This is a genomic window from Sphingomonas sp. JUb134, assembly GCF_004341505.2.
Classification (GTDB): domain Bacteria; phylum Pseudomonadota; class Alphaproteobacteria; order Sphingomonadales; family Sphingomonadaceae; genus Sphingomonas.
Genome location: NZ_SLYP02000001.1, coordinates 2,790,266 through 2,843,660 on the forward strand (window position 1 = coordinate 2,790,266; position 53,395 = coordinate 2,843,660).

The 53,395-nt window shown below is 68.6% G+C and carries 60 protein-coding genes and 2 tRNA genes (2 of these 62 cut by a window edge); 18 read left to right on the top strand and 44 right to left on the bottom strand.

The window, feature by feature from the left end; all coding sequences use genetic code 11:
- The 5 genes from EDF69_RS12910 to EDF69_RS19955 form a co-directional block, all read left to right on the top strand.
- Window positions 1–210: the 3' end of a sigma-70 family RNA polymerase sigma factor gene (locus EDF69_RS12910; RefSeq protein WP_132884574.1), read on the top strand. The gene continues 2,115 nt to the left of window position 1, outside the view; 210 of the gene's 2,325 nt are visible here — the last part of the coding sequence; its start codon lies beyond the left edge, outside the window; its stop codon occupies window positions 208–210.
- A gap of 39 nt (window positions 211–249) precedes the next feature.
- Window positions 250–837, top strand: coding sequence for an ATP-binding protein (locus tag EDF69_RS12915; RefSeq protein WP_204991382.1), 588 nt, complete (start codon window positions 250–252; stop codon window positions 835–837).
- A 44-nt stretch (window positions 838–881) separates the two neighbouring features.
- Window positions 882–2,369, top strand: a complete 1,488-nt coding sequence (gene istA / locus EDF69_RS12920; RefSeq protein WP_132884630.1) for an IS21 family transposase — start codon at window positions 882–884, stop codon at window positions 2,367–2,369.
- Between the two features lie 14 nt (window positions 2,370–2,383).
- Window positions 2,384–3,217 (top strand): IS21-like element helper ATPase IstB, encoded by an 834-nt coding sequence (istB, locus tag EDF69_RS12925; RefSeq protein ID WP_204991410.1) that lies wholly within the window; start codon window positions 2,384–2,386, stop codon window positions 3,215–3,217.
- A gap of 152 nt (window positions 3,218–3,369) precedes the next feature.
- Window positions 3,370–4,719 carry a recombinase zinc beta ribbon domain-containing protein gene (locus tag EDF69_RS19955; RefSeq protein WP_425336676.1) on the top strand — a complete coding sequence of 450 codons (1,350 nt, stop codon included), beginning with the start codon at window positions 3,370–3,372 and terminating at the stop codon, window positions 4,717–4,719.
- Here the strand turns inward: EDF69_RS19955 and EDF69_RS12945 are convergent.
- Window positions 4,678–4,754, bottom strand: a tRNA-Arg gene (locus EDF69_RS12945). The genes EDF69_RS19955 and EDF69_RS12945 overlap by 42 nt on opposite strands.
- A gap of 165 nt (window positions 4,755–4,919) precedes the next feature.
- Between EDF69_RS12945 and EDF69_RS12950 the strand changes: the two genes are divergently transcribed.
- Window positions 4,920–6,392 carry an ATPase domain-containing protein gene (locus EDF69_RS12950; RefSeq protein ID WP_339538465.1) on the top strand — a complete coding sequence of 491 codons (1,473 nt, stop codon included), beginning with the start codon at window positions 4,920–4,922 and terminating at the stop codon, window positions 6,390–6,392.
- A gap of 15 nt (window positions 6,393–6,407) precedes the next feature.
- On the top strand, window positions 6,408–8,459 hold the full coding sequence (locus EDF69_RS12955; RefSeq protein ID WP_132882287.1) for a PAS domain-containing protein: 2,052 nt from the start codon (window positions 6,408–6,410) through the stop codon (window positions 8,457–8,459).
- Window positions 8,460–8,463: 4 nt separating this feature from the next.
- On the opposite strand, the gene EDF69_RS12960 is transcribed toward EDF69_RS12955, so the two are convergent.
- Genes EDF69_RS12960 through EDF69_RS12975 form a run of 4 tightly spaced genes read right to left on the bottom strand, consistent with a single transcriptional unit; the run spans window position 8,464 to window position 10,731 of the window.
- Window positions 8,464–8,892 carry a DUF1178 family protein gene (locus tag EDF69_RS12960; RefSeq protein ID WP_132882286.1) on the bottom strand — a complete coding sequence of 143 codons (429 nt, stop codon included), beginning with the start codon at window positions 8,890–8,892 and terminating at the stop codon, window positions 8,464–8,466.
- Complete coding sequence (locus tag EDF69_RS12965; protein WP_132882285.1) at window positions 8,889–9,713, bottom strand: carbon-nitrogen hydrolase family protein; 825 nt, start codon at window positions 9,711–9,713, stop codon at window positions 8,889–8,891. The genes EDF69_RS12960 and EDF69_RS12965 overlap by 4 nt, the downstream gene beginning before the upstream one ends.
- Window positions 9,710–9,967, bottom strand: coding sequence for a glutaredoxin 3 (gene grxC / locus EDF69_RS12970; RefSeq protein WP_132882284.1), 258 nt, complete (start codon window positions 9,965–9,967; stop codon window positions 9,710–9,712). Before grxC ends, EDF69_RS12965 begins: the two co-directional genes overlap by 4 nt.
- 32 nt (window positions 9,968–9,999) lie before the next feature.
- Window positions 10,000–10,731: a double zinc ribbon domain-containing protein gene (locus EDF69_RS12975; protein WP_132882283.1), complete on the bottom strand. Its 732-nt coding sequence runs from the start codon at window positions 10,729–10,731 to the stop codon at window positions 10,000–10,002.
- A gap of 44 nt (window positions 10,732–10,775) precedes the next feature.
- On the opposite strand from EDF69_RS12975, the gene EDF69_RS12980 reads away from it, so the two are divergent.
- Window positions 10,776–11,609 carry a methyltransferase domain-containing protein gene (locus EDF69_RS12980; protein WP_204991383.1) on the top strand — a complete coding sequence of 278 codons (834 nt, stop codon included), beginning with the start codon at window positions 10,776–10,778 and terminating at the stop codon, window positions 11,607–11,609.
- Between the two features lie 2 nt (window positions 11,610–11,611).
- Here the strand turns inward: EDF69_RS12980 and EDF69_RS12985 are convergent, their stop codons facing one another.
- A complete protein-coding gene (locus EDF69_RS12985) occupies window positions 11,612–11,998 on the bottom strand; it encodes a (deoxy)nucleoside triphosphate pyrophosphohydrolase (RefSeq protein ID WP_239555475.1) in 387 nt (128 codons plus the stop codon).
- A gap of 83 nt (window positions 11,999–12,081) precedes the next feature.
- On the opposite strand from EDF69_RS12985, the gene EDF69_RS12990 reads away from it, so the two are divergent.
- Together EDF69_RS12990 and EDF69_RS12995 are read left to right on the top strand one after the other, a co-directional pair.
- Window positions 12,082–12,270, top strand: a complete 189-nt coding sequence (locus EDF69_RS12990; protein WP_132882281.1) for a Flp family type IVb pilin — start codon at window positions 12,082–12,084, stop codon at window positions 12,268–12,270.
- A gap of 124 nt (window positions 12,271–12,394) precedes the next feature.
- Window positions 12,395–12,568, top strand: a complete 174-nt coding sequence (locus EDF69_RS12995) for a Flp family type IVb pilin (RefSeq protein WP_132882280.1) — start codon at window positions 12,395–12,397, stop codon at window positions 12,566–12,568.
- Between the two features lie 78 nt (window positions 12,569–12,646).
- Here EDF69_RS12995 and EDF69_RS13000 read toward each other — a convergent pair whose 3' ends face one another.
- The 4 genes from EDF69_RS13000 to EDF69_RS13015 form a co-directional block, all read right to left on the bottom strand.
- The gene (locus tag EDF69_RS13000) at window positions 12,647–13,594 is read right to left on the bottom strand and encodes an acetyl-CoA carboxylase carboxyltransferase subunit alpha (protein WP_132882279.1); all 948 of its coding nucleotides are present in this window, start codon (window positions 13,592–13,594) and stop codon (window positions 12,647–12,649) included.
- Between the two features lie 83 nt (window positions 13,595–13,677).
- The gene (locus EDF69_RS13005; protein WP_339538472.1) at window positions 13,678–14,598 is read right to left on the bottom strand and encodes a tyrosine-type recombinase/integrase; all 921 of its coding nucleotides are present in this window, start codon (window positions 14,596–14,598) and stop codon (window positions 13,678–13,680) included.
- Entirely contained in the window at window positions 14,595–16,376 is a 1,782-nt protein-coding gene (locus EDF69_RS13010) for a hypothetical protein (RefSeq protein WP_132882278.1), read from the bottom strand. Before EDF69_RS13010 ends, EDF69_RS13005 begins: the two co-directional genes overlap by 4 nt.
- The gene (locus EDF69_RS13015) at window positions 16,357–16,494 is read right to left on the bottom strand and encodes a hypothetical protein (RefSeq protein ID WP_164521272.1); all 138 of its coding nucleotides are present in this window, start codon (window positions 16,492–16,494) and stop codon (window positions 16,357–16,359) included. The genes EDF69_RS13010 and EDF69_RS13015 overlap by 20 nt, the downstream gene beginning before the upstream one ends.
- 81 nt (window positions 16,495–16,575) lie before the next feature.
- On the opposite strand from EDF69_RS13015, the gene EDF69_RS13020 reads away from it, so the two are divergent.
- Together EDF69_RS13020 and aroB are read left to right on the top strand one after the other, a co-directional pair.
- Window positions 16,576–17,115 (top strand): shikimate kinase, encoded by a 540-nt coding sequence (locus tag EDF69_RS13020; RefSeq protein ID WP_132882277.1) that lies wholly within the window; start codon window positions 16,576–16,578, stop codon window positions 17,113–17,115.
- Window positions 17,112–18,212 carry a 3-dehydroquinate synthase gene (gene aroB / locus EDF69_RS13025; RefSeq protein ID WP_132882276.1) on the top strand — a complete coding sequence of 367 codons (1,101 nt, stop codon included), beginning with the start codon at window positions 17,112–17,114 and terminating at the stop codon, window positions 18,210–18,212. The genes EDF69_RS13020 and aroB overlap by 4 nt, the downstream gene beginning before the upstream one ends.
- A gap of 2 nt (window positions 18,213–18,214) precedes the next feature.
- Here aroB and EDF69_RS13030 read toward each other — a convergent pair whose 3' ends face one another.
- From EDF69_RS13030 to EDF69_RS13055, 6 genes are all read right to left on the bottom strand, one after another.
- A complete protein-coding gene (locus tag EDF69_RS13030) occupies window positions 18,215–18,547 on the bottom strand; it encodes a DUF423 domain-containing protein (RefSeq protein WP_132882275.1) in 333 nt (110 codons plus the stop codon).
- 16 nt (window positions 18,548–18,563) lie between these two features.
- A complete protein-coding gene (locus EDF69_RS13035) occupies window positions 18,564–20,345 on the bottom strand; it encodes a cation:proton antiporter domain-containing protein (protein WP_132882274.1) in 1,782 nt (593 codons plus the stop codon).
- Window positions 20,345–20,779 carry an iron-sulfur cluster assembly scaffold protein gene (locus EDF69_RS13040; protein ID WP_132882273.1) on the bottom strand — a complete coding sequence of 145 codons (435 nt, stop codon included), beginning with the start codon at window positions 20,777–20,779 and terminating at the stop codon, window positions 20,345–20,347. The genes EDF69_RS13035 and EDF69_RS13040 overlap by 1 nt, the downstream gene beginning before the upstream one ends.
- A 59-nt stretch (window positions 20,780–20,838) precedes the next feature.
- Complete coding sequence (locus tag EDF69_RS13045; RefSeq protein WP_132882272.1) at window positions 20,839–21,381, bottom strand: CvpA family protein; 543 nt, start codon at window positions 21,379–21,381, stop codon at window positions 20,839–20,841.
- Window positions 21,382–21,445: 64 nt separating this feature from the next.
- Entirely contained in the window at window positions 21,446–22,816 is a 1,371-nt protein-coding gene (radA, locus tag EDF69_RS13050) for a DNA repair protein RadA (protein ID WP_132882271.1), read from the bottom strand.
- Window positions 22,817–22,884: 68 nt separating this feature from the next.
- Window positions 22,885–23,097, bottom strand: coding sequence for a DUF2945 domain-containing protein (locus EDF69_RS13055; protein ID WP_132882270.1), 213 nt, complete (start codon window positions 23,095–23,097; stop codon window positions 22,885–22,887).
- Window positions 23,098–23,187: 90 nt separating this feature from the next.
- On the opposite strand from EDF69_RS13055, the gene EDF69_RS13060 reads away from it, so the two are divergent.
- The gene (locus tag EDF69_RS13060; protein WP_132882269.1) at window positions 23,188–24,339 is read left to right on the top strand and encodes a glycosyltransferase family 4 protein; all 1,152 of its coding nucleotides are present in this window, start codon (window positions 23,188–23,190) and stop codon (window positions 24,337–24,339) included.
- A gap of 21 nt (window positions 24,340–24,360) precedes the next feature.
- Here EDF69_RS13060 and EDF69_RS13065 read toward each other — a convergent pair whose 3' ends face one another.
- Together EDF69_RS13065 and EDF69_RS13070 are read right to left on the bottom strand one after the other, a co-directional pair.
- Window positions 24,361–24,690 carry a DUF2218 domain-containing protein gene (locus EDF69_RS13065; protein WP_132882268.1) on the bottom strand — a complete coding sequence of 110 codons (330 nt, stop codon included), beginning with the start codon at window positions 24,688–24,690 and terminating at the stop codon, window positions 24,361–24,363.
- Window positions 24,687–25,322, bottom strand: a complete 636-nt coding sequence (locus EDF69_RS13070) for a PadR family transcriptional regulator (RefSeq protein WP_125960951.1) — start codon at window positions 25,320–25,322, stop codon at window positions 24,687–24,689. Before EDF69_RS13070 ends, EDF69_RS13065 begins: the two co-directional genes overlap by 4 nt.
- A 109-nt stretch (window positions 25,323–25,431) precedes the next feature.
- Here EDF69_RS13070 and EDF69_RS13075 point away from each other — a divergent pair, with 109 nt between their 5' ends.
- From EDF69_RS13075 to EDF69_RS13090, 4 genes are all read left to right on the top strand, one after another.
- Window positions 25,432–26,760: a replication-associated recombination protein A gene (locus EDF69_RS13075; protein ID WP_132882267.1), complete on the top strand. Its 1,329-nt coding sequence runs from the start codon at window positions 25,432–25,434 to the stop codon at window positions 26,758–26,760.
- Window positions 26,715–27,620, top strand: coding sequence for a hypothetical protein (locus EDF69_RS13080; protein ID WP_339538767.1), 906 nt, complete (start codon window positions 26,715–26,717; stop codon window positions 27,618–27,620). Before EDF69_RS13075 ends, EDF69_RS13080 begins: the two co-directional genes overlap by 46 nt.
- A 17-nt stretch (window positions 27,621–27,637) precedes the next feature.
- A tRNA-Thr gene (locus tag EDF69_RS13085) sits at window positions 27,638–27,713 on the top strand.
- A gap of 137 nt (window positions 27,714–27,850) precedes the next feature.
- A complete protein-coding gene (locus tag EDF69_RS13090; RefSeq protein ID WP_132882266.1) occupies window positions 27,851–28,747 on the top strand; it encodes a hypothetical protein in 897 nt (298 codons plus the stop codon).
- Between the two features lie 186 nt (window positions 28,748–28,933).
- Here EDF69_RS13090 and EDF69_RS13095 read toward each other — a convergent pair whose 3' ends face one another.
- Window positions 28,934–30,136 (bottom strand): tyrosine-type recombinase/integrase, encoded by a 1,203-nt coding sequence (locus tag EDF69_RS13095; RefSeq protein ID WP_132882265.1) that lies wholly within the window; start codon window positions 30,134–30,136, stop codon window positions 28,934–28,936.
- Between the two features lie 56 nt (window positions 30,137–30,192).
- On the opposite strand from EDF69_RS13095, the gene EDF69_RS13100 reads away from it, so the two are divergent.
- Window positions 30,193–30,420 carry a hypothetical protein gene (locus EDF69_RS13100; protein ID WP_132882264.1) on the top strand — a complete coding sequence of 76 codons (228 nt, stop codon included), beginning with the start codon at window positions 30,193–30,195 and terminating at the stop codon, window positions 30,418–30,420.
- A gap of 150 nt (window positions 30,421–30,570) precedes the next feature.
- Here the strand turns inward: EDF69_RS13100 and EDF69_RS13105 are convergent, their stop codons facing one another.
- The 25 genes from EDF69_RS13105 to EDF69_RS13225 all read right to left on the bottom strand — a co-directional run.
- Complete coding sequence (locus EDF69_RS13105; protein ID WP_132882263.1) at window positions 30,571–31,368, bottom strand: DNA adenine methylase; 798 nt, start codon at window positions 31,366–31,368, stop codon at window positions 30,571–30,573.
- A gap of 378 nt (window positions 31,369–31,746) precedes the next feature.
- Window positions 31,747–31,914 (bottom strand): hypothetical protein, encoded by a 168-nt coding sequence (locus EDF69_RS13110; protein WP_165889969.1) that lies wholly within the window; start codon window positions 31,912–31,914, stop codon window positions 31,747–31,749.
- Between the two features lie 55 nt (window positions 31,915–31,969).
- Window positions 31,970–32,425, bottom strand: coding sequence for a hypothetical protein (locus EDF69_RS13115; protein WP_132882262.1), 456 nt, complete (start codon window positions 32,423–32,425; stop codon window positions 31,970–31,972).
- Window positions 32,422–32,988 carry a lysozyme gene (locus EDF69_RS13120; protein WP_132882261.1) on the bottom strand — a complete coding sequence of 189 codons (567 nt, stop codon included), beginning with the start codon at window positions 32,986–32,988 and terminating at the stop codon, window positions 32,422–32,424. The genes EDF69_RS13115 and EDF69_RS13120 overlap by 4 nt, the downstream gene beginning before the upstream one ends.
- The gene (locus EDF69_RS13125) at window positions 32,978–33,220 is read right to left on the bottom strand and encodes a DUF7940 domain-containing protein (protein ID WP_132882260.1); all 243 of its coding nucleotides are present in this window, start codon (window positions 33,218–33,220) and stop codon (window positions 32,978–32,980) included. Before EDF69_RS13125 ends, EDF69_RS13120 begins: the two co-directional genes overlap by 11 nt.
- A 38-nt stretch (window positions 33,221–33,258) precedes the next feature.
- Entirely contained in the window at window positions 33,259–33,411 is a 153-nt protein-coding gene (locus EDF69_RS13130) for a hypothetical protein (protein ID WP_165889968.1), read from the bottom strand.
- Entirely contained in the window at window positions 33,411–33,677 is a 267-nt protein-coding gene (locus tag EDF69_RS13135; protein ID WP_132882259.1) for a hypothetical protein, read from the bottom strand. Before EDF69_RS13135 ends, EDF69_RS13130 begins: the two co-directional genes overlap by 1 nt.
- A 63-nt stretch (window positions 33,678–33,740) precedes the next feature.
- Complete coding sequence (locus EDF69_RS13140; protein WP_132882258.1) at window positions 33,741–34,025, bottom strand: hypothetical protein; 285 nt, start codon at window positions 34,023–34,025, stop codon at window positions 33,741–33,743.
- 29 nt (window positions 34,026–34,054) lie between these two features.
- Complete coding sequence (locus EDF69_RS13145) at window positions 34,055–41,653, bottom strand: hypothetical protein (RefSeq protein WP_132882257.1); 7,599 nt, start codon at window positions 41,651–41,653, stop codon at window positions 34,055–34,057.
- 3 nt (window positions 41,654–41,656) lie between these two features.
- Window positions 41,657–42,079 (bottom strand): DUF6950 family protein, encoded by a 423-nt coding sequence (locus EDF69_RS13150; RefSeq protein WP_132882256.1) that lies wholly within the window; start codon window positions 42,077–42,079, stop codon window positions 41,657–41,659.
- A gap of 10 nt (window positions 42,080–42,089) precedes the next feature.
- Window positions 42,090–42,683: a hypothetical protein gene (locus EDF69_RS13155; RefSeq protein WP_132882255.1), complete on the bottom strand. Its 594-nt coding sequence runs from the start codon at window positions 42,681–42,683 to the stop codon at window positions 42,090–42,092.
- Window positions 42,680–43,246, bottom strand: a complete 567-nt coding sequence (locus EDF69_RS13160) for a hypothetical protein (RefSeq protein WP_132882254.1) — start codon at window positions 43,244–43,246, stop codon at window positions 42,680–42,682. Before EDF69_RS13160 ends, EDF69_RS13155 begins: the two co-directional genes overlap by 4 nt.
- Window positions 43,247–43,269: 23 nt before the next feature.
- Window positions 43,270–46,341 (bottom strand): hypothetical protein, encoded by a 3,072-nt coding sequence (locus tag EDF69_RS13165; protein WP_132882253.1) that lies wholly within the window; start codon window positions 46,339–46,341, stop codon window positions 43,270–43,272.
- Between the two features lie 15 nt (window positions 46,342–46,356).
- The gene (locus tag EDF69_RS13170) at window positions 46,357–46,569 is read right to left on the bottom strand and encodes a phage tail assembly chaperone (protein ID WP_339538482.1); all 213 of its coding nucleotides are present in this window, start codon (window positions 46,567–46,569) and stop codon (window positions 46,357–46,359) included.
- Window positions 46,500–46,871 (bottom strand): hypothetical protein, encoded by a 372-nt coding sequence (locus EDF69_RS13175; protein WP_132882251.1) that lies wholly within the window; start codon window positions 46,869–46,871, stop codon window positions 46,500–46,502. The genes EDF69_RS13170 and EDF69_RS13175 overlap by 70 nt, the downstream gene beginning before the upstream one ends.
- Window positions 46,868–47,296 carry a phage tail tube protein gene (locus EDF69_RS13180; protein WP_132882250.1) on the bottom strand — a complete coding sequence of 143 codons (429 nt, stop codon included), beginning with the start codon at window positions 47,294–47,296 and terminating at the stop codon, window positions 46,868–46,870. The genes EDF69_RS13175 and EDF69_RS13180 overlap by 4 nt, the downstream gene beginning before the upstream one ends.
- Window positions 47,297–47,315: 19 nt before the next feature.
- Window positions 47,316–47,756 carry a DUF3168 domain-containing protein gene (locus tag EDF69_RS13185; protein ID WP_132882249.1) on the bottom strand — a complete coding sequence of 147 codons (441 nt, stop codon included), beginning with the start codon at window positions 47,754–47,756 and terminating at the stop codon, window positions 47,316–47,318.
- Window positions 47,753–48,223 (bottom strand): hypothetical protein, encoded by a 471-nt coding sequence (locus EDF69_RS13190; protein ID WP_132882248.1) that lies wholly within the window; start codon window positions 48,221–48,223, stop codon window positions 47,753–47,755. Before EDF69_RS13190 ends, EDF69_RS13185 begins: the two co-directional genes overlap by 4 nt.
- Window positions 48,224–48,318: 95 nt before the next feature.
- Window positions 48,319–48,660, bottom strand: a complete 342-nt coding sequence (locus EDF69_RS13195; RefSeq protein WP_132882247.1) for a phage head closure protein — start codon at window positions 48,658–48,660, stop codon at window positions 48,319–48,321.
- Window positions 48,657–48,932 (bottom strand): head-tail connector protein, encoded by a 276-nt coding sequence (locus EDF69_RS13200; protein ID WP_132882246.1) that lies wholly within the window; start codon window positions 48,930–48,932, stop codon window positions 48,657–48,659. The genes EDF69_RS13195 and EDF69_RS13200 overlap by 4 nt, the downstream gene beginning before the upstream one ends.
- Window positions 48,932–49,402 (bottom strand): hypothetical protein, encoded by a 471-nt coding sequence (locus EDF69_RS13205; RefSeq protein WP_132882245.1) that lies wholly within the window; start codon window positions 49,400–49,402, stop codon window positions 48,932–48,934. The genes EDF69_RS13200 and EDF69_RS13205 overlap by 1 nt, the downstream gene beginning before the upstream one ends.
- A 59-nt stretch (window positions 49,403–49,461) precedes the next feature.
- Window positions 49,462–50,715 (bottom strand): phage major capsid protein, encoded by a 1,254-nt coding sequence (locus tag EDF69_RS13210; protein WP_132882244.1) that lies wholly within the window; start codon window positions 50,713–50,715, stop codon window positions 49,462–49,464.
- Window positions 50,716–50,796: 81 nt separating this feature from the next.
- The gene (locus EDF69_RS13215; protein ID WP_132882243.1) at window positions 50,797–51,513 is read right to left on the bottom strand and encodes a head maturation protease, ClpP-related; all 717 of its coding nucleotides are present in this window, start codon (window positions 51,511–51,513) and stop codon (window positions 50,797–50,799) included.
- Window positions 51,503–52,873: a phage portal protein gene (locus EDF69_RS13220; protein WP_239555479.1), complete on the bottom strand. Its 1,371-nt coding sequence runs from the start codon at window positions 52,871–52,873 to the stop codon at window positions 51,503–51,505. Before EDF69_RS13220 ends, EDF69_RS13215 begins: the two co-directional genes overlap by 11 nt.
- Window positions 52,873–53,395, bottom strand: the end of a protein-coding gene (locus tag EDF69_RS13225; protein ID WP_132882242.1) for a terminase large subunit. The gene runs 1,301 nt beyond the window's last position; the window shows 523 of its 1,824 coding nt (coding positions 1,302–1,824); its start codon lies off the right edge, out of view — the gene reads right to left on this strand; it ends in the stop codon at window positions 52,873–52,875. The genes EDF69_RS13220 and EDF69_RS13225 overlap by 1 nt, the downstream gene beginning before the upstream one ends.

Here is a 53,395-nt window from a genome sequence, read left to right on the forward strand (position 1 = left end):
GTCATCAGTCGCGAGCTCAACGACCTGCCGGCACGCGCGGAGGCCGTGATCCGCATGCGGTTCGGTATCGGCCTTACGAGCGATATGACCCTAGAGGAGGTCGGCAAGATCTACGGCGTCACCCGCGAAAGAATCCGACAGATCGAGGCCAAAAGCCTTCAGACACTGGCTCACCCGAGCCGGCGCCGCGTTTGGCGGGGCCTGCTCTGAATGGGCGCTACAAGAAATGTGCCGCCGGCTGCAGGTGCCATGCTCGAGTCGCTGCGCGGCCTAGGTTACACCACTGCCACAGCGATCGCCGATCTGATCGACAACTCCATCAGTGCGGAGGCCGATCATGTCGACGTGGTGTTCGAATGGAACGGTCCAGACAGCTGGGTCAGGGTCTCTGACAACGGCCGGGGAATGAGCGACGCGGAACTCGAAGCCGCAATGCGCCTCGGCGCGCGCGATCCGCGAACACAACGACGTGCCGGCGATCTCGGCAGGTTCGGCATGGGATTGAAGACGGCAAGTTTTTCGCAGGCACGGATATTGACCGTTGCGAGCAGCAAGGCCGGCCATGAACGGTGCTGCCTTCGCTGGGATCTCGACCTGCTCGGCGGAGCGGAGGGGAGCTGGCTGCTTCATGAGGGTGCGCGAACTGGTTCGAAGGACCGCGTCGAAGCCGGGCTGTTCGACGACAGAGGTACGATCGTCCTTTGGGAAAACCTCGACCGCGTCGTGACGGACGGCTTCACCGCGCAGGACTTGATTGAACTGATTGAACAAGTTGTGAAGGGCGGTGACAAACCAGGCCACAGGACCGCCGGCGCAGTGCCGTCGGGGGCGGAGTAAAATCCGGCCAGTTGGTAAGCTGCTCCCTTTGCGGAGCGGCGGGGATGTTTGTCGTGGAGAGCTACGCAGCGGTCAGACGGTTTGTATTTGTCGAGGGGCATAGTCGCCGGGAAGCGGCGGAGGTGTTCGGGCTGAACCGGGATACGGTACGCAAGATGTGCCTGTATTCGGCGCCTCCTGGATACCGCCGGACGAAACCTCCGACCAAGCCGAAGCTCGGGACGCTGCTACCGGTTATCGACGCAATCCTGGCAGCCGACCGCGAGGCGCCGGGCAAGCAGCAGCACACGGCCAAGCGGATCTTTGAGCGGCTGCGCGACGAGCATGGCTATACGGGCGGCTACACGATGGTGAAGGACCATGTGCGGCTGTGCAGGGCCCGCGGGCGCGAGACCTTCGTGCCGCTGGCGCACCCGCCGGGGCATGCACAGGTCGACTTTGGCGAGGCGGTCGCGGTCGTCGGCGGGGAGCGGATGAAGATCCACTATTTCTGCATGTCGCTGCCGCAGTCGGATGCCTGCTTCTTCAAGGCGTATCCGCGCGAGACGACCGAGGCGTTTCTTGACGGGCACGTGTCGGCATTCGCGTTCTTCGGGGGCGTGCCGCTGTCCATCCTCTACGACAACACAACCATCGCCGTGGCAAAGATCTGCGGCGATGGAACGCGCGAGCGCACACGCGCCTTCACCGAGTTGGTCAGCCACTACCTGTTTCAGGACCGTTTTGCGCGTCCAGCGCGAGGCAACGACAAAGGCAAGGTCGAGGGGCTGGTGAAGTTTGCGCGCAACAACTTCATGGTGCCCGTGCCGGTCGCTGCCAATTTCGATGTCCTGAACGCCAGGTTCGAGGAGTCCTGCCGTACGCGCCAGGGCGAGCATGCCGGTCAGCACGCGCAGACCATTGCCGAGCGGCTGGCGGCAGACGTATCGGCATTGCGCACGCTGCCGTCCGTACCACTGGAGCCATGCGAGAAACGCGCGGCGCGCGTGTCGTCGACCGCGATGGTGCGCTACCGGACCAACGACTATTCGGTGCCGACCGCGTACGGCTACCGCGACGTGATGGTGAAGGGGTTCGTCGACGAGGTCGTCATCATATGCGCGGGCGAAGAGATTGCCCGGCACGCGCGTTGCTACGACGAAGGCGTATTCGTCTCCAACCCACTGCACTATCTCGCGCTCATCGAGACCAAGCCCGGTGCGCTCGACCAGGCGGCAGCCCTTCAGGACTGGAACCTGCCGGACATCTTCCAGCATCTGCGCCACCTGCTCGAGGCCCGGATGGGCAACAAGGGTAAACGCGAGTTCATCCAGGTGCTGCGGCTGCTCGAGGCGATGCCGCTTCCCATCGTCACGGATGCCGTGACCGAGGCAGTCCAGTTGGGCGCACCTGGTTTTGACGCGGTAAAACTCATCGCGCTGGCGCGTATCGAGCGCCGTCCGCCGCGCCTGGATTTAGCGGCGTATCCGCACGTGCCCAAGATGGACGTCAAAACGACGTGCGCGGCCGACTATGCGGTGCTGGCAGCATGACGGACAAGGACGCCATGCCGGTGGGCACGACCGCAGGTACGCCACAGGTGCTGCTCGCCCATCATCTCAAACAACTCAAACTGCCAACCGTTCTGCGCGAGTACGAAAAGGTCGCGCGCGAATGCGCGCAAGGCGGGGTCGACCACACGCGCTACCTGTTGCGGCTTATCGAGTTGGAGCTCATCGACCGCGAGCGCCGGACCATCGAGCGACGGATCCGCGCAGCCCGTTTCCCGGCTGTGAAGAGCTTCGACACCTTCGAGTTCACCGCCATCCCCAGCCTGAACAAGATGATGGTGGTCGAGCTCGCACGGTGCGAATATATCCTGCGCCGCGAGAACGTCATTGCGCTCGGCAACAGCGGGACAGGCAAGACGCATGTAGCCCTCGCGCTCGGCCTGGCGGCTTGCCAGAAGGGCTTCACAGTCGCCTTCACTACCGCGGCCTCGCTGGTGAACCAGTTGATGGAGGCGCGAGACGAGCGACGGCTGCTCAAGCTCCAACGCGAGATGGCGGCCGTGAAGCTGCTCGTCGTCGATGAACTCGGCTACGTCCCGTTGTCCCCGACCGGCGCCGAACTGCTCTTCGAGGTGCTGTCGCAGCGCTACGAGCGCGGCTCGACCATCATCACCTCCAACCTGCCGTTCGAGGACTGGACGCAGGTGCTCGCCTCCGAGCGGCTGACCGGCGCACTGCTCGACCGGCTCACCCACCATGCCACCATCCTGACCATGAACGGCGACAGCTATCGCCTCAAGCAGTCCACCGGACGCAAACGTCGCGGGGCGGAGCAAAACCAGGCCAGTGCCCTGTCCGACCCGGACACCGGTGAGATATTATCTTCCTGACCATCAGGCCGAGGACGGCAACGATATGAAAAGGGCCCCGATCGGGGCCCTTTTCATATCGTCAGCGCGCGCCTCAAGTGGCCTGCTTTTACTCCGCCCCGCTGGCCTGGTTTTGCTCCGCCGTTGACAGGATCGCCCGTCTGGCGCGCAACATGCGCCTGTTCTTCAACTCGCTCGACGGGCTTGCCGATGTCGGCGTCGAGGTGATTTCAATCACGGAGAACTTCGGCGAAGGCCGCCGCACCAAGCGCATGGGCCAAACCATCTCCGCGATGGTGGCCGAGCAACAGGCCATCGACGCGTCCATCTATACCTCCAAAAGCCGCCGTGAGAATGCCCGTCAGGGCTTCTACAATGGCGGTCCGGTAGCCTTCGGCTACGAGACATATGTCGCCAGGAAGGATGGCGATAAGGAGCGGATGAAGCTGTGCGTTGTTCCTGCGGAAGCCGCAGTGGTCGATCAGATTTTCGACTGGGCGGATATGGGGCGCGGCGGGCGCTGGATCGTTGGAGAACTCAATAGGCGCGGCACTACGCTGCGCGGCGCCAAGTTCTCCAACGGCAATCTGTCAGGTATATTGGGCCGTGTCACCTACACCGGTGTCTATTACGACAAGACCGTCGACGATGACGGCAACGTGCCCGATCCGGAGGATTGGATCGCCGTACCATGCCCGGTGATCATCGATCAGGCGCGGTTCGACCGCGTCAACGCGCTGCGGGCGTCTCGCAATCCGCGCCGTACCCCACCGCATATTGCCGCTGGCACCACGATGCTGACCGGCATCGCGAGATGCGGAACAGCGGGATGTAGCTGTGCGATGACGATCCGCACCGGTAAGGGCGGACGATACAGCTATTACGTCTGCGCCAATCGTGTGAACAAGGGGGAGGCTTGCGCGACCCCGAGCATTGCACGGAAGGTGCTGGACGATCTCGTGCTGAATAGCTTGGAAGAGCAGGTGCTTGCGCCCGAGCGGTTGCGGACGCTCCTGTCGGATGTCCTCGACCTCTCCGATCAGAAGCGGGTTCAGCGCGAAGCGGAGCTAACGCAAGCCCGCGCCGAGAAGACGCGGCGTTCCACAGCCATCGAACGTCTCTACATCGCCCTGGAAGAGGGCGATATTGGACCGCGTGATCCAATCTTTGCGAAGCGAATGGAAGAGAATCGATCCGCGCTCGCCGCCTCGACGACGCGCATTGCTACGCTGGAGGCGCAACTGGCGAAGGGGTCGCGAAAAATCACCCCGAACACGATCAACCGGTTTGGGGAATTACTGTCCGCCAGGCTGCGCGACGACGACCCGGCGCTGAGGAAGGCCTATCTGCGGATGCTGGTGTCGAAGGTCACTGTTTCCGATGCACAGATCACCATCTCTGGCCCGAAGGCCGTGCTAGAGAATGGTGTCTGCAACGGTGCCCCGCGCCTAGAAGGGACGGTGCCCATCTTTGACCGGGAATGGTGCCCCGGGAGAGACTCGAACTCCCGACCTGCGGTTTAGGAAACCGTTGCTCTGTCCTGCTGAGCTACCGGGGCCACGGCCAACCCACTAAGTTTGCGCGGGTTGCCCGTCAACGCAGGACAAGGCTTGCGGCCCGCCAACCAAGTAGCCGCTTGCACGCCTTTGCTGCGATCTAGTCGCTGTCCGGCCGATCCAGACGATGCTAGGGGGCGATACTGCCTCTGCTGGACATTCTCGACATGACCGAACCTGCCTCGCTGATCCCGTTCGGAAATGAGGGACTGGACCAGATCCTCCGCGGCGGCCTGCCGACGAACCGGCTCTACCTGCTGGAGGGCGCGCCGGGTTCGGGCAAGACGACCTTGTCGCTCCAGTTCCTGCGCGAAGGTGCGCGTCGTGGCGAGCGGGCGCTCTACGTGACCCTGTCCGAGACCAAGGAAGAGCTCGCGATCGTCGCCGCCTCCCACGGCTGGAGCATCGACGAGTTCGACGTCTTCGAACTCAGCATGGCCGATGAGGTGCTGGGCGTCGGCCGCGAGCAGTCGATCCTCTATTCCTGGGAAATGGAACTCGGCGAGACGATCAAGCTGATCGAGGCCGAGGTGGAGCGCGTGAAGCCCTGCCGGGTCGTGTTCGACAGCCTGTCGGAGATGCGGCTCCTCGCCCAGGATCCGCTCCGCTACCGGCGCCAGGTGCTGGCGCTCAAGCAGTTCTTTGCCGGTCGCGACACGACCGTGCTGCTGGTCGACGACCTCACCGCTTCGCGCGACGGCGGCGACGGCCACCTCCACAGCCTGTGCCACGGGGTCATCACGCTGGAGCGGCTGACGCTGGAGTTCGGCGCGGCACGCCGGCGCCTCCAGGTCCAGAAGCTGCGCGGCGTCGACTTCGTGGCGGGCTTCCACGACTTCACCATCCGCAAGGGCGGCCTCGACATCTATCCGCGGCTGATTGCTGCCGCCCACCAGCGCGCCACCGTCGGCGAAGCGATTCCCAGCGGGGTCCCGGAGCTCGACGCGCTGCTGGGCGGCGGGCCGCTAAGGGGTACCTCCACGCTCATCACGGGCCCTGCCGGCACCGGCAAGACGACGATCGCTCTCCAATACGCCTATGCCGCCTGCGAACGCGGCGAACGAGCCGTGATCTATGAGTTCGACGAGCGTATCGGGACGCTCCTGGCCCGCGCGCGTGCGTTCAACCTGGATCTCCAGAAGCACATCGACGCCGGGCTGCTGATCGTGGAGCAGATCGATCCGGCCGAGCTGTCGCCGGGCGAGTTCGCCGCCCGCGTGCGCCGCCGGGTCGAAGGCGACGCGGCGCAGGTGATCGTAATCGACAGCCTCAACGGCTATCTCGCCGCCATGCCCCAGGAACAGCAGCTGGTGCTGCAGATCCACGAGCTGCTGTCGTTCCTCAATCAGCAAGCGGTCGCAACCTTCCTCATCAACCCGCAGGAGGGGTTGGTGGGAACAATGCAGTCGAGCATCAACATTTCCTATGTTGCCGACGCGGTGCTGCTGCTGCGCTTCTTCGAGGCGGATGGCCGCATTCGCAAGGCGGTCTCGGCGCTGAAGAACCGTGCGGGGCAGCACGAGGATGCCATCCGGGAGTTCCGCGTAGACGCCGAGGGCGTCCGGGTGGGGGCACCCTCACGGCCTTCCAGGGGGTGCTCACGGGCACGCCGGAATATGTGGGCGAACGCTTGCCCTTGATGGAAAACCGCAAACGTGGGGCATAGGACCGCCGCGGAGGGTCATCGCGTCCTGGTGGTCGCGCCGTTCGGGCGCGATGCCGAAGTGGTCGTGGGGTTGCTCCGGGACCAGCGCTATGACGCCGATGCCTGTGCCGACCTGAACGCGGTTGCAGAGCGCCTCGACGAACATGTCGGCGTAGTCCTGCTGACCGAGGAGGCGATGCGCTTGGGCACCCACGCTCTTCGGGCGGTGCTCGCGGCCCAGCCGAGCTGGTCGGACATTCCGTTCATCCTGCTCGCGGCGCGGCAGCGCAGCAGGGGAACTGGCTCGGAGGAACTCCGCGCGCGCCTGCTGGAGCTGACCGGCAACGCCATCGTGCTCGAACGGCCGCTGAGCGTCGCCTCGCTGCTGAGCGCGACCGATTCGGCGATGCGCTCCCGCCAGCGCCAGTTCGAGACGCGGGACCGGATGCTCGACCTGGAGGTCAGCCGCACGGCGCTGGCCGCGAGCGAGGCCGAGCTGCGCCGGATCGCCGACGCCCTTCCCGTGCTGATCGCCTTCGTCGACCGCAGCGGACATTATCGGTTCGGCAACCGCGCCTATGAGGACTGGTTCTACGTCTCTCCGGAGGAGATCATCGGCCGCCATGTCCGCGAGGTGCTGGGCGAAGACGCCTATCACATCCGCCAGGCAGACATCCGGCGCGCGCTGGCTGGAGAGACGGTGCGGATGGAGGTCCCGACGCCGCACCGCGACGGGCGCCGTCGCGACACCGAGATCCGCTACCTTCCCCGCCGGAACGCGCAGGGGGAAGTCGACGGTTTCCACGTCTTCGGCATCGACATCACCGATCGCAAGCAGACCGAAGAGCTGCTTGCCGAGCGCGTCGCTGAGCGGACCGCGGCGCTCCAGGCGGAAATGGAGAACCGCGCCCGGGCCGAAGCCGCCCTGCTCCAGAGCCAGAAGATGGAAGCAGTCGGCCAGTTGACCGGCGGGATCGCGCACGACTTCAACAACATGCTGACCGGCGTCATCGGCGCGATGGACATCATGAAGCGCCGGATCGCTGCCGGCCGAACCGACGACCTGGAGCGCTTCATGGACGCCGCCACGACCTCGGCGCAGCGGGCGGCGGCGCTCACCGCACGGCTCCTCGCCTTCTCGCGCCGCCAGTCGCTCGACACCAAGCCGATCGAGATCAACGGGCTGATCGCTTCGCTGGAGCAGCTCCTTCACCGCTCGACGCGGGAGAACATCACGCTTCACGTCGCGCTTGCGGACGATGCGCTGTGGGCGGAAACCGATGCCAACCAGCTCGAGAACGCGATCCTGAACCTCACGATCAACGCCCGCGACGCGATGCCGGAGGGCGGGCAACTGACGATCGAGACGCGCGCCGTCGAGCTGGACGAAGCCTATGTGGCGACCCGGCCCGACGTGCAGCCCGGCCGCTATGTGGTGATCGCCGTCTCCGACACGGGCGTCGGCATGGCGCCGGAGCTGGTCCAGAAGGTATTCGACCCGTTTTTCACCACCAAGCCGATCGGCCAGGGGACCGGCCTCGGCCTCTCCATGGTCTATGGCTTCGTACGCCAGTCGGGCGGGCAGGTCCGCATCCACAGCCAGGCCGGGGCGGGCACGACCGTGTCGCTCTACCTGCGCGCCGTCGACGCACAGCCGGAGCACGACTCCGCCGCATCCAGCCGGCCGGTGCCTGAGGGGAACGGGCAGACCGTCCTCCTGGTCGAGGATGATCCCTCCGTCCGGCTGCTCGTGCGCGAGGTGCTGGAGGAGCTGGCCTATGTGCCCATCGAGGCGGAAGAGCCCAATGCGGCGATCGCCGTCCTGGCCTCCGACCGGCACATCGACCTGATGGTCTCCGACGTGGGGCTGCCCGGCATGAACGGCCGCCAGCTTGCCGAAGTCGCCCGCCAGCACCGCCCCGAACTGCCGATCCTGTTCGTGACGGGCTATGCCGAGAATGCCGCGATCCGGGCCGACTTCCTGGGCACCAACATGGCGATGATCACCAAGCCGTTCGCGATCCAGGAGCTGTCGGCCAAGATCCGCGAGATGCTCGGCTGAGGGCTTAGTTGCGAGCGCCGGGCGGGACGACCGGCAGGGGAAGCGGCGCGACCGGTACCCCCTCCTCGACCAGAGCGCGGGCCTCTTGAGGCGTCGCCTGGCCGTGGATCGGAGCCGTCGCCTCCTCGCCCAGATGCATGGCGCGCGCCCGGTCGGCAAAGCGGGAGCCCACCCATTCGGAACCTTCGAGCGCCTTCTCCTGCGCCTTGGCAAGCGCGGCGAGAGCGGCCTTCATCGGATCGGCATTCGTGGCCGTGCGCTGGTTGCCCTTGGCGGCGACGTTGGGCGCCATCACCGCCTTCTCGACCGAAGCGCTGTCGCACAGCGGGCAGCGAACCAGCCCCCGCTCCTTCTGATCGGCGTAATCGGCGCTCGACCCGAACCAGCTCTCGAAGACGTGACCGCCGTCGCAGCGAAGATCGAAGACGATCATGCGACGCGCTCGACGGGCGGGATCGCGCGTCGATGCCGCAGCACCGGCAGACGCTCGCGAACGTCGTGAAGGACAGCGCGGTCGAGTTCGGCAAAGCCCAGGCCGGGTGCGTCGCCCATGTCGAGCAGCACCGTGCCCCAGGGATCGACCACCAGCGAATGGCCATAGGTCTCGCGGCCGTCCGCATGCACGCCCGTCTGGGCCGCGGCGATCACGAAGGCAGCAGCCTCGATCGCGCGAGCCCGCAGCAGCACGTGCCAATGGGCAGCGCCAGTCGGGCGGGTGAAGGCAGAGGGCACCGCCAGCAATTCGGCACCCGCGTCGCTCAGCGCCCGGTAGAGATCCGGGAAGCGCATGTCGTAGCAGATCGAGAGGCCAAGCGGCCCGGCCGGAGTGTCCACCACCACCGCTTCGTCGCCAGGCGCATAGGCGGCGGATTCCTGCCAGCGTTCGCCGCTTGCCAGCGCGACGTCGAACAGGTGGAGCTTGTCATATCGAGCGCGAACCATGCCGTCCGGCCCGATCACGAAGCTGCGGTTCGCCAGCTTTCCATCCGGCCGGCGGATCGCCAGGGAGCCGAGTTGAACCCACAGGCGATGCTCCGCCGCGGCCGTCCGTACGGCGGCCAGCACGGGATCGCCGGCCTCGTCCGTCAGGACAGCCGCCGCCCTGCCCCGCTCCCGATCGATCAGACCGGACATCTCGGGGGTGAACAGCATGGCGGCGCCCCCGGCAGCCGCCTGGGCCACCGCGTCCGTCAGCACCGCCGCATTGGCGAGCGGGTCGATCCCGCTCGTCATCTGCAGCAGGGCGATCCTCATCGTGCGAGCAGCGGGTCCAGTCCCCCCTGCCGATCCAGCGCGGCGAGATCGTCCGAGCCGCCGATGTGGCGGCCGTCGATGAACACCTGAGGCACGGTGGTGCGGCCGTTCGCCCGCTGCAGCATCTCCGCGCGGCGCTCGCCACCCATGGTGATGTCAAATTCCTCGAACCCGGCTCCCTTGCTCTCCAGCAGCCGCTTCGCGCGGGTGCAGTAGGGGCAGAAGGCTTTGGTGTAGATTTCGATCTTTGCCATGCGGCCTGAGGTGTGTCGGCAGGACCCGCTTGTCAATCATGCGCCTCGTCCAGCACGCGCGCCCAGCACAGCACCGTCACCTCGCGAGCGCCTGCCGCAAGAAGCTTCCGGGCGCAGGCATTGGCGGTCGCGCCGGAGGTGTAGACGTCGTCCACCAGCACGACGGACTTGCCCGCTACCCGTGTCCTACCAGAGCCAGAAACCGCAAAGGCACCCGCCAGCACCTTTGCGCGTTCGCGCCGGCCGAGGCCGCGGAGGACGGGCGTCGCCCGGGTGCGAACCAGCAGATGGAGTTCAGCCGAAACGCCGCAGATCCGCGACAGGGTTCCTGCGACCAGCGCCGCCTGGTTGTAGCCGCGCGACCACAGGCGGCGCCGATGAAGCGGCACCGGCACCAGCAGTTCGGCGTCCGCGGGCATCAGCCGGGCCATCAATCGGGCCATGGTTTCCGCGGCGGCAAGCCGGCCGCCATATTTCAGCTTCAGGGCGACGTCGCGCGCGACCGGACCATAGGCGACCGCTGCCCGGGCACCGGCATGGGCGGGCGGTGCTGCCAAGCAGGCGGCACAGCAGGCGTCCCCGCCCCGGTCATGATCGAATGGCAGCGCGCAGGCGGCACACCACGGCGGCCCCAGGAACTGGAGGCCGTCCCAGCAGCGGACACAGAAGCGATGGTCGGCCTCCGTCACCTGCCCGCACGCGGGGCAGCGCGGCGGCAGTGCCAGCGCGATGCTGCCTCGGACCAGGGCGGCGACGGCGTTCACGGCCGTCCTTGTCGTCGCGTCCGCGAAGGCGCACAAGCGCCCGCGTGCAACCGCCAGAGATCTTCCATCGCGCCGCGCGCCGCCTGCGCCGCGACCGTATCGCCTCCCGCTTCGGCGAGTCCGACTTCCTGCGCCGCTTCATGATCGAGGGGTTGAGCGAACGACTCGATGCGGTCACCCGCGAGTTCGCCGACGTGCTGGACCTGGGTTGCTTCGATGCCGGTCTGGCGCTTCCGGGCACCCGGATCGTTCGCGCCGATCCCGGCTTCGCCTTCGCCCGCGCGGCAGGCGGCGTGCAGTGCGACGAGGATCGGCTGCCCTTCGCGGACGGTTCCTTCGATCTGGTCGTGTCGGCGGGAACGCTGGATCAGGTCAACGACCTTCCGGGGGCGCTGAATCTGATCCGCCGGGTTCTGCGGCCGGACGGGCTGTTCCTGGCCGCCTTCACGGGCGGAGGCACGCTGTCGACGCTGCGCGGAACGCTGATGGCAGCGGAGCAGGATCGGCCCGCTGCGCGCGTTCACCCGCAGGTGAACCTGCAATCCGCGGGGGACCTGTTGATGCGGGGGGGCTTCGCGTTGCCGGTGGCCGACTCCGAAACCCTGAATGTGCGCTACGCGAGCTTCGGCCGCTTGATCGAGGACCTGCGCGGCATGGCCGGCACCAGCCTCCTCGTCGACCGCGCGCCCCTGTCCCGGACGACGCTGGCCGAAGCTGCCGCCGGTTTTGGCGAACGCGCCGATGCGGGCGGGCGCGTGTCCGAGCAGTTCGAGGTGATCTACCTCACCGGCTGGGCGCCCTCCCCCGACCAGCCGAAGCCGGCGCGTCGCGGCAGCGCGACCGTGTCGCTGGCAGAGGCGCTACGACCCAAGCACTAGGCTCAGACCAGCGCCTCCAGCAGGCCGATGAGGGGGCGGTCTGCGGGCGGCATTTCCAACCGGTGCAGTTCCACCGGGCGGACCCAGCGGAGCGCGGTGGCATGCCGCGCCTCGACGACGCCGGACCATTTGCGCAGCGCGTAGAGCAACAGCAGCAGGTGCCGCTGGCCCAGCGGCTCACTGGCAAAGGTCGCGGGCGCCAGGCACGATCGCTCCACCGTGATGCCGAGCTCCTCGTGCAACTCACGGATCAAGGCCGCCTCCGGCAGTTCGCGCGGTTCCACCTTGCCGCCGGGGAACTCCCACAGACCCGCCATCGGCAGCCCCTGCGGTCGCTGCTGCACCAGCACCCGGCCATCGCTGTCGACCAGGGCCGCAGCGACGACCATCAACAATCCTGCGCCCGTTCCACTCAGCATTTCTTTACCCGCCGCGCCTAGCCTCTCGTCAGAAGCGAGCGAAAGACCAGCGTATGCGTGTCATTGCAAGCCTAGCCCGCAGGCTGCTGCGTGACCGACGCGGTGCCACGATGGTCGAATATGCGCTGATCATCGCGCTCATCGCGCTTGCCGCGCTGGCGGCACTCACTCCGGTGGCACGCAAGGTCGTGGGCATGTGGGATCATGCGGACGAGGAAGTGTCGGATGCCGTTCAGCGCTGATCCTGCCGATCGTGGGTCCGCCCTAAACCCTTTTTCAACGAACAGGCGGATAGAGCAACGGATGCTGCACCGGGTCTCACCCGGATCAGCCGGGTATGTTGAAGCACGAACGTTGGAGACCCCAATGCAGAAGATCCGCACCTTCCTGAAGAACAACAAGGGCGCCACCGCGATCGAATACGGCCTGATCGCAGCCCTGATCGCCGTTGCCGCAATCGCTGCGATGTCGGGCCTGGGCGGCTCGCTGAGCGGCACGTTCAACAAGGTCGGCACCAAGCTGAACAACTCGGTTACCTGATTTCGAAAGAAATCGATGACCGGAAAGAGGGTCGGACGGCAGTCCGACCCTCTTTTTTATGATCCGCCGCGATCGCGCTCAGGCGCGCCCCATGTTCAGGAACTTGGCCCGTCGATCGCGACGCAACTGTTCCGTCGTTTGCCCCTCCAGTTCGCCCAGCGCGTTGCCGAGCGCCGCACCCAGAGAGGCGATTGCGGCAGCAGGGTCGCGGTGCGCGCCGCCCAGCGGCTCTGCCACGATCGTGTCGATCACGCCCAGCGCCTGCAGGTCCTGCGCCGTGACCTTCATCGCCTCTGCCGCATCCGGCGCGCGATCGGCCGTGCGCCACAGGATCGAGGCGCAGCCCTCGGGCGAGATCACCGAATAGACCGCGTGCTCCATCATCAGCACCCGGTTACCGGCAGCGAGCGCCACGGCGCCGCCTGAACCGCCCTCACCGAGGATGGCAGCGACCATCGGCACTCCAAGTGCGAGGCTCGCCTCGGTCGAGCGGGCGATCGCCTCCGCTTGGCCGCGCTCTTCCGCCTGGATGCCGGGAAACGCACCGGACGTGTCGACCAGCGTCACCACCGGCAGGCCGAAGCGGTCCGCGAGCTGCATCAGACGGATCGCCTTGCGATACCCCTCCGGCTTGCCCATGCCGAAATTGTGCTTGAGCCGGCTGGCGGTGTCGTCGCCTTTCTCATGGCCGATCACCATCACCTTGCGGCCGTTGAGCCGGCCGAGGCCGCCGATGATCGCGGAATCGTCGGCAAAGGCGCGGTCGCCGCCCAGCGGCATGAAGCCCTCGATCAGCGCTGCGACATAGTGCTTGAAGTGGGGCCGTTCCGGATGCCGCGCGACCTGGGTCTTCTGCCACGGCGTCAGCTTCGCATAGGTGTCGCGCAGCAGACGATCGGACTTGCCCTGCAGCTTCGAGATTTCCGCCTCGATGTCGACCTCTCCGCCGGCCGCGGTATCGCGCAGCTCGTCGATCCGGCCCTGCAGCTCGGCGATCGGCTTCTCGAAATCCAGAAAGGTGGCCATCAACTCGGGTTCCGTCTCGATAAGGTGCGCTGCCGCTCCTCGCGGCGACCTGGCTGCGGGGCGAACAAGTTTCAGGGTGCCGGTTACGGTGCCCGGCGGAGGGCGTCAACGAGCGGATGGCGCGCGTTGACCAGCTCGACCAGCCGCTGGCTGTCGACATGAGTGTAGATTTCGGTGGTCGCGATGTCGGCATGCCCCAGCATCGCCTGCAGCGCACGCAGGTCCGCACCCCCTTCCAGCAAATGGGTGGCGAAGGCGTGGCGCAGGACGTGCGGGCTCACCCGGTCGGGCGGGATTCCGGCCTCCGCGGCCAAGGCCTTCAGCAGCTGGAACAAGCGGATGCGCGACAGATGCGTCTTGCCCGATGGAAACAGCCATGGCTTGTCTGCCGGGACATGGGCGCGCCAGCTGGCGACTGCGGCGCGCGCGCGATCGGAGACCGGAACCATCCGCTCGCGCCCACCCTTGCCGCGCAGGATCAGATAGGGCCGATCCGTTGCGATGGCGGTGCGTGGCAGGGACACGAGCTCTGTCGCTCGCAAGCCGGAGCCGTAGAGCAGTTCCACCAGCGCCGCGAGACGAAGGTCGAGGGGGTTCGGGGGATCGCGCGCGATCCGGGCCTCGATCGCCTCGAACAAGCGGTCCACATCTGCCGAGGACAGCGTCCGCGGCAGCGGCCGCGCGCTTCCGGGCCGCGGCAGCGCGCGGCCGGGATCGTCCGCGCGAAGCCCCTCATCGGCCAGAAAGGCGAAGAAGCGCCGCAAGGCGGCCGACTTGCGCGCAACGGTAGCGCGCGAGAGATCACCCCAGCCCTCGGCGAGCCGTTCCAGCGCCGGACGATCGGCATCGGCAAGCCGGCCCGCGAGCGCGTCCGATGCGAGCCGCAGATCGGTTCCATAGGCAAGCAACGTGTTGCGCGCCGCCCCCGCTTCCGCCGCCAGCATTTCCAGGAAGCGGTCGATCAGGATGCGATCGCTGCCGGCGGGCGCGCCGCCTTCGCTCACGCGCGTGCGATCGCCTCGGCAGCGATCATCCGCGCTTCCCCTTCAAGCCCAACCGCCCGCAAGGCGGCGACGATATGGAACAGCGCCTGGGGCGAAACGCCGCGCCAGTCCCGCGTCTGCATGCCGACCGCGGCGAGCACCAGGACGGTGCCCGGCTGGTCGCGACCGGCCGCAAGCGTGATGGCGCGGGTCCAGGCGTTCTCCGCGCCGATCGGCACGCCCAGCGACTGCGCCAGTTCCGTAGCGTCCTCTGCCGGCAGCCTGCCCAGGCCCGCAAGGCCGGCGAGCAGCAGTTGTCCCTTGCGCGCGTCGCCGTCGGCGTATCGCGACACGGCGCGCTGCGACACCTGCCGGGCACGCGGATCGGCAACCGCCAGCATCGCCCAGGCGTCACCGCCCTCCGGTGCGACCGAGCGCCAACGAAGCGCCCGCAGGTCCATCCCGGCCGACAGCATCGAAGCAACGAGCGCATCCGCGTCCGCAGCATAGTCTGCAGACGCCGGGATCGCCGATGCCGCGCGCGCGGTGAGCACGCGCCGTGCATAGCTGCGCTGAGCGTCGGTCGCGCCGGTCCACACCTGGCGCAGGGCCGTCATGCGATCGGCGACCTGCGCTGCGGCAAAAGCCTCGCGGAGATCGCGTGCGACGGCGCTCAATTCGCTCGGCGAATCGTCCAGCTCGCCGACCGTGGCATAGAGATCGACCAGGGCGCTGCTCGACAGCACCCCCTGAGCAGCGGCAAGCTCGGCATCCGGCACGCGGCGCTCGGGAGGAATCGCAGGCATCAGCGCGTTCCAGTACCGGACCTGCGGCCCGACCGTGTCGAACAGCGCGGCCGGGATTTCCACGGCGGTCGCATTGGCGAGGCCCCAGCGCCAGGCGCTGAGCTGCTCCACGCCGTCCCATTCGATCGTCACCGATCGACGGCCCTGCGCCCCTGCGCCCAGCACCTTCTCGGCCAGCTTCAAATCGATGTCCGCACCGACTGCTCGTCGGCGGAAGGCACGGCGCGCCTGGTCGATCAGCACGCCCGCCTGCTTGGGCTCGCCCGCAAGTCCGGCGCACATCGCACGGGCGAGCTGCCAGCCACGCTCCTGCGAGACACGCTGCGCCGGCTCCACGATCCCGCACATCGCTGCCGGATCGGCCGTCGCCAGCGCCGCCTGCATCGCGACCTGGTACATCTTCGGCGTGTAATTCTCGCCATCAACCGACTGCACCACGGCGCGCGCGGTGGGCGCTTCCCCCATCCGCAGCAGCAACCAGGCGCGCTCGGCGGCGAAGTCCGGTCCATTGACTCGCGCAGGCGTGTCCACGTCCGAGGCGAGTGCGCGGCGCAGCGCGATCGACAGCCAGCGCGACGCAACCGGCGCATCGAGCCGGCGCATCAGCGTCTCCAGCATGCGACCGTCTGCCCCGGCGAACGCGTTGCGGCCCAGCCCTGCGCCATCGATGCCGATGTGCGCAGTCGATCGCCGCGCATACTCCGGCAGCTCATACTGGGCGAGCAGCTTCGGATCGACCGGCCGCGCCGTTGCGGTCGGCGTCGGGGTCGGCGTGGGCGTCGGAATCGGTGCAGGACCCGCGATCGGCGCCTGCGGCAACCCGGAGGGCCGTGCCGCCGGCTGCTGCGCGCCGGGCGCAGGCGCCGGCGCGACCGGATCGTTGAACCCGGGCGGCAGCAGCGATTCGGGTACGTCCTGGCCAAGCGCCGGCAGGCCGACGAGGCCAGCCAGCACCAGAACCGAGGCGAAGCTGCTAGTTCTGGAGATTTTCAAGCGAGACCGCCTTTTCGACCTGCACCGGCTGCTTCTCCGTCTGGCGGCCCGCCAAGAAGAACAGCCCGCCGACGAGAACCAGCAGGACGACGATCAGAATGACAAGCGATCGGGACATGGCGGACGAAAACTCACGATTGCGAAGCGGGCGCACAAGCTTTTTGCCCGCGCGCCGCCACGCTGTATAGCGCCGGCCACGATGCTGCAAACCCATGCCTCGACACCGCCGTGGAGCGGAAAGCCGATCGTGCTGGTCGGGCTGATGGGCGTGGGCAAATCCACTGTCGGTCGCCGGCTGGCGCACCGCATGCGGCTGCCCTTCGTCGACGCGGACAATGAGATCGAGCGTGCTGCCGGCATGACCATCGCCGAGATGTTCGAGCGGTTCGGCGAAGCGCATTTCCGCGACGGGGAACGCCGCGTCATCGCCCGGTTGATCGACGGCAGCCCCAAGGTGATCGCCACCGGCGGCGGCGCCTTCATCAACGAAGAGACGCGCGCCCTGATCCTGGAACATGGCCTCGCCGTCTGGCTCGATGCCGCGCCAGCAGTGCTCGCCGAGCGGGTCGGCCGCCGCGACCACCGCCCGCTGTTGCGTGGCAAGGATGCCAAGGCGGTGCTGACCGAGCTCGCCGCGATCCGCAACCCGTTCTACGCCATGGCCCCCGTGCACATCGTCAGCCAGCAGGCCCCGCACGAAGCCACCGTCAACGCCATCCTGGAGGCGATCCGCCCGTGACCACCATTCCCGTTTCGCTCGGCACCCGCAGCTATGACGTCGTCATCGAGGCGGGGCTGCTCGCGCGAGCCGGGGAGTTGCTGGCACCGATCGCACGCGGCAGGCCGATGCCGATCGTAGCCGACGAAGCGGTCGCGCCGCACCTGGAGACCCTGCGCGCGTCGCTCTCGGCCGCGGGTATCGCGAGCGAGGCGATCGTGCTGCCCGCCGGCGAAGGTTCCAAGAGCTGGGCCACGCTCGAACTGCTGATGGATCGGCTGCTCGCACTTGGGGTCGAGCGGCGCGATCATGTGATTGCGCTCGGCGGCGGCGTGATCGGGGACCTGGTGGGCTTCGCGAGCGCCATCCTGAAGCGCGGCTGCGGGTTCGTGCAGGTGCCGACCACCCTGCTGGCGCAGGTCGATTCGTCGGTGGGCGGCAAGACCGGCATCAACACGCGGGCCGGCAAGAACCTCGTCGGCGCCTTCCACCAGCCGGCCATCGTGCTCATCGATCCGACGACGCTCGATACCCTGCCGTTGCGCGAAGTCCGTGCGGGCTATGCCGAGGTGGCCAAATACGGCCTGATCGACGATCCCGAGTTCTTCGCCTGGTGCGAAGCCAATGCCGACCGGCTGCTCGCGGGGGACCCGGAAGCGCGCGAGATCGCGATCGCGCGATCGGTCGCGGCCAAGGCGCGCATCGTCGGGGAGGACGAGCGCGAGACGAGCGGTCGGCGCGCGCTGCTCAACCTCGGCCACACCTTCGGCCATGCGCTGGAGGCGGAGGCAGGCTTCGACGGATCGCTGTTGCACGGCGAAGCGGTTGCGGCAGGCATGGCCCTCGCCTTCGCCTTTTCCGCGAGCCGCGGCCTGTGCCCGCCCGAGGATGCAGCGCGGGTGGCAGCCCACCTGCGCGCGGCGGGTCTTCCGGACGGCCTTGCAGCGGCCGGGATCTCGGCAAGCGGCGCGCGACTGGTCGACCATATGCGGCACGACAAGAAGATGGAGGGCGGCACGCTCGCGCTGCTGCTCGCGCATGGGATCGGCCGGACCTATGTCGATCGCGGCGTGGCGCTGGAAGAGATCGCGGCGTTCCTCGACACGCAGCCGCGCTGAGCTCAGCCGCGCAGGCCCGTCCAGGCCAGCCAGAGCCAGCCGAGGATCAGCAGCGTGCCGCCGATCGGGGTGACGGCGCCAAGCCAGCGCGGCGCCCCGAAGGCCATCGCATAGAGCGTGCCGGCAAAGATCAGCGCGCCGCCCACGAACAGCCATCCGGGTCCGCGCGCCTCCAGCCGCAGGGCGACCAGCGCCGCGACGGCGTGGACGAGCTGATACTGGCCACCCGTTTGCAGCCATTCCCGCGCCTGGCCCTCGGCACCATGCGCACCAAAGGCGCCCGCGCCCACTGCGAGCGCGCCGGACAATGCGGCCAGAAGCATCAGCAGGTTCATCGACTGTCCCCTTCCCTCACGCCTCGCGCGAAAGTCCGTCGCGGGCGGCGCTTCCCCGTTCCTGGCTGAACATCGCCTCGCGCCCGGCATAGAGGTCCTGCGCCTCCAACTGCTGGGCGAGCCGCTTGGTGTCCAGGTTGCGATAGGCCTCTTCGGTCCGGTCGATCTCCGTCTCGTCCACGCCGACGCACGCCATCGCCTTGCGCGCCATCGCGACTGCGGAATCGAGCACTTCGCGGACATAGCCCTCCACCGGAGCACCCTTCAGGCGAAGGATCGACAGGCGATCGAACACGCGCATGAAGATCACGGCATCGGGGAAGGCGAGCTTCACCGCTTCGAGATCGGCCGGCTCCATCTGCTGGCCATCAATGCAGAACAGCAGCAACTGCGCCTCGTCCGCGCCCGCCCGGCGGAGCGTGTCGATCCGAGTGCCGTCGCCGTAGTATACCTTCATGCCGAAGTTGCCGGCACGCTCGATCGTCACCGGGTCCGTGTCGATCAGCGTCACGCTGATGCCCTGGCCGATCAGCATCTGTCCGACCGTCTGCCCGAAGCGGCCATAGCCGATCACCAGTGCCGCGGCGCCGTCGTGCTTGGGACCATCAAGCCCGTCGGTGCTCGCCTGGGGCTCCATGCGAAAGCGGCGGGTGAGCATCATCAGGAACGGCGTCGTGGCCATTGAAAGCGTCACGACGGCACCGAACACGCTGGCAGCCTCGGGCGCGATCAGCAGCGCATGCTGGGCCTGGGCGAACAGCACGAAGCCGAACTCGCCACCCTGGCTCAGCAGGAGGCCGAGCGCCAGGGCCTTGCGCCACGGCATGCCGAACAGCAGCGCAAGGAGCCCGATCACCACGGCCTTGGTCGCGATCAGCGCCAGTGCCATGCCCGTCACGAACACCGGCCGCTCGGCGATGGCCGAGAGATCGAGCAGCATGCCCACCGAGAGGAAGAACAGGCCGAGCAGGATCGCGCGGAAGGGCTCGACGTCGGCCTCGAGCTCGTGGCGGTACGGACTGTCGGCCAGCATCACCCCTGCAATGAAGGCGCCAAGCGCGGTCGAAAGACCGAGCGCCTCCATGATCGCCGCGGAAGCGATTACCGTGAACAGGCCCGCGAACACGAACATCTCGCGCTCGCCCAGATTGCCGATCAGGCGGAAGAGCGGTCGCAACAGGAAGCGGCCCGCGAGGATCAATCCGGTGATCGCCAGCACCGTGTAGAGCGCCAGCATCCATCCCGGCGGCCCGCCCACATCGTCCGGATTGCGCGAAAGCGCCGCCACGATGGTGATCAGCGGGACGATCGACAGATCCTGGAACAGCAGGATCGAGAAGGCGCGCTCGCCGTACGGCGTCTTCAGGCGCCCGGCGGACTGCAGCATCGGCAGCACCTGGGCCGTCGAGGACAGCGCCAGCGGCAAGCCGAGCGCGAGGGCCGCGGGGATGGTGAAGTGCGTGAACAGCCACACGACGCCGGTGATGGCGATGCCGCACAAGGTCACCTGGAGCAGGCCGAACCCGAAAATGTCCCGCTTCATCCGCCACAGCCGGGACGGGCTCAATTCCAGCCCGACCAGGAACAGGAGCAGCGTGATGCCGAGCTCCGCGATGCCCATCTTGGCCTCGGCATCGCCGACGAGCCCCAGGACCTGCGGCCCGACGACGACGCCCGCAACCAGGAAGCCCAGCGTCGCGCCGAGCTTCAGCTTGCGGAAAATCAGAACGAACAGAAGCGCTGCCCCGAGCAGCGGTGCGAAGTCGCGGACGAACGACGTGGCGGAATGCGCCTCCATCAGCCCGGCCGCCCTTCGCGCGCGGATCGAGCGGCCTCGGCCGCAGCCTCGAACGCGAGGCGGATCGAGGCGTGACGAGCGCTATGCGGCAGCGCCGGCTCGAACAATGCGAGGCCCGGCCAGTCGGGAGGCCCTTCCCCGCCGGCGAGCCAATCCGACAGCGCGTCGCGTGCCGCGTCCAGTTCCTCGGGCGTGCGGCCGATCGCATGCGCCGCCATCAGCGACGAGGATGCCTGGCCGAGCGCGCAGGCGCGCACGAGCATGCCGAGTTCGGACACCCGGCCTTCCGCGTCGAGGTTGACGTCCACGGTGACGCGACTGCCGCACACCGGCGAGCGTCTTTCCACGCTCCCCATGGGCGACTCCAGTCGCTGCTGGTGGGGAATGGTTGCGGCAAGCCGCAGGATCTCGGTGTTGTAGAGCGGCGCAGTCACGCGCTGCATGTAGACCGCCGATGCGCTGCGCGCGAGGGGCAAGGCGCCCCAAAAAAGGATCAGTAGGACGTGTTCGCCGCGGCTTCCCCGAACATCGGCTCGCCACGCCGGCGCCGGTAGACGATGTCGGCGATGCTGGCGCTGGTGGAATCGAGCAGCGCGTAGGTGCGCGACTGGGTGATCCAGTCCGGGCGGCGCTTGGGCCCGCCCGCGATGGTGTCGATCACCAGCACCAGCAGCAGGAAGCCGAGACTGCACAGCACCAGGCCCTTCACCGCGCCGAAACCGAAGCCAAGCGCACGATCGACCGGCCCCAGGATCGAGGTGCGGGTGCGCGAGCCCACGCCATTGGCCACGAGCCGCCCCAGGAAATAGACGATGCCGGCGATCAACGCGAAGGCCAGCGTCGCAGCGCCCGCCGACGTGCCGATCACGCCCACCAGTGCGGCGCTGACCGGAGTGTGGAACAGCTTGATCGCGAAGACGACGAAGATCCAGGCCATCAGCGACAGCACTTCGGTCACGAAGCCGCGCTTGAGGCCAAGCAGAGCGGCACCGCCGACGATCAGCAGCACCACGATGTCGAGTGCGGTCAATTCCATCGATGCCCTCCCCAGCGCCTGCTCGTCCCCCTATCCGGGCGCCTGTGCGAAGTCGAGCCGCGGCTTAGCGGCCCAGCATATGGTCGACGAAGGCCGGCAGGCTGCGGAAGGTCGAGAGGGTGAGGCTGGTCCCCTCCGCCGCCTGGGCACCTGGCACCATCGCACGTCCGAAGCCGAGCTTGCCCGCCTCCTTCAACCGCAGCGCACCATGGGCGACCGGGCGCACCTCCCCTGACAACGCCACTTCGCCGAACGCGATCGCATCGGTCGGGACGGGCCGTTCGGAGAGCGCGGACACGAGCGCCGCTGCGACGGCGAGATCGGCGGCAGGATCCTGCACGCGGTAACCGCCCGCGATGTTGAGATAGACTTCGGACGTCGCGAAGGCGAGGCCGCAGCGGGCCTCCAGCACCGCCAGGATCATCGCCAGCCGCCCTGAATCCCAGCCGACCACCGCACGACGCGGCGTCGCGCCCGAAGCGAGCCGCACCGTCAACGCCTGCACCTCCACCAGCACGGGCCGCGTTCCCTCCAGCGCCGGGAAGACCACCGTACCGGTGACGCTCTCGTCGCGACTTGTGAGGAACAGCGAGGACGGATTGGAAACCTCGCTCAGCCCCTCCGTCGCCATCGAGAAGACGCCGATCTCGTCGGTTCCCCCGAAGCGGTTCTTCACCGCGCGCAGGATGCGATACTGGTGGCTGCGCTCGCCTTCGAACGCCAGCACCGTATCCACCATGTGCTCGAGCACACGCGGCCCGGCGATCGAGCCGTCCTTGGTGACATGGCCGACCAGCACCAGCGCCGTACCGCGCTCCTTAGCAAAGCGGATCAGTTCCCCCGACGAGGCGCGCACCTGGCTGACGGTGCCCGGCGCCCCCTCGATCAGGTCGGAGTGCATGGTCTGGATCGAATCGATCACGAGCAGGTCCGGCGCCTGCCCTTCCCCCAGCGTCGTGAGGATGTCCCGCACCGAGGTCGCCGCCGCCAGCTGGACCGGCGCGTTACCCAGGCCCAGGCGGCGCGCCCGCAGCCGCACCTGGTCCGCCGCCTCCTCGCCCGAGACATAGGCGACGGACTTGCCCGCCAGCGCCAGCCGCGCCGTCGCCTGGAGCAGCAGCGTCGACTTGCCGATGCCCGGATCGCCGCCGATCAGCGTCGCCGAGCCCTCGACGAAGCCGCCGCCCAGCGCCCGGTCGAGTTCGGAGATGCCGGTCGCTATCCGGTCGGGAAGCGGGATGTCGCTGTCGAGCCCGGAGAGCTGGATCGCGCGTCCGCCGGACTGGAGATTGTGCCGCGCCTGGAACGGCGTCACGACGGCGCCGGCGTCCTCCACCAGCGTGTTCCAGTCCCCGCAGTCGCCACACTGGCCCGCCCATTGCGCGGTCACCGAACCGCATTGCTGACAGACGTAGCGCTTCCGGGGTTTTGCCATGGGCAGCCACTAGCACGCGCAGAACGAAAGGGGAATATCGCGTGGCGGGCCGCCGCCTGCCACCTCGGTCAGTGCAGCTCGGAACCTTCCTTCAGCACCTTGCCGCCGTCTTCCTGGACGATGAGGTAGGCCGGGTTTTCCTTGCTGCCGTTGCGGACGATCTTGCTTCCCTTGATCGTGCGCTGGACCCGCCGCTCGAACTTCTCCTCGACTTTGCCCTCGGCCGTTCCCTTGCCCCAGCTCCAGCTGACCTTGTCGCCCTTGGAGTAGCTGTTTGCCATCGCCTGTCTCCGTCTGTCCGGGAGCAAGCGCTGTGGGCGGCGAATCGTTCCGGTGGCGCGCGGGGGCATGCGGGGCTATGGGCCGCCTCCATGCAGCCGTCCGACCTTCGTGTCGCCCTTTTCAGTGGCAACTACAATTACGTGCGCGATGGCGCGAACCATGCGCTGAACCTGCTTGCCGGCCATCTGCTCGCGCACGGCGTGACGTTGCGCGTCTATTCCCCGACCGCGGCAACCGCAGCCTTCGAGCCGACCGGCGAGTTGGTGAGCGTGCCTTCGGTCGGCCTGCCGGGTGGGCGCGGCGAATACCGGCTCGGTCTGGGCCTGCCTTCCTCGATCCGCCGGGATCTTGCCGACTTCCGGCCCAACATCGTCCATGTCTCGGCGCCCGATGTCCTGGGTCACCGCGCCGTCAGCTGGGCACGGGGCCACGACGTCGCCTGCCTGGCTTCGCTTCACACGCGGTTCGAAACCTATGCCAGCTATTACGGGATGGGATTTCTGGAGCCGATCTTCACGACCTTGTCGCGCCGTTTCTACAACCGGTCCGATCAGGTGATGGTGCCCACGCCCTCGATCGAGGCGCTGATCCGCGGCTGGGGCGTGACGAAACCGATCGGGCTTTGGGGTCGCGGCGTCGACCACGATCGCTTCCACCCCGGCGCACGCAGCCCGGAATGGCGCCGAGAGCTGGGCATCGCCGATGATGAGGTGGCGATCGGCTTTCTCGGTCGGCTGGTGCTGGAAAAGGGGCTCGACATCTTTGCCGATGTGGTGGCGCTGCTGCGCGACCGCGGCGTGCGGCACAAGGTGCTGGTGATCGGCGAAGGACCCGCGCGCGACTGGTTTGCCGAGCGCGTTCCCGACGCCGCCTTTGCCGGCTTCCAGCGCGGCGATGCACTGGGCCGGGCGGTCGCCTCCATGGACGTGCTGTTCAACCCGAGCGTCACGGAGACCTGGGGGCAGGTCACGTCCGAAGCGATGGCGGCCGGAGTGCCGGTGGTCGCAGCCCGCGCGACCGGCGCGGTGGACCTGATCGACGACGGCGTGACCGGCGTGCTGGTGCCGCCGCGCGACGTCACCGCCTATGCCGACGCATTCCAGCGGATCATCCGCGATGCGGAGCTGCGAAGCGCGATGGGCGCTGCTGGTCATGCCAAGGCGCAGCGCTATCGCTGGGATACTGCGAACCAGGCGGTGCTCGACGCCTATCTTCAGATGCTGCAACGGCGCGGGCACTGATCCAGCGCCCGCGCCGCCGGATCAGGCAGCCTGCCAGTCGAAGGCCAGCGGCGCCTCGCGAAAGGCGAAGCGGTCGAGGTGCGACGCAAGGACCTGCTTGAGCGCGTCCAACTGCTCCGCGGAACTCGCATCGATCCGCACGGTCAACGTCGCCTTGCCGGCTTCGAACGAAGCGCGCCCGTCTGCTGGGAAGTTCGCTCCGCGCGCATTGTGCGGGAACACCACGGTGCCCCTTTCGGGGGTGAACTCCACCTGCAGATTGTGGCTCCAGTGCTTGCAGAGCTGCTGGAGATAGCGGCTGCCGGATGCGGTCGGCACCTCGGCCACCGCGCTGAACGCGCCGGCGCTCATGCGAGACGCTCGATGCGCTGGGCGGCTTCGTCCAGGATGGCGGCCACTTCGTGCAGCGTCTCGGGCGGCACCTCCTCTCCGGCCAGTCGCTGACCCAGCACGGTGCGCAGGTTGCCCATCGCGCGCTTGACCGGGCCGCCGCTGGTGCGTGCCGTCATCGTGCCGACCTGCGCCAAGCGTCCGAGCAGCGCCTCGACCTGCTCGCGCTGCTCGTCGAGATGCGCAACGCCTGCCTCGGTGATCGCATAAGCCTTGCGCCCGGCCGCTTCCGCCTGTTCCTCGATCAGCGCCATGTCGGCGAGAAGGGTGAGGGTCGGATACACGACGCCCGGGCTCGGGGCGTAGACGCCGCCGGTGCGCTCCTTGATCTCCCGGATCAGGTCATAGCCGTGACGCGGCTGCTGCTCGATGAGTGCGAGCAGGACCAGCCGCAGATCGCCGCCGTCGAAGAGGCGACGGCGGCCGCCACGACCGCCCCGCCCCTCCGCCTCATGGTCCCAGCCGCCGAAGCCGCCGCCGAAGGGACCGCCGCCCCAGGGGCCGGCGAAGCGACGGCTATCAGGCCGCTCGCCCGAGCCGCAGCCGCCGCGACCGTCATGGTGGCGGCGGGAATGATGATGCATGCCGAACATGGAAGCTCCTGTGTAAGTTCGATAGGGCAAAGATATATCTTAGGTTGGTTTGCGCAAGAGGTCGCCGCACAAGGCTGCGTATTTTCCCGCCGACCCCTATATCGGCGACATGGCCGACCTTTTTGCCGCCTTCGATCCGCCTGCCCCCGCCGAGGTGCCCACCACGGGTCCGCTCGCCGATCGGCTGCGTCCACGCCGCCTGGAGGAGGTGGTGGGCCAGTCGCACCTGACCGGCCCCGAAGGCGCGATCGGCCGGATGGTCGCAGCCGGCAAACTCTCGTCCATGGTACTGTGGGGGCCGCCGGGAACCGGCAAGACGACGATCGCGAGGCTCCTTGCGGACGCAGTCGGGCTGCGCTTCGCATCGATCTCGGCGGTGTTCTCCGGGGTCGCCGACTTGAAGAAGGTGTTCGCCGAGGCTCGGGATCATGGCCGGCTCGGCCGCCGCACGCTGTTGTTCGTGGACGAGATCCACCGGTTCAACCGCGCGCAGCAGGACGGCTTCCTGCCCTATGTCGAGGACGGCACGGTGACGCTGGTCGGCGCGACCACCGAGAACCCGTCGTTCGAACTCAACGCGGCGCTCGTTTCCCGCGCGCAAGTGCTGATCCTGCGACGGCTCGACGCAGAGGCATTGGAGACGCTGCTCACCCGCGCCGAGGAGGCCGAGGGCCGCCCGCTCCCGCTCGACGCAGACGCGCGGGCGGCGTTGGTCGCCAGCGCCGATGGTGATGGCCGCTTCCTGCTCAACCAGGCGGAGACGCTCTTCTCCATCCAGCTCGACGCGCCGCTGGACCCCGCCAGCCTTTCCGCGCTGCTCCAGCGGCGGATGGCGGTCTATGACAAGGATCGCGAGGGGCACTACAACCTCATCTCCGCGCTCCATAAGTCGCTGCGCGGATCGGATCCCCAGGCGGCGCTCTACTATCTCGCGCGGATGCTGACCGCGGGCGAGGAACCGCTCTACGTGCTGCGGCGGATCACGCGCTTCGCCAGCGAGGACATTGGCCTCGCCGACCCGCAGGCGCTGGTGCAGTGCCTCGCCGCCAAGGACGCGTACGACTTCCTCGGTTCGCCCGAGGGGGAACTCGCGATCGTGCAGGCGTGCCTCTATTGCGCGACCGCGCCCAAGTCGAACGCCGCCTACAAGGCGCAGAAGGCGGCGTGGCGATCGGCGAAGGAGACCGGCTCGCTGATGCCGCCGCACAACATCCTCAATGCCCCCACCAAGCTGATGAAGGAGATCGGCTATGGCGACGGTTATGCCTATGACCACGACAGCGACGACGGCTTCTCCGGCGCGAACTACTGGCCGGAGGAATTTCCGCCGCAGCACTTCTATGCCCCGACCGAGCGCGGCTTCGAGAAACGGCTGAGCGAGCGCATGGCGTGGTGGGACGCGCGGCGCCACGGCCGCAACCCGGACGCGGCAAGCTGACGGTCCCCGAGCACTTCACCCGCTTCGCCGCGATCGACTGGTCCGGCGCAAAGGGACACCGTCACAAGGGGATCGCGGTCGCGCTCTGCGAGACAGGCAGCGCCGCGCCCGAACTGGTGGCGCCGCCTCGCGGCATCTGGTCCCGCACGGACGTCCTCCACTGGCTGAACGCGCAGGCGGACACGCCGTTGCTGGTCGGGTTCGACTTCAGCTTCGCGCCGCCGTGGATCGAGCGGGGCGCCTATCTGCCGGGCGAGCCGACGCCTTCGACGGCGCGCGCGTTCTGGGCCTATGTCGACGCCGACTGCCCCGACCCGGATCTGGGCGCCGCTTCGTTCCTGGAGCGGCGGCGCGGCAGCCACTTCTATCTCGGCGCACAAGACGGGGCGAAGGCGCAGTTCCTGCACTACCGTCGGTGCGAAGCGGCTTATAACGCGAGCGGGATCGGCCGGGCCTCCACCCTCTATGACGCGATCGGTGCGGCCCAGGTCGCCAAGGCGAGCTTCGCGGGCATGCGATTGCTCCACCATCTGGGCTCTCATATCCCGATCTGGCCGTTCGACCCGCCGCCGGCGCACGGCGCACTGGTGGTCGAGATCTACACCACGGTCGCAGCGCGTGCGGCGGGCCTGCGCAAGGGGCTGAGCAAGCTGCGGGACCCCCACGCTCTCGACGCGGCGCTGGAGGCGCTCGGCAGCGGCCGGCACACGCCGCTCGACCGATATGACGACCATGCCACGGACGCGATCATGGCCGCGGCCTGGCTTAGGCGGATCGCCCGGGCACCCGAACTGTGGCAGCCCGCGGCGCTCACCCCCACAATTCGGCGAAGCGAAGGCTGGACCTTCGGCGTTCTCTGACGCAAGGGGGGCGCAACGCCGGTTTAGCTCAGCTGGTAGAGCAGCGGTTTTGTAAACCGAAGGTCGCGGGTTCGATTCCTGCAACCGGCACCAGCTTTTCCGCGGGTTTCAGATACTTCTGACCCGCGGAGAACGCGCAAAACGCGCACCTCGCTGCGGTTCGCAGCGTCACACGAGTCGGCACAGTCTGTTCCCCAGCCGTTCCGGCTGGCTCGCGCTCGCGCGCCTCCTTGATCGACATCCAGGGCTTTGGTCCCTGCCCGCGCCTCGGCGCGCTCCGTCCTCGCAAGCGCGCGGCTGACGACCCCGTTTCAGCCGGCGCTTTCGTGCGCCCATCGACTTCCCATTCGGGAGCCGAAACGATGTCGTTTACCCGCTCGACAGAGGCCGCCCTCACGGCCCGTCAGACCCGCCAGCTCACCAAGAAGTTCACTGCCCAGCTCACCGAGCGCGAGCGCGGCGCCGATCGTGCCGTTCGCCGGCACAGCTACGACGTCGACGACAGCCGTGCGCAGGTGTTCCGTCCAATCGGCGACGGCACCAAGCGCGGGGCAATGGGCTGGATCGACTGCCTCCTGCAGGTCGCGCGTGAGTACGACGATCAGCACCGAGACGACGGCGGCAAACGCCCACTCGGATGGACAGGCTTGGCAGTACTCGAGGTACTGCTCGGCCGACGCGGGCGCCGCCGGATCCCGATCGACTTCAAGACAGGGCGGCTCGATCCAGCGATCGACACGATCGCAGAGGCGACCGGTCTGGTCCGCGTCACCGTCGTGCGGGCCCTTGCCCGCCTCAAAGCGACGGGCTTCCTCCAATGGGTCCGGCGCTCACGGCGTACCGGAAACGACGGCCTCTTCGCTCCGCAGCGCAAGCAGACCAGCAACGCCTACTTCTTCGACCTCGGACAGCTGCCGAAGAACGTGCTGCAGCGCTTCCGCGACCTGCTGGGTCGAAAGCAGCGCGCGCAAGCTGCAGCTACCGACCGCGCGGTGGAGTCGCCGACAGAGGCGCCCGCCAACCACGCTGAACCTCAAGACAGCGGACTTCGCGCAGCAATCCGCTCCCTCTCTTGTAGCCTGAGCGCGAGTACACCTAGTTCACCCGCTATCCCGGTTCAGGGGTAAGGATGAAAGGAATGACCTCGCTAGGGCGAGGTCATGCTCCAGTAAGCTGCTCCCCCAGGCCGAAATGGCCCGCCCTACCCGCCCGACCGCCAAGACCCGGCTGTCGGAGCGTGGCGGCTTGCGCCGCCCCGGGGCTCGGCGAGGGGGAGGAGCACGAGCCGTGCCACTCTCTCCCCCGGCGTCGCGTCAGCGGCGCCCTTCCTCCCGGGTGAGGAGATCCGCCCAGGCATCGAACAGGACGCGACGTCGCTCCAGGTGCTGGGCTCGGTTGTACGCCGCCTCGACCTTGTCCTTTGCCGCATGCGCCAGCGCGCGATCGATCGCGTCACGTTCCTCGCGGAACCGCTCGTTGAGGATGGTTGAAAAGCTGGCTCGCCACCCGTGCGGCACGTGGCGGCCCGCGAACGACGTGCGCGCATAGAGCGCGCCGATCGCCGCCTCGCCGATCGGCCGGCCGGCGCTACGGCCGGGAAATACCAGCTCGTCCGCCCCGGGGAGGGCGCGCGCAGCGCGCAGGACCTCCACTGCGCCCGGGCTGAGCGGCACCAGGTGGTCGTTGCGCGGGTCGGTCTTCTTCGCGGCCGCCAGCTTCATGCGTGCCGCCGGCACCCGCCAGAGCGGCGCCGGCCCGTCGAGGTCCTCGAACTCGTCCCAGCGGGCGCCGCGCACCGCCGCGAGGCGAACAGCGGTCAGCGCCAGGAATCGAGACGCGAGTTTCACCGCCGGCGCCGCGTCGACCAGCTCGGCCGCGGCGAGCAGCGCGCGCACGTCGTCCAGCTCGAGCAACGCCGGCTGCTGCCCGCGCTGCCCAGGCGCCTGCATGGCGCGGCCGATCACGGCCGCGGGATCATGCTCGCACCAGCCCTCCGACTGCGCGAAGGCGAATATCATCGAGACGCGCTGGCGCAGCCGGCGGGCGGTCTCGCGCGCGCCGCGCGCTTCGACGATGCGCAGCGCGTTCAGCACCACCGGCGGGGTGATCGCCGCGAGCGGCATGGTGCCGATCGCGGGGAACACGTCGCGCTCCAGGCTCGCCAGCACGTCGCCGGCGTGCACCGGCGTCCAGCGCGGCGCCTGGTGCGCGTGCCAGGCGCGGCCGGCCGCCTCGAACGTCGCCGGCTTCTCGGCGCCGGCCGACGTCGGCGTGCGCGGATCCTCGCCGCGGCCGAGCTGCTCGCGCGCCAGGTCGCGCCGCTCCCGCGCTTCGGCGAGCGACACCTCCGGCCAGGTGCCAAAGGTCAGCAGCTGCTCCTTGCCGCCGATTCGGAACTTCAGCCGAAACGACTTCGTGCCCGTCGGCGCGACGTGCAGAAATAGCCCCTGCCCGTCTGTCATCTTGTACGGGCGCGCGTCGGGGCGCGCGGCCTTGATGGTCGCGTTGGTCAGCATTCGAACCTCGGTTATGCTAGTGCCGAGCACAGGTGCTCGGACGGGGGGAGCTAATGGTGGGTACGGATATCGACGCGCACTTGGTGGGCTATGCGCAGGGGCTGCTGCAGGATGGCGTACGCGTCTGGGTTGCCCGACTGGGCATCAAGGAGAACTTGCGAATCCACGGCATCCACATCGCTGATGACACAAAGGCCGTTTTCTTGGAGCTGGACGGCGGCCATCGCATGATGATGGCGCCCGGTCAGCTGGGGTCTATTTTCGCAGATGCACCCGGCCGCTAGCACACGCACGGCAGCCCGCTTTCTGCTCGAAAGCACGAACTCGTCGTATCTGCGGCGGACAATCCCTCCGCCGCGGCGATCGGCAGGCGGCGGTTTTCCGCGGCCTTCAGGCGGTCGGCCGGGGTGCGATACCCCGGCCAATACCCCCGATCAGAAGTTGCGAACGATCAGCTCGGTGACCTTCTTGGCGCCGGCGCGGCTGGCGGTGCCGATCGTCCAGGTCGTGTCGACGTCCTCGACGTTGAAGCGGGCGAACACGTCGCGGCTGCCCTCGGTGGCGTTGATCGACAGGATGAACTTGCCGGCGATGCCGGCGAGCTGGTCGGCCAGCTGGGCGAAGTCGTCGCGACCGAAGGCGTCGGCGCCATAGTCGCCCTCGCTGCCCCAATAGGGCGGATCGAGGTAGAACAGCGTGTTGGCGCCGTCATAGCGCCGGATCAGATCTGCATAGGGCAGCTGCTCGACCACGACGCGCTCGAGGCGGGCGTGCAGCACCGCCAAGTCCGCGCGGACGCGGCCGGCGTCAAACCGGGTGCCGGCATCGCGCGAAACACCGAACCCGCGGCCGACCACCTTCCCACCGAATGCCAGGCGCTGCAGGTAGAGGAAGCGCGCTGCGCGCTCGATGTCGGTCAGCGTGGTGGGGTCGACGCGCTTCAGCCGCTCGAACTCCTCGCGGCACGCCGGCATCCACTGCAGCTCGTCGACGAGCGGCTGGTAGTGGCGCTTCGCGATGCGGAACAGGTTGGCGACGTCGCTCGACAGGTCGTTGATCACCTCGGCAGTCGGCCGGCTCGATCGGCGCAGGAAGATCCCGCCCATGCCGACGAAAGGCTCCGCATAGGTGCGGTGCGGCGTCGCATCGATGATGGCGCACAGGCGCTTCGCCAGGTTGCGCTTGCCGCCGATGTAGGGCGCAGGGGTACGGATCGCGGTGGTCGCGCTCATGCAGTCGGTTGTCCTTCAGGGAAGAAGCACGTCGGCTACGCGCGCTGAGTGGCCGCCGGCCGAGAATGGCCGTCGGTGCCCGCGCCGATCGGCGCGAGAGGGGGCGAGTTTGCGAAATTGCGCAAACTGGCGATCTGGAATGTGGGTGGCTTCAGGGAATACGCTGGCTGGAGCGCCATGCGGCCTCACCCGGGTCCGGTACCGGGTGGTTAGCCGCGCAGAGTAGGCACTGCGCCCCGCGTATTCCCCGAAGGTCTTCTATTTCGCAGGCCACCCGGCGAACCGGTCAGCCTACTTCCGCGCGCGCGGGCCCCACTTAACGGCTAAGTTCCGAGGGGCGGCGCTCATATGACACGGCGGCAGATAGTGGTCGAGGTGCTACTCGCGCGGGCAGTTCGCCGGCGCAACGCCGGTCTGCCAGATCGCCTCGAGGCACTGGCGTTCGGTACGCCCTGCCACGATCCGGGTGTTGAGCCGGGCGACGGCGGCGGCCGCTTCGGCCAGGCGCTCGACCAGCTCGGCGAAGATGCCCTTGTCGATCGTCATCAGCTCGCCGGTCGGCGCGGCCGAAAGCGGCTTCAGCGTCTCGGTCTTCTGCAGCTCAGCGGACTGCGGCGGGATCCTCGCCCGCTCGGTTCGCTCGAGCGATGGACGCGTTGAGGGCGTCGCGCACGCCGTCGACAGGAGCGGCAGGCAGATCAGCGCCACCAGGCGCAGGCGGAACGGTATCGATCGCATTGCGGATCTCCTCGATCGTGGAGTGGAGCTGGGCGTCGGTGAGCGCCTCGGCCCGGGCGGTGCGCGCATCGATGGCGCGCGCGACGTCGACGGCGGTGCGTTCGTCCCCGCGGGCTTCGGTGAGGACCTGGTTGCGCTTCTCGGCGCCGGCCGCGCGCACCTGGTCGCCGCCGGCGGCGCGGCCGCTGCCGTAGATCCACGCGATCGCGGCCGCGGTGACGCCGGCGATCGCCAGCACGACCAGCGCCCAGGCGACCAGCTTCGCCGCCCGCGCGGGCACGCCGGCGCGGATCGCGAGCTTGGCGAGCTGCCCGATCATGCGACACCCTGCAGGCAGAGCGCGCGCTCGCGGCCGCGGCGGAGCGTCAGGCCGCGCACGACCTTCAGCGGCCGCCCGGCCTTGTTCCAGAGGGTGAAGGCATCGCAGGCCTCGGCCCAGCGCCGGGCGCGGAAGCGCTTGGCCGCCGTGGATCCACAGAAGCCGTTGGTGCCGATGTTGTAGGCGAGCGAGATCGCGGCCGCGCGCTGGCGATCGCGGCCGGCGTCCCAAAGCTGCGGCACGCACGCCTTCACCGCCAGCGCGTGCGTAGACAGCGCCTGGTCGAGCAGCTGCGCGCACTGCGCCTCGGTGTAGGTCTGCCCGAGCTTCACGCCGCGCGTGATCCCGTCGCAGGCGGTCGCGATGCCGGCGAGATCGAGATACGCCTTCAGGTACTGCGGCCCGGCGACGTGCCGCACCGTTGCCTCGCCCGCCGGCGTGATGGTCACCTCGACCTTGCGGCCGCTCTCGTCGGCCGGGACGTTGGTCAGCAGCAGCGAGGCGGCGATCGCGCCGACGATCGCGACCAGGCCGCCCTTCTTCGCGGTGGTCTTACTCGCCATCGGCTTCCTCCTGGGGAATGACGCGGACGACCAGGACGACGGCGAACAGCGCCGCGCCGATCGCGCGCTCGAGGTTGTCGGGAAGCCGCTCGCGGATCTCCGCCGGCAGGTTGGCCCAGAGCGCAAGCGCCTGGTCGGGAAAGGCAGTCAGCAGCGCGAACAGCAGCGAGCCGAGCGCGGACACGCGCACGGACCACCAGCGCCGCGCCTGGCGCCAGTCGATGGTCTTCATGATGATCTCCGGAGAAGGCGGCAGCCGGCCGCCGGCGGTCAGATGCGCGGGGAGGTCGCGATCGCGAACGGTGCCAGCGCGATCGGCGCGGTCCGGGTGCGCAGGCTGCGGCGCAGGCCGCGCGCGATCGGCGCGGCCGAGACGGTGAATTGCAGGGCGGTGCCGATCAGCACCAGGGTGGTTGCGTCCATCACCGCTGCATCTCCTTTGCCGCCTTCATCATCTCGAGCGTCGTCTCGATCCGGATGGTCCGGCCGTCGATCTTCGTCAGGACGTCGCCCTTTGCCGCATCGGACCGCTCAAGCGATTCGATCCGCCGGGTGTTGTCCTCGAGCTGCTTGTCGCGGCCGCCGTCGGCGCGCAGTGCGCCGCTGATCACGAAGGCCGCGCTCACAAGCGCGCAGACGATGCCGATCCCGTCTTTCCAGCTCGGCTTCGCGCTGGGTGCGTCGGTCATGCCGGCAGCCGATCGGCTGCCCGGGTGAGCATCTTCATAGGTTCCTCCCCGCCCGGGTGTGGCTTAGCCGACCGCCGAGCGCAGCCGGGACAGGAAGCCCGGCAGCGGGACGATGTGCAGCGAGAGTTCGCTGTCGAGCTTGTAGACCGGCGCGAGCCGCTCCAGCTCGCCCAGGAGCCACGTGTACCGCGGGTCGGTGGTGACCACCTTCAGCTCTGCCAGGAACGCTGCGCGCTCGGCAGCCTTCGCGTCCGCCTGCGCCTGGTCGTATGCGATCGCGGCCGCCATCGCTGCGTCGCGCTCTTCCTGGGTGGTCACGACGTAGGTCGGCTTGGGTTCTTCGGCCATGCTTCTTCTCCGAATTGCATTGCGGGGGATTATTCCTCGGTCTCGACGATCGAGAGGTTCTGGCCGATGCCGTCCTGGGTCGGGCTGCCCGAGGGGCCGGGACCGAAGCTGGTGGACACCAGCTCGGCGACATATTCGACCTGCGTGCCGCCCGAGCTGTCCGTGACCGTGAGGGAGCCGCCGAGGCTCTCTTCATACGTCGCCGGGTTGGCTTGCCCGCCGTAGCTGCTGCGCCGCCAGGACCCGGTGGCCGTGAACCGGCCGATCTCCGTCGTGCCGCGCAGCAGCCGGACGACGGCGCTGGAGGAGCCCGTCCCGGCAGTCTGGACGGAATTCTGTTGGGCCTGGCGGGTGTAGGAATAGCTGACCACCACCTTACGCGGGCGGCCGCCGCTCTCGATCTGTCCGGTCGACACCCTGCTGCCCGAGGTCTGGACCGCGTTTTTGCGCACGCCGGCGCTCAGCGACCCGCCGAAGTAAGCGCTGCCATCGGTCTTCAGGTAGAAGGTGGCGTTCGCCTCGGTGCAGTTGGCAAGGCTGCTCTGCACCGGCCCGAACCACTCGATGAACTGGTTGTTCGATCCGAAGCCCGTTCCCGAGACCTTCATCACGCTGCCGTTGTTGAAGGTGACGCGGCCCGACGTGAGATCGAAGGTGGTGACGCCATTCACCGAACGGAGGGAACCCGCATCGATGTCGTTGGCCGACAGCTTGCCGTTCACCCGCACCTGGCCGTCCCGCACCTCGAGCGCGCGAGCGTTGCCCAGGTAGATCGCGTCCGCCGCCAGCTCGATCGCGGAGGCCCGCACGCCAGGCGAGCTTTCCGCGTACATCGTCAGGCGGGCGGCCGAGGTGCCCGCCTGGACCGTGTTCTGGAGATAGGCAGCGGTCTTGCCCTCCAGCGTCGCGATCGCGCTGGCCTGCTGGCTGACGGAGGCGATCTGGGACGCGGTGATGTCCCGGGTGCTCCCGGGTTGGTACGCGTTCCACTCGGTCTGACCCTCGCGCGCCTGCCCGAAATAGGCACGCCAGAGGAAGAGCCAGCTATCGGTCTCGTTGGCGAAGGTGTTGAACTTGCGGATCTGCAACCGGGCAGTGGCGGCGCCGGGCGGCGCCTTGACCGCCTTCACGCCGATCTTCGCGTACCCGCTCGGCAGACGGCCGCCCCAGATCGTCGACGTCGTGCGGTCCGAATAGGTGACGCCCTTGATATCGCCGTCCACCCCGAACCACTCGACCAGCACCTCGACGGGGCAGCGGTGCGCGCCGAGCTCCATGTAGAACTGGAACCACTCGCCCTCGTAGACGGGGATTGCCGCGCCCCACGATCCCCACACGCTATCCCCGGAGGTGCGACCGGTCTGCTGGACCGACTTCACCGTCTGCCCGGGAATGAACCACTCGGCCTGCGTGTTGAACCCGATCGAGCTGATGTTCGGGTTGCCGGTCGTATAGTCGACCCAACCGGCCGAGTTGTTGAGCCACTCGCTGTTTACGGCGAAGTTGCCGCCGCGGACGCCGTACTGCGCCGAAAGCGTCGCGCTGGATTGCGCGGCCGCTGCGCGGTCGCTCGCGATCGACGCCTGCGACGTGGCGGTGCTGGCACTTGCCGCGGCGCTGTCGGCGCTGCCCTTCGCGTTGCCGGCGTGGGTGGCGGCGGTGCTTGCGCTGGTAGAGGCGGCATTCGCCGAGCCGGCTGCACCGCTGGCGCTGCTGGCCGCCGACGACTGCGCCGCCTCCGCCCTGCCCTGCGCCGTCTCGGCGGCCGTCTTCGACGTGCTCGCGGCCGTCGCCGACTGCGCCGCCTCGCTCGCCTTCGTCGAAGCCGTGTTCGCGCTGGTCGCCGCCGCGCTGGCGCTCCCGGCTGCCGAAAGCTCGGCCGTCGCGTCCTCGAACGCATAGGAGGCGATCTGGACGATCGGCGACCCGCCGAACCGCCGCATGTACGGGCGCACATAGGCAGCGGTGGGGTAGGACGCGAGCAGGTCGTCGCAGGAGACCGAGCGCGCGTAGCTGACCCAAGCGTCGTCTGCCGACCGGCTGAACTGGTTCTGCGTCGTTTCGGTCAGGAGCGCGCCCGTGCCGTCGTAGACACACCAACCGGGCCGGACCAGGCCGCCTTCGGCCGTCGCCAGGTACCGCATGTCCATCGTCGCGCGGTACGTGCGCCCGGCGATCACCGGCAGGAACCCCTTCGGCGAGATCCGCCAGGAGCCCTGGAACTGCGCCACCCGCCCCTTGCTCGCGAGGTTCACGAACTGCCAGCTCGCCGGCAGATCGGTGGGCGCGAAGCTGCTGCTGCCGGTCCAGTACTTGCCGTCGTCGACGAACGCCTTCGGGAGCGTCGCGGCTGCACCGGCGACCGCGGCCGCTGCGGACGTTGACGCGACGCCGGCCTGGGAGGTTGCGGTGTTCGCGGCGCCGGTGGCGGTGGTGGCGCTGGTCGCCGCGTTGTCCTGGTACGTCTTGGCGTTGCCGGCCGCCGTCTCGGCCGCGGTCTTCGCGCTCGAGGCGGACGATGCGCTGGTACCGGCGGCGCTGGCGCTGGTGGCAGCACTGCTGGCGGAGTCCGCTGCGGCCGCTGCCTTCTCGCCCGCGGCGGTCGCGCTCTGCGCTGCGGCGCCGGCGCTCGTCGCCGCCGAGTTCTTCGATCCGGCTGCGTCACTGGCGGCGCTCGAGGCATTGGTCGCGCTGGTCGACGCGTTGCCGGCCGACGTCGCGGCCGACGTCGCGGATGCCGACGCGGCGCTCGCGCTCTGGCCTGCGGCGTCCGCCTTCGACGTAGCGGTGCTGGCCGAGCCGGCTGCAGCGCTCGCGCTCGAGGCGGCGGCCTCGCGGGCGGTCACGTCCTTGATCGCGATGTTTGCGATCACGGTGACGGTGTCGCTGCTGGCGAGCCGGTTCGCCAGGAACGAGATCCGCAGCCACTTCGCGTCCGGATAGTCGTCGCAGTTGACGATCGTCGTCAACGTCTGCGGATCGCTGCTGGTGGTACCCGGAAAACCGATGATCTGGGTGCGGCTGCCCGGTGCGGCGGAATAGTCGCCCAGCAGCGCGCTCACGTTGTAGCGGGCAGTGAAAGCGGCGACGAAATTGCTGACCCGCTGCCGGATGCTCAGCTCGTACTTGCGCCCGGGGATGCACGGCACGACGCCCTTGTGGCTGATCAGCCGGCTGCCGCCAGTGATGCTGATCGCCGGGCCGAACACCGGATCGTTGACCTTCGCCGCATAGCTCGCGGTGGTGATGGTCGCCTGCGCGGCCGGCGCTCCGGTCCCGCCGTTCGTGAACATCGTCTCGTCGGCGGTGCTGTCCGGCAGCAGGGCGACGGCGGCCGCGATCGCGGTGCCCGAGGCGGTGGTAGCGACGCCGGCCTGCGTCGTCGCCGTCGACGCCGATCCTGCCGCCCCGCTCGCGCTGTTGGACGCGTTGGTCGCATAGGTCTGCGCCTGGCCGCGCGCCGTCTCCGCCGCGGTCTTGGCGCTGTCGGCCGCCGAAGCGCTGGTGCCCGCCGCATTGGCGCTCGTCGCAGCGTTCGAGGCGCTTCCTGCGGCTGCCGTCGCCGAGTTGGCGGCGGCCGACGCCTTGTCGCCGGCGGTGGTGGCAGCGGAGCCGGCAGTGACGGCCGACGACTGCGCCGCCGACGCGCTCTGCCCTGCAGCGTCCGCCTTGGTACCGGCGGTCGAGGCGGACGTCGCCGCGGCCGTTGCGGAGTTTGCCGCCGCCGTTGCGCGATCGTCGGCGCTCGTTGCGGAAGAGGCCGCATTCACCGCCGACGTCTGAGCGGCCGACGCACTCTGCCCCGCTTCCGTCGCCTTCGTGGTGGCGGTCGAGGCGGAACCGGCCGCGGCGGTCGCAGCAGTCTCGGCCGCCAGCTGCGCCGTGGCATCCTGGAAGGCGAAGGAAGCGACCTGGACGGTCGGTGCCTGGGAGAAGCGGCGGGCGACCGGTCGCACATACGCGGCGCCCGGATAGGCGGCGACCAGGTCCTCGGCGCTGATCGTGCGGACGATCGTGCGCCAGGCGTCGAGATCCATGACGAACTGCGACGACAGCAGCTCGCCCAGGAGGGCGCCGGCGGCGTCGTAGACCAGCCACGAAACGCGCGCGGTGCCGCTCGGGCTCGAGGAGAGATAGCGCAGTTCGATCGCCTGGCGGTAGCTCCGCCCGGCCGCGATCGGCATTACACCCTTGGGGGCGAGGTACCAGCTGCCGGTGTACTGCGCGACGCGCCCCTTCCCCTCCGCAGTCACGAACTGCCAGTTCTGGTTGAGCGGCGTGGGTGCGAAGCTGCTGTCGCCCGTCCAGTAGCTGCCGTCGTCGCCGAACCCGATCGGGAAGGTGCTGGCGGCCGACGCCAGCGCGGCGTTGGCCGAGGTCGACGCGACGCCGGCCTGCATCGATGCGGTGCCGGCGCTGGTGGCGGCGTCGCTCGCGCTCGAGGAGGCGTTCGAGGCGTAGGTCTGCGCCTGGCTGCGCGCGGTTTCGGCCGCCGTTTGTGCCGTCTGCGCGGCCGACGCCTTCTGGCCCGCATCGTTGGCGCTGGTGGCAGCCGTCGACGCCGAGGTCGCCGCAGCGGTCGCGGACTTCTCCGCGGCGGCCTGCGAGGTCACGTCCTCGATGCGGAGCACGGCGAGCTGCATCGTCGCGCCGCTGTTCGCGGTGCCCGCGCTGTTCAGCGCGATGATCGGGCGGAAATAGGCAGCCGAGCCCAGATCGGCGGAGGTGACGGTCTGGGTGTATTCCACCCAGCCCGCAGAAACCTTGTCGCCGATGCCCGTGCGCAGCGCCCAGGCGGTGGTGCCGTCGTACCCGCCGCCGGCGGAATGGCGGACGAAGCCGATGTAGCAACCGTTGGAGCCGGTCGCATCGACGGTCGTGCGGAAGCGCGCCGTGAGCTTGAAGGTGCGGCCGACGCCGGTCGGCAGCCAACCGCGCGGCGTGATGATGACGCGATCGCGCGCGACCTCGAGGACCTGGCCCTCGCCGGCCGCGTTGACCACCGTCCCGATCGCGAGCGCCGGCAGCGTGTCGGGGCTGCCATTCGTGGCGCCGAGGCCGAAGAACTCCCGGTTCGCAGGCCGATCGGGAAGCGTGGGCGCCTTGTTGACCGTCGCGGTCGCGGCGCCGGCGCTGTTGGCCGATACGGTTGCCGAAGAAGCGGCCGACGATGCGGAGCCTGCAGCGTTGGTCTCGCTGGCCGCCGCGTTCGACGCGCTGGTCGCCGCTTTGCCCTGGGCCGTCTCGGCGCCGGTACGCGCGGTCTGTGCGGCCGTTGCCTGCTGCCCTGCCTCGGTCGCCTTCGTCGACGCGGTGCTGGCGCTGCCGGCGGCGGCCGTGGCGCTGTCGCCGGCGTTCTTCGCGCTCGACGCAGCGGCGGTGGCCGACGTCGACGAAGCGGAAGCGCTGTCGGCCGCATTTTTCGCCTGCTGGGAAGCGGTCGTCGCCGAACCGCCCGCGGCCTTCGCCTGGGCGATCGCGTCACTCTGCGCCGTCTCCGCGGCCGTTTGAGCAGCTGCTGCAGCGCGGGTCGCGGCCTGGGCGTCGGAAGCCGACGCGGCCGCCTGTCCCTTTGCCGTTTCCGCAGCCGTTTTGGCCGCCTCGGCTGCACCCTTTGCCGTTTCGGCAGCGCCCTTCGCGGTGACGGCGGCCGACGCGCTATCGCTGGCGGTCTTGGCGTAACCGAGCGCAAGCGTGGATGCGCCTTGCGCGGCAGTCTTGGCGTCGGCCGCGTCGGCTGCGGCCTTCTCGCTGTTCGACTGCGCCAGCGCTGCCGCGTCCCGGGCCGCCTCGGCGGCGTCCCGTGCTGCCTTGGTACCTTCCGTGTCGTCGGTGATCGCGCGATCGATCTCCGCGACCTTCTGCTGAACGTCGGTGACGCGGGTGACCAGTTCCTCGGCCGGCACGCCGCCAACGGGGGTGCCGACCGGTGCACCGACGGTGGCATTGTCCTCCGGCTTGGTGCCGTTCGGATCGGCCACGGCCTCCCAAATCGCCGTGTTGGCCGCGTCGTTGATGGCAAGGATCAGCGGGTTCTTCGAACCATCATAGACGATCGCCTCGGCCGCCTGCACCGGCGCCGCATCGTCGCGGTCCCAGTTGTAGATTGAGGCATGCTCGGCCGACAGCGTCATCACGCACGTGCCGCCCTGCCCCAGCTCCTGCGCAGCCACGCGGAACAGCACGCGCTTGAAGCCCAGCGGGGCGAAGGTGAACGGCACCACCGACCCGACCGGATATTTCCAGGCGCGAATGTCGAACGGCGCGGTGAACTCGCGCAGGTACTGCCGGCGCTGCAGCGTCTGCTTTGCGATCCGCTGTGCCTGGCTGGCGCTTTCGACGGCGCCGAGGTCCAGCGTCAGAATGCGGTCCATCCCGTCGGCGCTGGCGATCCGCACCTCCGGATAGTCGATCAGCTGGTACAGCGAGCTGGTGCTCGCATCGACGTAGCGGCCGCGCACGACGTTCGGCGTTGCGTCCAGGGCTGGGTCCGGATCCCACGTGAAGGCGCCGACCACGTCGTCGTCGCTCAGCCCATCGTCGATCGCGGCGTCCGCCAGGTCGTTGTGGGCGATCGACAGCGCCAGCTTGCCGCCGGTGTCGCGGAACCGGCCGCAGCAGGCCGCACACAGTAGGTCGAGCGTCGTCTTGGGATCGTCGCCCTCAGAGACGACGGCTGCGCCGTGGAAGCGCGGCTCCTGCCCGCCGGCGGAGCGGTTCACCAGCTCGTCGGCGAGGTTCGCCGCGACGATGAAGCTCTGCAGATCGATCCGGCGCGCAGGGATGCCCGAGCCGGTGGCCAGGCGCATTTCGCCCGTCACCGGGTTGCGGATCCGCCAGCCCAGCAGCACGCGCAGGATCTGCAGCGGCAGGTTCTCACCGATCACCGCGCCGTCGTCGGCACGGTAGCGCCAGGTCGACTGATCGTCGGCGCGCATGGGGCCGTTGCCGCCCGGCACCGTCGAATCCCGGCGCGGGTCGTAGAGCTTGGCGCCGCGGCCGATCACGGTGATGCGGCTCGGGATACCGCCGGAGAAAGGGCTCTCGGCCTTCTTGGAGTTGCCCGTGACCTTGAAGCGGAAGCGCGAGTAGGCGCAGCCGGTCAGACGCGTGGATCCGTTCCACTTGCCGCTGCCGAAGCTGAAGGCGTTCGCCGGCGAGCCTTCCAGCACCACGTTGGACAGCCAGAAGTAGTTCCGGAACTTGGAGGTGACGCCGGTCGTCGCGGACCACGCCAGCTCGGTGTCGAACCAGATTTCCTCGAGCCCGTCGATCGCGTGGCTCGCGTGAGCGACGATCCAGTCGCAATAGTCCTGGTCCTTGCCGGACCATTCCTCATAGCGGACATCGATCGGCATCGCCGTCTGGCCCAGCACCGACTTGCGGAAGGCGCGCGGGTCGATGCTGGCGGTCAGGCGCTCCGTCTGCGACGCCGGAACCTTCGGCCCCTTCTGCAGCAGGCTCGAGGCCATGCTCAGGCCGCTGGCGGTCAGCAGCAGGGTGCTCGTGGAGACGCCGGCGATCGTCAGCGTGCCGGCAAGGCCGCCCAGCGCCACGGCACCGACGCCGGTTGCGGCCAGGGCGAGCGCGCCGAGCCCGATCGCGGCGATCTTGAGGGCTTTTGCCATCGCTTAGAACCCGAACTGGACGCGCCAGGCGCGCGGCTCGACCCAGCGCGCACGCTCGATCCGGATCAGGCCTTCTCGATCGCCCTCGCGGCCGACGGCCACCAGGAACGCACCCATGCAGATCCCGAGCAGCCCCGACGACATCACGACGTCGCCGCGCTGGGCGAACGCCGGCTCGATCGCCTCGAACTTGGCATCAAGCGTCGCCGCAAGCGTGCCGCGGCCGAAGCGACGCAGCGCCCGCGCGGAGCCGATCGCCGTCGAGTAGCGGCCGCGGAATTCCGGCATGGGATCGACGTCGGTCATCGCGGCGACGGCGCCGGCACTGAAGGTGCAGCAGTCGTGCTCGCCCCAGGCGAACGGGCGCGCGCGTAGCGGCTCGAGATACGCGGCAAGCCGCGTCTCCCAATCGGGTTTCCGGTACATGGTCGCTCCGTCAGGTTCGGCGGCGGGAAGCGCCGTTGGCGATTGCGATCGCGAGCTCGGCCGAGCGGTCACCCGGGTCGAAAAGCTGCTGGTCGAGATAGGTGCGGTTCGACGCCTGGCCGAAGAAGGCGAGGTACGTCTCGACTTCCAGGTTGATCGTCTGGTTCTGCCGATCGCCCTGGATATGCGGCACCGACATATAGCCGGTGAAGTAGGACCACAGCGTGCCGATCTGCGTCAGGTTCTGCGGATCGAGCATCGCACGCCACAGGCGGCAATCGCGGCCCGCATAGTTCGCCCGATCGCCGATGTCGGTCATCAGCTCGTCGTCGACGCTGGTCAGCCCCGAAAGCTGCAGCGTGAGCGTGTCGGAACCGCCTTCCCGCGCCTTCACCGGGCCGACAGATACGAAGCGCGGATCCAGGGCCTCGAAGGTGAAACCGTCCAGGTCCTCGTCGCCGGTGCCGCTGAAGGTGAAGCTGTAGGGTGCGTTGGTCACGCGGATCGGGCCCGATGCGAGATCCAGGAACGCAAAGGTCACCGGCCGGCGCACGTCGGCCGCCAGCGCCGCCTGCGCGGCGGCGTCAGGACGGTTGTCGATCAAAACGCTTCCTCGCACGCGAAGGTGATGTCGTACTGCTGGCCGATGTCGACGGCCCATCCGTTCTTCGGGTCCGACATCGAGACCACGGCATAAGGCCGGCGAACGGCCACCGGCTCGTTATCCAGCGGAATGACCCGCAGGTACGGCTTGAAGCGGAGCGTCGCCTTGCCGTTCGCGTCGGCGACGACGTCCGACATCAGGATCAGCAGCTGCTCGCCGACGGTGGCGAACTGGCCGCGACGCAGCTTCAGCCCCGCCGAGCCCCAGCCCTTGGTGTGAAGCTCGTGCCCTTGCTGCCCGGCGCCGTCGACCGTGATCTTCAGATCGCCGCCGATCTGGTCGCGCTCGCACGCGGAGAGTGGGAATTTGTTGGCGACCCCGTCGAGGTCGACCACGAACGCCCGCCAATCGAGCACGCGCCCTTCACCGACGATCTTCGGCAGCGTGACGCTGGCGTACAGCCGGGGGGCGGCCGACAGCAGCGTCACCCGGCGCTTGGACGTGAATTCCCCGCGGTTGACCTGCGCGGGCTGATCGATCTGCCAGTCGATCTTCTTCGGCACCGGCCAGGAGGGCATCGGGATCATCATCCGCCAAATCCTCCCGGTAGATCCGGCCGCGCGAGGCGCCGGCGCGTGCGGGCCTCGGCGCCAGCCATGATCGGCTCGGCCGTCGCCGCGACGGTGCGCAACGACACGCTTTCCATCCTGGCGTCGAACTCTGGCCCGGCCTTCACCGTCACGTTGGCGTCGAGCTGCATCCGGCCGGGCCCGGTCGGGCGCGTGACCGACTGCGGCGTGACCGAACTGAAATCCGCCATGCGGGGCACGGACGAGCCGATCATCCCGCCCGTGGCGAGGCCGGGGATCCGGCCCTTGTTCATCGCGTCGATGATCGGCCAGTACCGCCGGGTTGCCTCGGCGGTGACCACCGACTCCCCGTTCGACACCAGGAGCGGATCGCGGCCGTCGATCAGCGCGAAGATGCTGTCCGACGTCCCGGTGCCCGGGCCCGAGATCTTGCCGCCGCCGGCGCGCTTCTGGATCTTCCCGCCGGTCTTCAGGCCGAAGAAGCCCCCGCCGATCGTGCCCACGATCGCCTTCTGGATGGCGATGCGCGCCAGGTCAGCGATCACGCTGGATGCGAATTCGCCATAGGCACCCTTCATCTTGAGCAGGTTCGCAATCTCACGCGAGCCGGCGTCTTCCAGGGCGCCGAAACCACGAACCGCAACGCCTTCCAGCGCAGTGCTCATGTCGTCGGTGGTTTCCTTCAGGTGCGCGCGGTACTGATCGAGCGGCCCTGCGAAGTCGCGATCGAGCTGGTCGCGCAGGAGCGGCTCCTCCGCATCGATCTGCTCCAGGTCGCGAGCACCATCGACCCGCGTCTGCAGGTCCGTGCTCGCGGTCTTGCGCCGAGCCGCGTCCCGACGCTGCTGCAGTTCGATCTCCAGCATCTCGGTCGCGATGCGACGGCGTTCCGCCAGGGTGGTGGCGAACTGTCCCTGAAGATCCAGGAGGGAGCGCTGCCGGTCCTGCTCGGCCCGGCTTGCTTCGAGCGCCTGGTCGAGCAGGTCCTGCCGCTTCTTCTCCTTGCGCTTTTCGTCCTCGCGGTAGGCCACGATCTCGCGCGCCAGGAGCGTCTGCGCATTCAGCGTCTTCAGCTTCTCCGCTTCGGCGACTTCCAGCTTGCCGGCTTTCACCTGGGCGTCGATCGCCTGGTCGCGCTGGACCTTTGCCGCCTGCAGCTGCTCGATCTGGATCTCGACGCGCTGCTCGGCGCCGGCGGCCAGCGCCACCTGCGCCTGGTAGAAGTCGTCCTGCGCCGATCGCAGCTGGTTGGCATAGGCCTGCTGCCGGCTCGCCTCCGCCTGCTCTTTGCGGATCCGGTCCTGGTCGATCGCATCCTGCCCGCGCTGCGTCTTCGAGAATGCGACGTGGAAGTGGTCGTTGTGATCTTTGTCGCCCGGGCCGAGCAGCTCCTTGATGTCGACGCCCTGCGCCTCGAGGAAGCTGCGGATCTCCTGCTTGCTGACCGCGCCCATTCCGCCGCGCGGCACCCAATCGAGTGCCTGGCCCCGGTAGTGGAAGCTGTTCTTGGTGTGCTTGCCGCCGGTGGTGGAGGTGACGGTGCCCCCGAACTGCTCCTGCAGCATCTTGCCCACCTCAGCGGGCGTGAGCGAGCCGCTCGAGGCGGCGCGGGCAGCGGACTGCCGCTTCCGCTCCGCTGCGGTGTCGGCGTCGTACTTGGTCTGCAGCGCGAGCTGCTTGCGCGTCAGCTCGTTGGTGAGCGCCTGCTGCTTGTTCAGGTCGGTCTTCGCCGCGACGATCTTCTGCGTGTACTCGAGCTGCAGCTTCTCTTTCGCGTCGGCGAAGTCGCGATCGAGCCGGTTCTGTGGCGAGGCCAGAGCTTTGACGTCGGCGGCCGACTGCTCGACGGCCAGGCCTGCGCGGCTTTTAGCCAGGGCCCGCTCGGCCGCGGCAATCCCCCTGTCGATCTTGTCCAGCTCGGCCCTGAACCGATCGTACTGCGCCTGGGCATAGGAGAGCGTCGCAAGCCCCTGCCCAGGGCCACCGCGCTTTGCAGCCTCCAGGTTCGCCTGGGCGGCAGCCACCTTCTCCGCTGCTGGCGCGCGCTTATCGCGGAGAGCGTCCAGGTCCTTGTTGGCGCGGGCGTTCAGCCGCTCGGCATTGGTGCGCAGCGAGTCGTTCTGGCGATCGACCTCTTCCGTCAGCTTGCGGACGTCGTCGATGATGCCGGCCTCGGTCTTGGCGAATACCTTCTTCGCCTCGTCCGCCAGTGCCGATGCCGCAGCGTTCTCCTTGAGCTGCTCCACCTCGTTCTTGAGCGCATCACCGCCCTCGAGCAGTTTGGAGACGAGGGGCGTCAGCACCACGAGCGCGGAGGCGATCGCCATGCCCCACGGGCCGCCCAGGAAGCCGATCAGGCCCTTGGACTCGCCTGCCATCAGGCCGATCGCCTGGGTGACCTGCCCGATCTGCTGCGCGAAGATGACGGCCAGCGGCGTGTTCATCGACCATTGCGTCGCGACGTCGCCCAGCTGGTAGCTCAGCTGCTGCATGCCGGCGCGCGCCTGGCCGGACATCTTCGTGATGTTCTCGCCTGCGGGCACCAGCGCGCCCATTCGGCCCTCGACCGCGGTCAGCGTGTTCGCCTGGTTGCGAAGCGCGATCGCGTAGTCCGTGGTCTCCTTCTCGGCCGCCATCGCCGCGGCCGCGTACTGGACCAGGACAGCGTTGGTGCCGCCCTGGGCAACCGCCTCCGCTCGGGCTGCTTCGGCGACCACTCGGACCGCGGCCGCGCGCTGTTCCGCCGCCAGGGCCGCATCGCGAGCTGCCTTGGCGTTGACGATCAGCAGCGCGTCGCTGCCGTTGCCCGCGCCGGCGACCTGCTCGGCATTGCGCCGGATCTCGCGAAACGCCGCGTTGTAGCTTTGCGTCATCTGCTTGGCGCCGTCGCCAGCGCCAGCGCTGCCGATCTCGCGCAGTGCCTTCTCGACGGCGTCGAGCTGCTTCTCCGCGTCGCCCTTGAACTCGACCAGGGCCGAGCTGCCGGACTTGAGGATCGCCTTGAGCGGATCGACGGAGCCCGAGACCTGCAGGAACAGGTCTCGGCGCGCGCTGCTGCGTGCGGCCATAAGCGCCTCCGTCGTTTAGATCCGCGACTGTGCCTTCACGGCTTCCTGTCGCGCTTCGATCAGCGCCCACCACTCGTGGGGCGTCGATCGCCAGAATTGCTCGGGCGACCACCCGAAGGTGTCCGCCGCGAGCCCCATGAGACGGCGGTAGGGGAAGCTCAGCTCCCCGCTACCGCCTTCGCTTCCCCCGATGCCTTGCGCCCACCCGACGCTGCGTCTGCGAGGCACATGGTGAGGCGAGCCGTCACCAGGGTAGCGCCCTGTTCGTAGATCAGCTCAGCGAGCCGCTCCGGATCGACAGCCTTGGTCGCATGGTCGCCCTCGTCGGCGCCGGCGCGGATGAACTCGCACGCGACGATGCCCAGCTGCTCGAGGGTGAGCTGGTAGCGGTTGGCCAGCTGCACCAGGATCATGAGGGGTTCGGTTTTGCTCTCGATCGCCTTGACCGCTTCGAAAGACGGCCGCAGCCGGTACTTCACCCCGGCGAGGTCGAGCTGGTGCTCGCCCCGCTCGGAATTTGCGGCGGTCATGCGGTGGGAGCGGCGGCCGACAGGTTGTCGACCGTGGGCGCCGCAGCATTGGCCAGGTCCATCGAATAGGTCGCGGGACCGTCCTTGGGGAAGCTCGCCGAAAAGTTGCCGATGGCGATCAGGCCCTGGAACTTGATAACGGTGCCCCGCTTGATCTGCACCTCGATCTCGGGCGGCGAAAGCTTCGAAGCCGCCTCCAAAGCGGTAAAGCCGGCGTCAGGCAGCTTCAGGTTGCCGGCGACCTTGATGGCGATTTTCTGCTGACCGTAGGTCGTGGCACCGTAGATGCCGCTGTCCTTGTCGCTCTGGTCCTGCTCCGCGCTCGATCGCGTCCATTCGAGCGACGTTTCGCCGCCGACCGGCGCATATGCATTCGCGCCCGTCTTGACGTTGATGCGCCAGTCCTTGCCCTGCTCGTTTGCCATTGGTGCTCCTTCTGCCGGCTCAGGCCGGCTCTGCGTTGACTTCGAATTCTTGGATGCCGGCGTAGGTGATGCCGTCGCGGGCGGAGGGGCTGGACGCACCGCCCACCCAGTCGATCGAGCCGAAGTGGACGCCGGCGATCGTCGGGACCTGGTCCTCGAGCGCGACGCGGACCCGATGCATCAGCGTGTGGAGCTTCGAGCGCTGCGTGCCGCGGTAGATGATCACCACCTGCACGGTGAACCGCTCGGCCTGCTCGCCCTTCCCGCCGTCGTTGGCGACATCGATGTCGCCGATCAGCACGAACTGCCGCTCGGTCGTGTCGCGTGGATCCAGCTGCGGGGTTTCGGTGGTCACCTCGACGGTGTCGCTGCCGATCGCCGCGTCCAGGAGCGCGAACACGCCATCCGACGTGGCCGAGAGAAGGTCGACGGCGGCGGGAAGGTCGACGACGTCGCTCATTGCTTGCTCCCCGCCCGCGCAAGCGCCTGGCTCCAGAATTCGGACAGGTGCAGCTCGGCGGCTTCCTGAAGCAGCGGTTGCGCGATGTAGGGTCGCGCAGCCGTCGCCTTCACGCGCATCTTGTAGGGGCTGCCGATCGGCGTCCCCTTGTTGGGACCGCGGCGGCGCAGGCGGTCGCTGCTGCCGCCGTACACGATCTTCCGTTCGCTGGTTTTGCCGTTGCCAGTGGCACGCCGCTTCTTGACCCGGCGCGTGACCACCACCGTCTGGCCGTCCCTCCCTTGTTCGATGAGGCGGGCAACCAGGCCATCCAGCTTGCGTGTTCCGCGGGACTTGCCGAGCGCGCCGACCTGCAGCTTCAGCTTGTTGAAGAGCACCCGTAGCGACAGCGAGGCCTCGGTCGCTCCGGTATCCTTCGCCACGTCGATCTTCTGTGCCGCGAGGATCTCGCGACCCAGCATCCCCATTTCGACGGCGAGCTCGTCGTGCGCGGCCGCCGGCAATCCATCGAACAGAGCCTGCGCCTCGATCAGCCCTTCGACGCGGGATCTACGGCCCGCCATCAGCTGGCCTTCAGCGCCGCCGCCGTGGTCGCCAGGATCACCAGCTGCTCGCGGGTGCCGTGCGGATCCGCGGCCGAGGTGATGTTCAGCTCGAGGGCGCCGTGACGCACCTGGTCGTCGGTGCGGATGCCTTCGCGGTAGCGGATCACGATGCGGTAGCTCGAGACCCCCTGCAGGACGTGCTCTGCCAAGCCCTCTTTGCCGTCGAGGCTGGCCACCTCGGCACGCGGCGTGGCGATCGTCGCCCACTCGTCCGTGTAGCCGCCCTTGCCGTCCTTCTGCCGCGAGCGCCGGCGGATCTCGATGCGGTGCCGGAGCCGCCCGGCAGCCAGGCTGCTCATGCAGTCAACGGCAGATGCGGCCGGAGCGCCAGCATGGCTGAGCGTTCCACCTCAGCGGAGATCGCGCCTGCTTCGCGGTTCCGGTAGAACTCGGCGACCAGCAGCAGGATCAGCATGCGCAGATCCGCCGGCGCGCCAGCGGCCAGCGGCGTGCCGGTCCGCTTCTCGATCCAGGCGACCGCCGCGTCGTGGTAAAGTTCGAGCAGCGCGTCGTCGACGTCTTCGGCGCGGCACTGGTCGCGCAGCAACGCGACGTCGACGACAGCGCCCATTATGCGCGCGCCGCCGCGATCGCGGCCGGGTGGGTGTCGCCCCAGCGGGCATCTTCAGCCGCCCGCGCCTCGCCGGCGGGCAGTACGATGACGGCGTTGCAGGCATGGCCGCCGTGGTCGACCAGGACGCGCATCTCCACCAGCTCGTCGGGATCGAAGCTGGCGTGCTCCAGCGAAAGCACCTGCGACAGACCCGACGTGGCCTGCTGGGCGCTCGTTGCTGCCCACTGGCTCGACGTCATAGCCGACGCCGCCAGCGCGGCCGCGCTGGCGGCGCTACTGGCAGCAATCGTCGCGGTGTGCGCCGCCAAGCTGGTCGAAGCGGCTGCCGCCTCTGCAGAGGCTGCCGCGGAGTCGGCCACATGCGCCGCCGCGGTCGCGGGTTGCGCGGCCGGGGCAGCGTCGGACGTCGCCGGCGCAGCAGCGGTGGCAGGGGTCGGCATGCGCCGGCCCGATTGATTCTGGCTCATGAGGCCCTCTCGATCGTGGGGGACGAAGCAAGCGGGCGGCCGAAGCCGCCCGCGCCAGCTCAGGCGTTCGGGCCGTGCTGGTAGTGCTTCACCGGTGCGCCGGCGGACATCAGGTCGCCGTCATGACGCGACCAGGCGAGGAAGCCGACCTGGCCCTTGCGGGTGAAGGTGCTGTCGTCGAACCGGAACAGCGTCACCTGCATGGTGTCGCGGATCAGGTACTCCTTGAGGTTGCCGAACAGGATCGACTTCGCGTTCGGCGCCGCCACCGGCATGTGCTGGTTGATGCGGTAGCGGTAGCCGAGGAGCACGTCCGGCTCCTTGGTCGACACGCCCGGCACCCACAGCGGCCGGCCCTCGCTGTCCTTGAGCTTCTTCAGCTCGCGGAGCGTGGTGTCGTGAAACATGAACGCGGTGCCCGGCATCGAGCGGTAGGCCGGATCGACCGAGTGCTCCAGGTCGACCAGCGAGTCGTGGTCGACGGGAGCGCCGACGGCGCCGATCTTGCCGGCGGCCGAGGCGGTGACGATACCGCGCGGCTGATTGATGCCGGTGCCGGTGGTGAAATGCCGGTTGCTGATCCGGGCGATGCGCATGGCGGCGGCGCGGCGGATGAACGCCTCGATGTCCATCCCCGGCCCCTGATCCTGGATCAGTTCGAACGGGACGGTGAACACCTTGGAGCTGTACTTGTACGCCCCGATCTCGATCGAGCCGAACTCCAGCTCGTCATCGCTGGCGGGCTGGTTCTCGGCGACGATCTCGCCCTCGGCCGTGGTGTCGTCGATCGTCGGCCACGGGATCGGAGCGCCACCCGCCGTCTGGATGATCGTGGCGGCATCGCGCATGCCGCCGAACGCCGCCAGGGCCTCGAGCAAGCGGCCGCCCCATCCGGTCGGCACCAGATAGCCGCCGGCGCCGGCGTTGCTCTGCTGGCCCGACTGCTCGTTGCGCGCGATACCCGTGCGCAGCACCGTCATCTCCTCGTTGGAGAGGCCGCGCTCGCCGACCATCAGGAAGTTGCGGAACGCCGCGTTGTAGCGATCGGCACCCTCGCGCTGCTCCTGGGTCATGCCGGCGCGCGCGCGGTTGTCGATCTCGGTCTGCTGCTGCTCGAGCTGCTCGTTGCCGTCGATCTCGGCCTGCCGCTCGTAGCGCTCGATCTGCGCATCGATGCGGTCGATTTCGGCATACAGGCCGTCGACCTGGTTCTCGATCTCCTTGGTGAACTTGTCACCGGTGTTGGTGTCGAGAAGATTGCGGGCCTGGCGCGCCTTGTCGGCGCGCTGGTCCCGAAGCGCCTTGATGTTCATGGGGTCTGCTCCAAAAGAAAGCCCCGCGGAAGGCGGGGCTGGTCAGGCGCGCGGGGCCGGCGCCGTTGGGGGTGTCGGCCGTCAGGCGGCCGTGCGTTCGTAGAGGCCGAGCCGCGCCAGCATGCGCTGGCGGATGCCCTCGTCGGGCGCTTCCTCGATCAGCGCCTTGGGTGCGCGGGCATAGGCGGACAGGTTGAAGGCGCGCGCCTCGGCCGAGGCAGCGGCAGTCGTCTCCAGGATTGCGTCGGCAAAGCCGTTCTCGACGGCTTCGGCCGCCGTGAACCAGGTCTCTGCCTTCATCCAGGCGACCACCTCGTCGCTGGTCTTGCCGGTCCGGCCGACGTAGCCGTCCACCAGCACGCCATCGACCTTGCCGAGCAGATCGGCGGTGGTGCGCAGCTCGTCCTGATTGCCAAGCGCGAAGGTCCACGCCTGGTGGATCATGTAGAAGGCGCCGTCCGCGATCTCGATGCGGTCGCATGCGAGCGTCAGCGCGGTGGCGGCCGACGCGGCCAGGCCGTCCACCTTTGCGGTGAAAGTCGCGGCATGACCGCGGATCGCCGCCATCATCGCGCGCGCCTCGAACACGTCGCCGCCCGGGCTGTTGATCCGCAGCACGACGTTGGGCGCGGTGATGGCCGAGATTTCGCGCGAGAAGTCGGCGGCCGAGACGCCCCAATACTCGTCGATCGGGCCGTACACGTAGACGGTGGCGGTATCGCCAGCCACCTCCGAGCGGATGCCGGCCGGGCGCTCGGCGTTGGCCCGCAGCAGGTTCAGCAGCTGCCTATTCTTCATCGTCGTTCTCCGGATCGACCGCAGGCTCGTCCTCGGCCGGTGTCGGGCCATCGGCCGCAGGTTGCTGGGGCCCCGCCGACGCAGCGCTCGGGACGTAGACTTCGTCGCCGCCGGGCACGGGTGGCAGGTTCTTGAGGCGGCGGATCTCGTTGACGCTCATGAAGCCGGGCAGCTGGTTGCCGCCGAGCGCCACGCGGAAGAACTCGCCCTGCGACTTGCTGTCGCCCTGCATGAACGCGTCGACGTCGAACTCGCAGAAGAACTCGGACCGCTTGGCGCCGACGATCGGGAAGAGCTTGCGGTTCAGCTCCTTCTGGAACCGCACCAGGTGCGGCAGCAGCGTGTGGCGATGCAGGCTGTTGCGCTGCTGCTCGAGGCCCGTGCCCCAGCTCGTCGACTTCTCGGTCTCACCGATCATGAACGGCGGTACGCCGAAGATCCGCGCGACGTCGATCGAGGAATATTGCAGCAGTTCTAGCAACTGCGCGTCCCGCGCCGTGAGCTGCAGGCGCTTCCACTCACCGCCATTCGTCAGGATCAGCGGATTGTGCGCGTTGGCGACGCCCTGCCGCTTGTTGCGCAAATACTCTTTGAACGCGTCGGCCTGCTCGGGGGTAGTGCCGGTCGGGAACTGGAAATAGTCGTTCGTCAGCAGCCCGTCTTTGAACTGCCCGGCGGTGTACTGGCGGCCAGCAATCCCGATGCCGATCGTCTCGGCATGGTACGAGATCGGCGATAGCGCGCAGATCCCGTCCGCGTCCCGGCCGGGACCGCGGAAGTGGATCACGTAGCTGTCGTGATGCGTCTCCTGGCTGCCATCCCGGTTGGTGAAGCGGTACCAGATCGAGCCCTGCGACCGGAACGGCTGCACGTTCGTCGGCGGATACCAGTCGATCGACGTCAGGCGGCCGTTACGAGCCTGGCGCATCAGGCCGTAGCCGTTGCCGCGCAGGAGCACCGCCATGCTCGCAAGCTCGATCAGCTCCGGGCCCGACATTTCCCCGTTGGGCTGGTCGCGCAGCAGCGGCGCATACGGGTGATCGTCAGCGCGCTTGCGGCCGCCCTTCCCGTCGCGCTGGTAGACCACCAGCGGCAGCGTCATGTTGGCGCCGGCGATCAGCGTCACGCACCGCCAGACGGCCGACATGCGCATCGCCGTCTCGGCGTTGACGGTGACGCCGGCGGCCTGCTGGCTCCCGCCTCCGAACCACTCGATCACCGCGGCGTCGCCGGCGATCACCGGCGCGCTTTCGGTCGCTGCTTGAACCCCGCCCGAAGCGGCGTCGTCGAGCGGCGGGCCACCATTGTGGCCCATCTGGGCGCTCGTGCCGCCCAGCTCGTGTCCGAATGCGAGACGCATCAGGAATCGAGATCCAGGAACAGGGCGCCGCTGGCACCGCCCAATCCGTCCGCCTCGGCCGCGCCGGCGCCCATCGCGCTGGTGACGATGCCGTCGATGCGACCGCGCGAGCGCTTCTTGTCGAACGCGCGGTTCTTCTGCCCGTCGGTGACGATCGCAGCGTTGGCCGCACAGCTGTAGGTGACGGGAGAGTCGTCGATCACGATCGTCTCCTTCAAAATGCGGTCTTCGAACCGCTCGATCGAGCGAGGCATGCAGTGCTGCTTGTCCTCGAACATGACCTTGGTGCCCTGCGCATGCGGGACCATCTTCAGGCCGGTGCCCTGCGGCTCCTTCGGCCCTTTGTAGCGCCAGGCGGCGAAACCGATTTCCTCGCAGGCCGTCTCGAAATCGGCCATGTGAGCGGGGTCGAACACCAGCTCGACGACGTTGTGCTCGGCGCAGAGCGCGGCGACCTGGGCGGCGACGAAGCTCTTGTCGATCGTTGCCCCGTCGACCGCGACCAGGTGGCCTTCCTCGACC

Excerpts from the sequence above, each read along its gene's own strand:
- EDF69_RS12915 (WP_204991382.1), top strand. The coding sequence starts at position 250 with ATGCTCGAGTCGCTGCGCGGCCTAGGTTACACCACTGCCACAGCGATC.
- istA (WP_132884630.1), top strand. The coding sequence starts at position 882 with ATGTTTGTCGTGGAGAGCTACGCAGCGGTCAGACGGTTTGTATTTGTC.
- istB (WP_204991410.1), top strand. The coding sequence starts at position 2,384 with ATGCCGGTGGGCACGACCGCAGGTACGCCACAGGTGCTGCTCGCCCAT.
- EDF69_RS19955 (WP_425336676.1), top strand. The coding sequence starts at position 3,370 with ATGCGCCTGTTCTTCAACTCGCTCGACGGGCTTGCCGATGTCGGCGTC.
- EDF69_RS12950 (WP_339538465.1), top strand. The coding sequence starts at position 4,920 with ATGACCGAACCTGCCTCGCTGATCCCGTTCGGAAATGAGGGACTGGAC.
- EDF69_RS12960 (WP_132882286.1), bottom strand. The coding sequence starts at position 8,892 with ATGATCGTCTTCGATCTTCGCTGCGACGGCGGTCACGTCTTCGAGAGC.
- EDF69_RS12965 (WP_132882285.1), bottom strand. The coding sequence starts at position 9,713 with ATGAGGATCGCCCTGCTGCAGATGACGAGCGGGATCGACCCGCTCGCC.
- grxC (WP_132882284.1), bottom strand. The coding sequence starts at position 9,967 with ATGGCAAAGATCGAAATCTACACCAAAGCCTTCTGCCCCTACTGCACC.
- EDF69_RS12985 (WP_239555475.1), bottom strand. The coding sequence starts at position 11,998 with ATGGTCGTCGCTGCGGCCCTGGTCGACAGCGATGGCCGGGTGCTGGTG.
- EDF69_RS12990 (WP_132882281.1), top strand. The coding sequence starts at position 12,082 with ATGCGTGTCATTGCAAGCCTAGCCCGCAGGCTGCTGCGTGACCGACGC.
- EDF69_RS12995 (WP_132882280.1), top strand. The coding sequence starts at position 12,395 with ATGCAGAAGATCCGCACCTTCCTGAAGAACAACAAGGGCGCCACCGCG.
- EDF69_RS13000 (WP_132882279.1), bottom strand. The coding sequence starts at position 13,594 with ATGGCCACCTTTCTGGATTTCGAGAAGCCGATCGCCGAGCTGCAGGGC.
- EDF69_RS13015 (WP_164521272.1), bottom strand. The coding sequence starts at position 16,494 with ATGTCCCGATCGCTTGTCATTCTGATCGTCGTCCTGCTGGTTCTCGTC.
- EDF69_RS13020 (WP_132882277.1), top strand. The coding sequence starts at position 16,576 with ATGCTGCAAACCCATGCCTCGACACCGCCGTGGAGCGGAAAGCCGATC.
- EDF69_RS13030 (WP_132882275.1), bottom strand. The coding sequence starts at position 18,547 with ATGAACCTGCTGATGCTTCTGGCCGCATTGTCCGGCGCGCTCGCAGTG.
- EDF69_RS13035 (WP_132882274.1), bottom strand. The coding sequence starts at position 20,345 with ATGGAGGCGCATTCCGCCACGTCGTTCGTCCGCGACTTCGCACCGCTG.
- EDF69_RS13045 (WP_132882272.1), bottom strand. The coding sequence starts at position 21,381 with ATGGAATTGACCGCACTCGACATCGTGGTGCTGCTGATCGTCGGCGGT.
- radA (WP_132882271.1), bottom strand. The coding sequence starts at position 22,816 with ATGGCAAAACCCCGGAAGCGCTACGTCTGTCAGCAATGCGGTTCGGTG.
- EDF69_RS13055 (WP_132882270.1), bottom strand. The coding sequence starts at position 23,097 with ATGGCAAACAGCTACTCCAAGGGCGACAAGGTCAGCTGGAGCTGGGGC.
- EDF69_RS13060 (WP_132882269.1), top strand. The coding sequence starts at position 23,188 with ATGCAGCCGTCCGACCTTCGTGTCGCCCTTTTCAGTGGCAACTACAAT.
- EDF69_RS13065 (WP_132882268.1), bottom strand. The coding sequence starts at position 24,690 with ATGAGCGCCGGCGCGTTCAGCGCGGTGGCCGAGGTGCCGACCGCATCC.
- EDF69_RS13070 (WP_125960951.1), bottom strand. The coding sequence starts at position 25,322 with ATGTTCGGCATGCATCATCATTCCCGCCGCCACCATGACGGTCGCGGC.
- EDF69_RS13075 (WP_132882267.1), top strand. The coding sequence starts at position 25,432 with ATGGCCGACCTTTTTGCCGCCTTCGATCCGCCTGCCCCCGCCGAGGTG.
- EDF69_RS13095 (WP_132882265.1), bottom strand. The coding sequence starts at position 30,136 with ATGCTGACCAACGCGACCATCAAGGCCGCGCGCCCCGACGCGCGCCCG.
- EDF69_RS13105 (WP_132882263.1), bottom strand. The coding sequence starts at position 31,368 with ATGAGCGCGACCACCGCGATCCGTACCCCTGCGCCCTACATCGGCGGC.
- EDF69_RS13110 (WP_165889969.1), bottom strand. The coding sequence starts at position 31,914 with ATGACGATCGACAAGGGCATCTTCGCCGAGCTGGTCGAGCGCCTGGCC.
- EDF69_RS13115 (WP_132882262.1), bottom strand. The coding sequence starts at position 32,425 with ATGATCGGGCAGCTCGCCAAGCTCGCGATCCGCGCCGGCGTGCCCGCG.
- EDF69_RS13120 (WP_132882261.1), bottom strand. The coding sequence starts at position 32,988 with ATGGCGAGTAAGACCACCGCGAAGAAGGGCGGCCTGGTCGCGATCGTC.
- EDF69_RS13125 (WP_132882260.1), bottom strand. The coding sequence starts at position 33,220 with ATGAAGACCATCGACTGGCGCCAGGCGCGGCGCTGGTGGTCCGTGCGC.
- EDF69_RS13130 (WP_165889968.1), bottom strand. The coding sequence starts at position 33,411 with ATGGACGCAACCACCCTGGTGCTGATCGGCACCGCCCTGCAATTCACC.
- EDF69_RS13135 (WP_132882259.1), bottom strand. The coding sequence starts at position 33,677 with ATGACCGACGCACCCAGCGCGAAGCCGAGCTGGAAAGACGGGATCGGC.
- EDF69_RS13140 (WP_132882258.1), bottom strand. The coding sequence starts at position 34,025 with ATGGCCGAAGAACCCAAGCCGACCTACGTCGTGACCACCCAGGAAGAG.
- EDF69_RS13145 (WP_132882257.1), bottom strand. The coding sequence starts at position 41,653 with ATGGCAAAAGCCCTCAAGATCGCCGCGATCGGGCTCGGCGCGCTCGCC.
- EDF69_RS13150 (WP_132882256.1), bottom strand. The coding sequence starts at position 42,079 with ATGTACCGGAAACCCGATTGGGAGACGCGGCTTGCCGCGTATCTCGAG.
- EDF69_RS13165 (WP_132882253.1), bottom strand. The coding sequence starts at position 46,341 with ATGGCCGCACGCAGCAGCGCGCGCCGAGACCTGTTCCTGCAGGTCTCG.
- EDF69_RS13175 (WP_132882251.1), bottom strand. The coding sequence starts at position 46,871 with ATGACCGCCGCAAATTCCGAGCGGGGCGAGCACCAGCTCGACCTCGCC.
- EDF69_RS13180 (WP_132882250.1), bottom strand. The coding sequence starts at position 47,296 with ATGGCAAACGAGCAGGGCAAGGACTGGCGCATCAACGTCAAGACGGGC.
- EDF69_RS13185 (WP_132882249.1), bottom strand. The coding sequence starts at position 47,756 with ATGAGCGACGTCGTCGACCTTCCCGCCGCCGTCGACCTTCTCTCGGCC.
- EDF69_RS13190 (WP_132882248.1), bottom strand. The coding sequence starts at position 48,223 with ATGGGGATGCTGGGTCGCGAGATCCTCGCGGCACAGAAGATCGACGTG.
- EDF69_RS13195 (WP_132882247.1), bottom strand. The coding sequence starts at position 48,660 with ATGAGCAGCCTGGCTGCCGGGCGGCTCCGGCACCGCATCGAGATCCGC.
- EDF69_RS13200 (WP_132882246.1), bottom strand. The coding sequence starts at position 48,932 with ATGGGCGCTGTCGTCGACGTCGCGTTGCTGCGCGACCAGTGCCGCGCC.
- EDF69_RS13205 (WP_132882245.1), bottom strand. The coding sequence starts at position 49,402 with ATGAGCCAGAATCAATCGGGCCGGCGCATGCCGACCCCTGCCACCGCT.
- EDF69_RS13210 (WP_132882244.1), bottom strand. The coding sequence starts at position 50,715 with ATGAACATCAAGGCGCTTCGGGACCAGCGCGCCGACAAGGCGCGCCAG.
- EDF69_RS13215 (WP_132882243.1), bottom strand. The coding sequence starts at position 51,513 with ATGAAGAATAGGCAGCTGCTGAACCTGCTGCGGGCCAACGCCGAGCGC.
- EDF69_RS13220 (WP_239555479.1), bottom strand. The coding sequence starts at position 52,873 with ATGCGTCTCGCATTCGGACACGAGCTGGGCGGCACGAGCGCCCAGATG.